Annotated in this window: 53 protein-coding genes and 4 tRNA genes (2 of these 57 cut by a window edge); 37 read left to right on the forward strand and 20 right to left on the reverse strand. The window is 60.3% G+C overall.

Translation table 11 applies throughout. From position 1 onward, the window contains the following. A protein-coding gene (locus ACOYXI_RS01370; RefSeq protein ID WP_027613894.1) for an AI-2E family transporter crosses the window boundary here: on the forward strand, positions 1-26 show its final stretch. Its footprint begins 1,036 nt before the window's first position; the window shows 26 of its 1,062 coding nt (coding positions 1,037-1,062); its start codon lies off the left edge, out of view; the stop codon is at positions 24-26. Here ACOYXI_RS01370 and ACOYXI_RS01375 read toward each other — a convergent pair. The 3 genes from ACOYXI_RS01375 to ACOYXI_RS01385 all read right to left on the reverse strand — a co-directional run bounded on the left by ACOYXI_RS01375 (position 23) and on the right by ACOYXI_RS01385 (position 1,082). Then, positions 23-205 (reverse strand): hypothetical protein, encoded by a 183-nt coding sequence (locus tag ACOYXI_RS01375; RefSeq protein WP_135295393.1) that lies wholly within the window; start codon positions 203-205, stop codon positions 23-25. The two genes, ACOYXI_RS01370 and ACOYXI_RS01375, sit on opposite strands and share 4 nt — an antisense overlap. A gap of 102 nt (positions 206-307) precedes the next feature. Then, entirely contained in the window at positions 308-502 is a 195-nt protein-coding gene (locus ACOYXI_RS01380) for a hypothetical protein (RefSeq protein ID WP_025108897.1), read from the reverse strand. A gap of 229 nt (positions 503-731) precedes the next feature. Then, positions 732-1,082, reverse strand: a complete 351-nt coding sequence (locus ACOYXI_RS01385) for a hypothetical protein (protein WP_007965394.1) — start codon at positions 1,080-1,082, stop codon at positions 732-734. Positions 1,083-1,339: 257 nt separating this feature from the next. Between ACOYXI_RS01385 and ACOYXI_RS01390 the strand changes: the two genes are divergently transcribed. Beyond that, positions 1,340-2,158: a shikimate 5-dehydrogenase gene (locus tag ACOYXI_RS01390; protein ID WP_461674180.1), complete on the forward strand. Its 819-nt coding sequence runs from the start codon at positions 1,340-1,342 to the stop codon at positions 2,156-2,158. A gap of 212 nt (positions 2,159-2,370) precedes the next feature. After that, positions 2,371-2,889 carry a cupin domain-containing protein gene (locus tag ACOYXI_RS01395; protein ID WP_210557593.1) on the forward strand — a complete coding sequence of 173 codons (519 nt, stop codon included), beginning with the start codon at positions 2,371-2,373 and terminating at the stop codon, positions 2,887-2,889. 132 nt (positions 2,890-3,021) lie between these two features. Here ACOYXI_RS01395 and ACOYXI_RS01400 read toward each other — a convergent pair whose 3' ends face one another. After that, positions 3,022-3,666 carry a YceH family protein gene (locus ACOYXI_RS01400; protein WP_210557595.1) on the reverse strand — a complete coding sequence of 215 codons (645 nt, stop codon included), beginning with the start codon at positions 3,664-3,666 and terminating at the stop codon, positions 3,022-3,024. A gap of 125 nt (positions 3,667-3,791) precedes the next feature. Between ACOYXI_RS01400 and ACOYXI_RS01405 the strand changes: the two genes are divergently transcribed. Next, entirely contained in the window at positions 3,792-4,301 is a 510-nt protein-coding gene (locus tag ACOYXI_RS01405; RefSeq protein WP_134785954.1) for a DUF1993 domain-containing protein, read from the forward strand. Between the two features lie 240 nt (positions 4,302-4,541). Here ACOYXI_RS01405 and sstT read toward each other — a convergent pair whose 3' ends face one another. Then, a complete protein-coding gene (sstT, locus tag ACOYXI_RS01410; RefSeq protein ID WP_098968087.1) occupies positions 4,542-5,774 on the reverse strand; it encodes a serine/threonine transporter SstT in 1,233 nt (410 codons plus the stop codon). Positions 5,775-6,111: 337 nt separating this feature from the next. On the opposite strand from sstT, the gene ACOYXI_RS01415 reads away from it, so the two are divergent. Continuing rightward, entirely contained in the window at positions 6,112-7,275 is a 1,164-nt protein-coding gene (locus tag ACOYXI_RS01415) for an MFS transporter (protein ID WP_461674181.1), read from the forward strand. Here the strand turns inward: ACOYXI_RS01415 and nhaR are convergent. Next, entirely contained in the window at positions 7,270-8,169 is a 900-nt protein-coding gene (gene nhaR / locus ACOYXI_RS01420; protein ID WP_461674182.1) for a transcriptional activator NhaR, read from the reverse strand. The two genes, ACOYXI_RS01415 and nhaR, sit on opposite strands and share 6 nt — an antisense overlap. Before the next feature lie 231 nt (positions 8,170-8,400). On the opposite strand from nhaR, the gene ACOYXI_RS01425 reads away from it, so the two are divergent. Continuing rightward, a complete protein-coding gene (locus tag ACOYXI_RS01425) occupies positions 8,401-8,643 on the forward strand; it encodes a hypothetical protein (RefSeq protein WP_007965379.1) in 243 nt (80 codons plus the stop codon). A 29-nt stretch (positions 8,644-8,672) separates the two neighbouring features. Continuing rightward, a complete protein-coding gene (locus tag ACOYXI_RS01430; RefSeq protein WP_461674183.1) occupies positions 8,673-9,422 on the forward strand; it encodes a TerC family protein in 750 nt (249 codons plus the stop codon). Between the two features lie 88 nt (positions 9,423-9,510). On the opposite strand, the gene ACOYXI_RS01435 is transcribed toward ACOYXI_RS01430, so the two are convergent. Beyond that, a complete protein-coding gene (locus ACOYXI_RS01435; RefSeq protein ID WP_179353273.1) occupies positions 9,511-9,666 on the reverse strand; it encodes a hypothetical protein in 156 nt (51 codons plus the stop codon). Between the two features lie 244 nt (positions 9,667-9,910). Between ACOYXI_RS01435 and ACOYXI_RS01440 the strand changes: the two genes are divergently transcribed. The 3 genes from ACOYXI_RS01440 (at position 9,911) to ACOYXI_RS01450 (ending at position 11,085) form a co-directional block, all read left to right on the forward strand. After that, entirely contained in the window at positions 9,911-10,582 is a 672-nt protein-coding gene (locus ACOYXI_RS01440; RefSeq protein WP_135295398.1) for a peptidase C39 family protein, read from the forward strand. A gap of 89 nt (positions 10,583-10,671) precedes the next feature. Then, positions 10,672-10,878: a DUF6021 family protein gene (locus ACOYXI_RS01445; protein ID WP_007965370.1), complete on the forward strand. Its 207-nt coding sequence runs from the start codon at positions 10,672-10,674 to the stop codon at positions 10,876-10,878. A 12-nt stretch (positions 10,879-10,890) separates the two neighbouring features. After that, complete coding sequence (locus ACOYXI_RS01450) at positions 10,891-11,085, forward strand: hypothetical protein (protein WP_047291581.1); 195 nt, start codon at positions 10,891-10,893, stop codon at positions 11,083-11,085. A gap of 150 nt (positions 11,086-11,235) precedes the next feature. Here ACOYXI_RS01450 and pbpG read toward each other — a convergent pair whose 3' ends face one another. Both pbpG and folD read right to left on the reverse strand, forming a co-directional pair. Continuing rightward, a complete protein-coding gene (gene pbpG, locus ACOYXI_RS01455) occupies positions 11,236-12,174 on the reverse strand; it encodes a D-alanyl-D-alanine endopeptidase (protein ID WP_047597458.1) in 939 nt (312 codons plus the stop codon). 229 nt (positions 12,175-12,403) lie between these two features. After that, a complete protein-coding gene (gene folD / locus ACOYXI_RS01460; protein WP_003223627.1) occupies positions 12,404-13,258 on the reverse strand; it encodes a bifunctional methylenetetrahydrofolate dehydrogenase/methenyltetrahydrofolate cyclohydrolase FolD in 855 nt (284 codons plus the stop codon). A gap of 275 nt (positions 13,259-13,533) precedes the next feature. Between folD and ACOYXI_RS01465 the strand changes: the two genes are divergently transcribed. The 11 genes from ACOYXI_RS01465 to ACOYXI_RS01515 all read left to right on the forward strand — a co-directional run bounded on the left by ACOYXI_RS01465 (position 13,534) and on the right by ACOYXI_RS01515 (position 24,788). Next, positions 13,534-13,610, forward strand: a tRNA-Arg gene (locus ACOYXI_RS01465). Positions 13,611-13,642: 32 nt separating this feature from the next. Then, positions 13,643-13,718, forward strand: a tRNA-His gene (locus ACOYXI_RS01470). Positions 13,719-13,776: 58 nt separating this feature from the next. Further along, positions 13,777-13,861, forward strand: a tRNA-Leu gene (locus ACOYXI_RS01475). A 76-nt stretch (positions 13,862-13,937) separates the two neighbouring features. Continuing rightward, positions 13,938-14,013 (forward strand) — tRNA-His (locus tag ACOYXI_RS01480). Between the two features lie 398 nt (positions 14,014-14,411). Further along, entirely contained in the window at positions 14,412-15,722 is a 1,311-nt protein-coding gene (tig, locus tag ACOYXI_RS01485) for a trigger factor (RefSeq protein ID WP_027614582.1), read from the forward strand. A gap of 92 nt (positions 15,723-15,814) precedes the next feature. Further along, on the forward strand, positions 15,815-16,450 hold the full coding sequence (gene clpP / locus ACOYXI_RS01490; RefSeq protein ID WP_007951559.1) for an ATP-dependent Clp endopeptidase proteolytic subunit ClpP: 636 nt from the start codon (positions 15,815-15,817) through the stop codon (positions 16,448-16,450). Between the two features lie 112 nt (positions 16,451-16,562). Further along, the gene (gene clpX / locus ACOYXI_RS01495; protein WP_003223632.1) at positions 16,563-17,846 is read left to right on the forward strand and encodes an ATP-dependent Clp protease ATP-binding subunit ClpX; all 1,284 of its coding nucleotides are present in this window, start codon (positions 16,563-16,565) and stop codon (positions 17,844-17,846) included. Positions 17,847-18,009: 163 nt separating this feature from the next. After that, the gene (gene lon / locus ACOYXI_RS01500) at positions 18,010-20,406 is read left to right on the forward strand and encodes an endopeptidase La (protein WP_003223634.1); all 2,397 of its coding nucleotides are present in this window, start codon (positions 18,010-18,012) and stop codon (positions 20,404-20,406) included. A gap of 148 nt (positions 20,407-20,554) precedes the next feature. Continuing rightward, a complete protein-coding gene (locus ACOYXI_RS01505) occupies positions 20,555-20,827 on the forward strand; it encodes an HU family DNA-binding protein (protein WP_008077714.1) in 273 nt (90 codons plus the stop codon). 236 nt (positions 20,828-21,063) lie between these two features. After that, a complete protein-coding gene (locus ACOYXI_RS01510; RefSeq protein ID WP_098968094.1) occupies positions 21,064-22,935 on the forward strand; it encodes a SurA N-terminal domain-containing protein in 1,872 nt (623 codons plus the stop codon). Between the two features lie 593 nt (positions 22,936-23,528). After that, positions 23,529-24,788 (forward strand): IS256 family transposase, encoded by a 1,260-nt coding sequence (locus ACOYXI_RS01515; protein ID WP_134785609.1) that lies wholly within the window; start codon positions 23,529-23,531, stop codon positions 24,786-24,788. 86 nt (positions 24,789-24,874) lie between these two features. Here ACOYXI_RS01515 and ACOYXI_RS01520 read toward each other — a convergent pair whose 3' ends face one another. After that, complete coding sequence (locus ACOYXI_RS01520) at positions 24,875-26,068, reverse strand: MFS transporter (RefSeq protein ID WP_210557599.1); 1,194 nt, start codon at positions 26,066-26,068, stop codon at positions 24,875-24,877. Positions 26,069-26,188: 120 nt separating this feature from the next. On the opposite strand from ACOYXI_RS01520, the gene ACOYXI_RS01525 reads away from it, so the two are divergent. The 3 genes from ACOYXI_RS01525 to ACOYXI_RS01535 all read left to right on the forward strand — a co-directional run bounded on the left by ACOYXI_RS01525 (position 26,189) and on the right by ACOYXI_RS01535 (position 28,447). Further along, positions 26,189-27,088 carry a LysR family transcriptional regulator gene (locus ACOYXI_RS01525; protein WP_461674184.1) on the forward strand — a complete coding sequence of 300 codons (900 nt, stop codon included), beginning with the start codon at positions 26,189-26,191 and terminating at the stop codon, positions 27,086-27,088. A 91-nt stretch (positions 27,089-27,179) separates the two neighbouring features. Beyond that, complete coding sequence (locus ACOYXI_RS01530; protein WP_461674185.1) at positions 27,180-28,067, forward strand: DUF2242 domain-containing protein; 888 nt, start codon at positions 27,180-27,182, stop codon at positions 28,065-28,067. 251 nt (positions 28,068-28,318) lie between these two features. Continuing rightward, positions 28,319-28,447: a hypothetical protein gene (locus ACOYXI_RS01535; RefSeq protein ID WP_256662080.1), complete on the forward strand. Its 129-nt coding sequence runs from the start codon at positions 28,319-28,321 to the stop codon at positions 28,445-28,447. Between the two features lie 4 nt (positions 28,448-28,451). Here ACOYXI_RS01535 and ACOYXI_RS01540 read toward each other — a convergent pair whose 3' ends face one another. Next, positions 28,452-29,492, reverse strand: coding sequence for an AraC family transcriptional regulator (locus tag ACOYXI_RS01540; protein WP_134785962.1), 1,041 nt, complete (start codon positions 29,490-29,492; stop codon positions 28,452-28,454). A 3-nt stretch (positions 29,493-29,495) separates the two neighbouring features. Beyond that, positions 29,496-30,626 carry a carbon-nitrogen hydrolase family protein gene (locus tag ACOYXI_RS01545; RefSeq protein WP_103369259.1) on the reverse strand — a complete coding sequence of 377 codons (1,131 nt, stop codon included), beginning with the start codon at positions 30,624-30,626 and terminating at the stop codon, positions 29,496-29,498. A 206-nt stretch (positions 30,627-30,832) separates the two neighbouring features. Here ACOYXI_RS01545 and ACOYXI_RS01550 point away from each other — a divergent pair, with 206 nt between their 5' ends. Beyond that, the gene (locus ACOYXI_RS01550) at positions 30,833-32,872 is read left to right on the forward strand and encodes an oxidoreductase (RefSeq protein ID WP_098968100.1); all 2,040 of its coding nucleotides are present in this window, start codon (positions 30,833-30,835) and stop codon (positions 32,870-32,872) included. Between the two features lie 227 nt (positions 32,873-33,099). Then, positions 33,100-34,023: a 1-aminocyclopropane-1-carboxylate deaminase/D-cysteine desulfhydrase gene (locus tag ACOYXI_RS01555; protein ID WP_461674186.1), complete on the forward strand. Its 924-nt coding sequence runs from the start codon at positions 33,100-33,102 to the stop codon at positions 34,021-34,023. Positions 34,024-34,149: 126 nt separating this feature from the next. On the opposite strand, the gene ACOYXI_RS01560 is transcribed toward ACOYXI_RS01555, so the two are convergent. From ACOYXI_RS01560 to ACOYXI_RS01570, 3 genes are all read right to left on the reverse strand, one after another. Further along, positions 34,150-34,704 (reverse strand): cytochrome b, encoded by a 555-nt coding sequence (locus ACOYXI_RS01560; RefSeq protein ID WP_134785965.1) that lies wholly within the window; start codon positions 34,702-34,704, stop codon positions 34,150-34,152. 192 nt (positions 34,705-34,896) lie between these two features. Then, positions 34,897-35,724, reverse strand: a complete 828-nt coding sequence (gene phnX / locus ACOYXI_RS01565; protein ID WP_007961173.1) for a phosphonoacetaldehyde hydrolase — start codon at positions 35,722-35,724, stop codon at positions 34,897-34,899. 143 nt (positions 35,725-35,867) lie between these two features. After that, entirely contained in the window at positions 35,868-36,977 is a 1,110-nt protein-coding gene (locus tag ACOYXI_RS01570; protein WP_135295401.1) for a 2-aminoethylphosphonate--pyruvate transaminase, read from the reverse strand. A 113-nt stretch (positions 36,978-37,090) separates the two neighbouring features. Here ACOYXI_RS01570 and ACOYXI_RS01575 point away from each other — a divergent pair, with 113 nt between their 5' ends. Continuing rightward, on the forward strand, positions 37,091-37,951 hold the full coding sequence (locus ACOYXI_RS01575; protein ID WP_134785967.1) for a LysR substrate-binding domain-containing protein: 861 nt from the start codon (positions 37,091-37,093) through the stop codon (positions 37,949-37,951). Between the two features lie 121 nt (positions 37,952-38,072). On the opposite strand, the gene ACOYXI_RS01580 is transcribed toward ACOYXI_RS01575, so the two are convergent. Then, entirely contained in the window at positions 38,073-38,945 is an 873-nt protein-coding gene (locus ACOYXI_RS01580) for a LysR family transcriptional regulator (RefSeq protein ID WP_096795687.1), read from the reverse strand. Between the two features lie 270 nt (positions 38,946-39,215). On the opposite strand from ACOYXI_RS01580, the gene ACOYXI_RS01585 reads away from it, so the two are divergent. After that, positions 39,216-40,541 (forward strand): MFS transporter, encoded by a 1,326-nt coding sequence (locus ACOYXI_RS01585; RefSeq protein WP_027614598.1) that lies wholly within the window; start codon positions 39,216-39,218, stop codon positions 40,539-40,541. Positions 40,542-40,612: 71 nt separating this feature from the next. Beyond that, a complete protein-coding gene (locus ACOYXI_RS01590; RefSeq protein ID WP_461674187.1) occupies positions 40,613-42,004 on the forward strand; it encodes an FAD-dependent oxidoreductase in 1,392 nt (463 codons plus the stop codon). 971 nt (positions 42,005-42,975) lie between these two features. Here ACOYXI_RS01590 and ACOYXI_RS01595 read toward each other — a convergent pair. Then, a complete protein-coding gene (locus ACOYXI_RS01595) occupies positions 42,976-44,361 on the reverse strand; it encodes a type VI secretion system Vgr family protein (protein ID WP_225138423.1) in 1,386 nt (461 codons plus the stop codon). Between the two features lie 219 nt (positions 44,362-44,580). Here ACOYXI_RS01595 and ACOYXI_RS01600 point away from each other — a divergent pair, with 219 nt between their 5' ends. Beyond that, on the forward strand, positions 44,581-45,285 hold the full coding sequence (locus ACOYXI_RS01600; RefSeq protein ID WP_027614601.1) for a YebC/PmpR family DNA-binding transcriptional regulator: 705 nt from the start codon (positions 44,581-44,583) through the stop codon (positions 45,283-45,285). 124 nt (positions 45,286-45,409) lie between these two features. On the opposite strand, the gene ACOYXI_RS01605 is transcribed toward ACOYXI_RS01600, so the two are convergent. Further along, positions 45,410-46,723 carry a leucine-rich repeat-containing protein kinase family protein gene (locus ACOYXI_RS01605; protein ID WP_461674188.1) on the reverse strand — a complete coding sequence of 438 codons (1,314 nt, stop codon included), beginning with the start codon at positions 46,721-46,723 and terminating at the stop codon, positions 45,410-45,412. Positions 46,724-46,937: 214 nt separating this feature from the next. Next, positions 46,938-48,059, reverse strand: a complete 1,122-nt coding sequence (zapE, locus tag ACOYXI_RS01610; protein ID WP_461674189.1) for a cell division protein ZapE — start codon at positions 48,057-48,059, stop codon at positions 46,938-46,940. Positions 48,060-48,346: 287 nt separating this feature from the next. Here zapE and ACOYXI_RS01615 point away from each other — a divergent pair, with 287 nt between their 5' ends. The 7 genes from ACOYXI_RS01615 to ACOYXI_RS01645 all read left to right on the forward strand — a co-directional run bounded on the left by ACOYXI_RS01615 (position 48,347) and on the right by ACOYXI_RS01645 (position 54,961). Continuing rightward, positions 48,347-48,868 carry a Csu type fimbrial protein gene (locus tag ACOYXI_RS01615; protein WP_097088184.1) on the forward strand — a complete coding sequence of 174 codons (522 nt, stop codon included), beginning with the start codon at positions 48,347-48,349 and terminating at the stop codon, positions 48,866-48,868. Positions 48,869-48,972: 104 nt separating this feature from the next. Then, positions 48,973-49,506, forward strand: coding sequence for a Csu type fimbrial protein (locus tag ACOYXI_RS01620; protein ID WP_096795681.1), 534 nt, complete (start codon positions 48,973-48,975; stop codon positions 49,504-49,506). A 20-nt stretch (positions 49,507-49,526) separates the two neighbouring features. After that, positions 49,527-50,063, forward strand: coding sequence for a Csu type fimbrial protein (locus ACOYXI_RS01625; RefSeq protein ID WP_027614606.1), 537 nt, complete (start codon positions 49,527-49,529; stop codon positions 50,061-50,063). A gap of 4 nt (positions 50,064-50,067) precedes the next feature. Continuing rightward, positions 50,068-50,568: a Csu type fimbrial protein gene (locus ACOYXI_RS01630; protein ID WP_461674190.1), complete on the forward strand. Its 501-nt coding sequence runs from the start codon at positions 50,068-50,070 to the stop codon at positions 50,566-50,568. Positions 50,569-50,602: 34 nt separating this feature from the next. After that, a complete protein-coding gene (locus tag ACOYXI_RS01635; RefSeq protein ID WP_027614608.1) occupies positions 50,603-51,391 on the forward strand; it encodes a fimbrial biogenesis chaperone in 789 nt (262 codons plus the stop codon). 244 nt (positions 51,392-51,635) lie between these two features. Beyond that, the gene (locus ACOYXI_RS01640; RefSeq protein WP_461674191.1) at positions 51,636-53,993 is read left to right on the forward strand and encodes a fimbria/pilus outer membrane usher protein; all 2,358 of its coding nucleotides are present in this window, start codon (positions 51,636-51,638) and stop codon (positions 53,991-53,993) included. Continuing rightward, complete coding sequence (locus tag ACOYXI_RS01645; protein ID WP_461674192.1) at positions 53,990-54,961, forward strand: Csu type fimbrial protein; 972 nt, start codon at positions 53,990-53,992, stop codon at positions 54,959-54,961. The genes ACOYXI_RS01640 and ACOYXI_RS01645 overlap by 4 nt, the downstream gene beginning before the upstream one ends. A gap of 124 nt (positions 54,962-55,085) precedes the next feature. On the opposite strand, the gene ACOYXI_RS01650 is transcribed toward ACOYXI_RS01645, so the two are convergent. After that, positions 55,086-55,575: the 3' portion of an anti-sigma factor family protein gene (locus ACOYXI_RS01650; RefSeq protein WP_461674193.1), read on the reverse strand. The gene runs 266 nt beyond the window's last position; the window shows 490 of its 756 coding nt (coding positions 267-756); its start codon lies beyond the right edge, outside the window — the gene reads right to left on this strand; its stop codon occupies positions 55,086-55,088.

Raw genomic sequence — 55,575 nt, forward strand, 5'->3', positions numbered from 1 at the left:
CCAAACCGAAAGTCCAGTTGCCTTAAGCGTGGAATGGGCCGCTGACGATTTTCTGTGACAGGGCCTGTGCGGCGGGCAGCGAAGTGAGCGGGCCGCTGATCGGCTCGCCATCGCGCACCAGATACCAGCAGGCGAGCAATCCCGACGCTCTGAGCGATGCGGGAACAGCGCTGCCGATTACCGACATGATTTGAACCTGAGCCATGACAAGTACCTCCATCAATCTGTGGAGCTACCTTAGGGATTCGCTGCGCTCAGGGACAATCAACGCTTTCGATAGTGGTCATTGATCACAGTGAGGACTGCATCAGTCGACAACCTGGTCGAGCATGTGCACCACTTCGCGCTCATTGAGCAGGCCCTTGTGCACGAGGTTCTCCGCCAGCAGCGAAAGAAACTTGGCGCAGCGGTGGCCTTCCAGGTGTTTGAGTTCAGTCAACGCGCTGTACACCTTGCTTGAAGTGCACAGGCCGACGATGCGGTGCGGATTTTGTGTAGGCATGGGTCGTCCTTGTTTTTATCAACCTGTTGTTTACGGACGGATTCAGATTGCGGTTCCGTCATGACAAATAGATGACCGTTCTGTGTTTTGCCCCCAACGGTCAAGTCCATCATGCCGACTTTAGCTGCCGGGACTGTCCTCACAGCGACCTTGGCGAGATTTTTTCAGACTCTGCCCGACCGACGGTCATAAAAAAGCCCCGCTATAAAGCGGGGCTTGTTGGTTGCGATTACCAGCGCGGGCCACCGTAGTAGCCGTGTGGCCGGCCGTAGTAGCCGCGTGGTGGGCCGTAGTAGACCGGGCCAGGCACGTAGACCGGTTGTTGCACATAGACCGGCGCCGGCTGGTAGTAGACCGGTGGCGGCGGTTGTTGCACGTAAACCGGTGCCGGTTGAGCGTAAACAGGCTGTTGCACGTAGACCGGCCGGTCCTGGTTGATCAAGGCGGAGCCGATGATGGCCGAGCCGACGATCGCACCAAACACTGCCGGACCCTGCCAGCCACCGCCGTGGGCTTCTGCCTGACCTGTGATAGCGAATGCACCAATCAACAAGGCCACGATGGGGAGTTTACGAATCATGATAATTCCTCGGTTCTTCGACCCGGCGTCCGGGCCTGCACCAGGCCCAAAGTTGTCGCGGGGATACTTCTATGACAGCGAAATTCTGAAAATCAGCACAGCCGCTGGGTAAATTTTGTGTAAGGTCTGTACCGGCTTCTTTACCGGTCGGTCAAAGGGGCTCGCAGCCCGTTGCAGACAGGCGCCTATGATCGTCCAGAACCCGATGGAATGGCTAACTCCGTCCATCCGAAAGTCCGTTTTCAAGGAGAAGTTTCATGCAGATGAATCCCAACAAAGACACCCAGCTGTGCATGTCCCTGTCAGGGCGCCCCGGGAACTTCGGTCTGCGGTTTCATAACCATTTGTATGAGCAGTTGGGCCTGAACTTCTATTACAAGGCGTTCAGCAGTCAGGATCTGCCGGGGGCCGTTGGCGGCATTCGTGCGCTGGGGATTCGTGGTTGCGGGGTGTCGATGCCGTTCAAGGAAGCCTGCATCGCGCTGGTCGATGAGCTGGATGCGTCGGCAGCGGCGATCCAGTCGATCAACACCATCGTCAACACCCACGGCCATCTCAAGGCTTACAACACCGATTACATCGCCATCGCGCAATTGCTGGAAACCCACGCGGTACCGCAAGACACGACGTTCGCCCTGCGCGGCAGCGGCGGCATGGCCAAAGCGGTGGCCAGTGCCTTGCGCGATGGTGGCTACAAGAATGGCTTGATCGTTGCGCGTAACGAGCGCGCCGGACGGGCACTGGCGGACTCGCTGGGCTATCGCTGGCAGGCGGATTTGGGCGAAGAGCGGCCGCAGATGCTGATCAACGTCACCCCGGTGGGCATGGACGGCGGGCCGGAGGCCGGGCAACTGGCGTTCGAGCCTGAAGTGATTCAGGCGGCCGGGATCGTGTTCGATGTGGTGGCGATTCCGTCGGAAACTCCGCTGATCGTGCGGGGGCGGGCCGAGGGCAAGAAGGTGATTACCGGGCTGGAGGTGATTGCGATCCAGGCGCTGGAGCAGTTTGTGCTGTACACCGGGGTGCGGCCAAATGAAGAGCAGTTTGCGGCGGCGGTGGCATTTGCTCGCAGCTGATCATTGAGTTTTGCGCTGATCCATCGGGCCTCTTCGCGAGCAAGCCCGCTCCCACAGGTATCAGGTTGCAACACAACCAGGTGAGCAACCACAAATCCTGTGGGAGCGGGCTTGCTCGCGAAGGCCGCGACTCGGTTGTTAGTCGGTTGCCTATACTGCGGCCTCAGCAAGCCCAGACTTGCCCCTCATAAAAAACCTGATCGAGGCTCCCCATGCATCCGCCCATCCTCAACCTGCACCAGGTCGAACTCGAATCCCTGCCCGAAGCCCTTGCCCCGGAAGGCGAAACCGCTGGTCGCTATCAACAACGCATGGCGCGCATCGGCCAGCAGCTTGGTGCGCAGAAACTCGGCTATCGGTTGTACGCCTTGCCGCCAGGCATGCGCGGCAGTCCGTTTCACAGCCATCGGGTCAATGAAGAGATGTTCTATGTGGTGGCCGGGGAGGGCGAAGTGCGGCTGGGGGCCGAACGCTTTCCGATCCGCGCGGGCGACGTGATCGCCTGCCCGCCGGGCGGCCCGGAAACGGCGCATCAGATCATCAACACCAGCGACGCGGAACTGCGTTACCTGGCGGTCAGCACCCAGCAGCAACCGGATATCTGTGAATACCCGGACTCCAACAAATACGCGGTGATGGACAACTTCAAAGTCGATGACCAAGGCAATGCGTCAGGCTTCGTTGCCGTGGCGCGGCAGGCGGATGGTGTGGATTACTGGGATGGTGAATAAATAGAGATCTTCGGCTTGGTGCAGACCCTGTGGGAGCGGGCTTGCTCGCGAATGCGGTGTGTCATTCACAGTGATTCGACTGACACAGCCCCTTCGCGAGCAAGCCCGCTCCCACCATAGGATTGGGGGTGATTATTCGAGGCGCGCCAGGCGTTCTTCCAGTGCGGCAATCCGTGCTTCCAGTTCTTCGATGCGTTCAACTGACACACCGCTGGTCGCGCGTTCCCCAGGATTCTGCCGCGCCGCCAGGATCGCCTCGATATCTGCCGGATCGCCCAGCGCATGGGTGTAGCGGTCTTCACGCTGACCGGCCTGACGCGGAATCAACACCGCCAGTCCGCGCGCGATCAGGCGCTCAAGCTGATGCACCACTTGCTCGGCATCTTCGAAGTCATGCATGCGGCCGCTGCGGGTCAGCAGCTCATTCACTGTCTGCGGGCCACGCAGGAACATCAAGCCAGTGAGAATCACCTGGGCCGGTACCAGTTCCAGCGCCTTGTCGAGCTTGTGCTCCCAGCGATCGGCGCGACTGCCCATGACCAGTTTGGCGTAACCGTGGCTTTCCAGCGCCCGCAGGCTCTGGCCAACCTGGCCTTGAGTCAGGTTCATCACCGGTTCACGGCTGGTTTTCTGATTGCAGGCCAGCACCAGTGCATTGAGGGTCAGCGGGTAGGTTTCCGGGCTGGTGGCCTGTTTTTCGATCAACGAACCCAGAATGCGGATTTCCGTGGCGTTGAGCCGTGGTTCGTCGGTGGTGGTTGCAAGTTCGGTGGTCATCGCGCGTTCCCTCTGCAGTCGAAGGCGCCTAGCCTAATCCTTGGCTAACAAAAGGCAAGCCGTGTGGTCATCAAGCATGGCTATAATCGCCTCCACGTTCCACCCAGCCACTACACGAGACTGCCATGACCATTTCCCTGTACGCCGCATCCGTCCCGGTTTTTCAACAAATGCTCAACGCCCTGAGCGATGTCCTGAAAAAGGCTGAAGCCCACGCCACCGAGAAAAACATCGACCCGAACGCCTTCCTGCAAGCGCGCCTGTACCCGGACATGTTCCCGTTGGTACGTCAGGTGCAGATCGCCGTCGACTTCGCCAAGGGCGTTACTTCGCGTCTGGCTGAAGTCGAAATCCCGAAATATGACGACACCGAAACCACCTTCGCCGAGCTGCAGGCGCTGATCGCCAAGGTCCTGGCCTACATCGGCGAGATCAAGCCGGAGCAGATCAACGGCAAGGAAGGCATCGAGATCGTGACCCGTCCGGGCACGCCGAAGGAGAAGCGCTTCAGCGGCCAGGCTTACCTGCTGAGCTACGGTCTGCCGCAGTTCTTCTTCCACGTCACCACCACCTACGCGCTGCTGCGTCACAACGGTGTTGAAGTGGGTAAACGCGATTACATGGGCGCGTACTAAATCGTTAGAAGCCCTCACCCTAGCCCTCTCCCAGGGGGAGAGGGGACTGATCGCGTTGTTTGTTCGAGATACGCCGACTTGATCTATCGAGTCGAACTCAAGACTTGAATGCGACAAAGATCGGCTCCCTTTCCCCCTCGCCCCTTGGGGGGAGAGGGTTGGGGTGAGGGGGGAAAGATCTCGGCCACAAAAAAGCCCGCCAGGGTTCACACCTTGGCGGGCTTTTCATTGCAGCAATTGTTACGCAGTGCGCTGGGCTTTCGCCTCTTCACCCAGGCACGCCGCGGCGGTAAACAGCACATCGGTGGACGAATTCAACGCCGTCTCCGCCGAGTCCTGCAACACCCCAATGATGAAACCGACCGCCACCACCTGCATGGCAATCTCGCTCGGGATACCGAACAGGCTGCACGCCAGCGGAATCAGCAGCAGCGAGCCGCCGGCCACGCCCGAGGCGCCACAGGCGCAGATCGCCGCGACGACGCTGAGCAGAATCGCGGTTGGAATGTCCACGGCAATCCCCAGCGTGTGCACCGCGGCCAGGGTCAATACGGTGATGGTGATCGCCGCGCCGGCCATGTTGATGGTTGCCCCCAGCGGGATCGATACCGAGTAGGTGTCTTCGTGCAGGCCCAGGCGCTTGCTCAGTTCCAGGTTGACCGGAATGTTCGCCGCCGAGCTGCGGGTGAAGAACGCGGTGATGCCGCTTTCGCGCAGGCACTTGAGGGTCAGCGGGTACGGGTTGCGACGGAGTTTCCAGAACACGATCAGCGGGTTCATCACCAGCGCGACGAACAGCATGCAGCCCAGCAGCACGCCCAGTAGATGCGCGTAACCGATCAGTGCGCCGAAGCCCGAGGTCGCGAGCGTCGAGGCCACCAGACCGAAAATGCCCAGGGGGGCGAAACGAATCACCACGCGCACGATCAGCGTCACGCCGTTGGACAGATCGCCGAGCACTTCGCGGGTGGTGTCACCGGCGTGGCGAATGGCAACGCCCATGCCGATCGCCCAGGCGAGAATGCCGATGAAGTTGGCGTTCATCAGGGCGCTGACCGGATTATCGACCACGCTCAACAGCAGACTTTGCAGCACCTCGGCGATGCCGCCTGGCGCGGTGACTGACACGTTGTCGGTGGATAACACCAGATGCGAGGGAAACGCCATGCTGGCGACAACCGCCACCACCGCCGCAGCGAATGTGCCGAGCAGATAAAGAAACAGGATCGGCCGGATGTGGGTTTCCTGGCCGTGCTTGTGGTTGGCAATCGACGCCATCACCAGCACGAACACCAGAATCGGGGCCACGGCTTTCAGTGCCGAGACGAACACTTTGCCGATGAACGCCGAGCCTTTCGCCGCTTCCGGGGCGAACAGCGCCAGAGCGATACCGGCAATCAGGCCGATCAGGATCTGCGTGACCAGGCTGAGGTTTTTCAGGCGTTGCAATAGAGAAGGGGATGAAGCGGTCATAACGGCATCTCTGATTTTTTATAGGGTGCAAGGTTGCGTGAAACCGGTGATACATCGGGGGGCAGGTCACCGGCACGAACCGAAAGGGCTGACGCGCGATCAACGCTGTTAAACGGGGCGCTGAACAGGGTGTACGTTTTTCAGGGCGCGGACTTTATCACAGCGTAGGCGTTATCCTTCAGGCCTGTGACGATCTGCCACCGGATTGATCGGCAAGTCAGCAGGTTTGTGCAAGTCAGCCCGGAAACACTCTGTTAAGATTCGCCATCCTCATTTTCATAGTCTGCCAGCGGGCCTCTTGGTCATCGCTGGTGTCGTCGTTTTGCTGGAGTTGCTCATGCTGTTGCCCATTCTTCTGTTGTCCGCCGCCGGATTCACGGTGCTGACCACGGAATTCGTCATCGTCGGCCTGTTGCCGGCCATTGCCCGCGACCTGGCGGTAACCATTCCGCAGGCCGGTTTGCTGGTGACTCTATTCGCTTTCACGGTGGCGATGTTCGGTCCATTTTTGACCGCGTATTTCGCCCGGTTCGAGCGGCGCAAGTTGTTCATCACGATTTTGATCATGTTCGGCCTGGCCAACACCGTTGCGGCGCTGGCGCCGAACATCTGGGTCATGGCCATCGCCCGGTTGATCCCGGCGCTCGGCCTGCCGGTGTTCTGGGCCTTGGCCAGTGAGACGGCGGTGGACATCGTCGGCCCGGATCATGCCGGCCGCGCGATTGCCAAGATCGGCTTCGGCATTGTTTGCGCGACGGTGTTCGGCATTCCGGTGGGCACGTTGATTTCCGATGCGTTCGGCTGGCGCAGTGCGTTTGCGATTCTGGCGGTGATCGCTTTCGCCAAGGCCTTGCTGCTGTTTGTTTACCTGCCGAAAACCAGTCTGCACCAGCATCAGGTCAGTTTCGCTTCGCAGTTCAAGATCCTGCGCAACCCGCTGATGATCGGCCATGTGCTGTTGTCGATTCTGGTATTCAGCGGCATGTTCACCGCTTATACCTATCTGGCCGACATTCTTGAGCGTCTGGCCGGGTTCAACGGTACGGTGGTTGGCTGGTGCCTGATGGGCTTCGGTGCGGTCGGGCTGATCGGCAACTCACTGGGCGGTCGCGCGGTGGATCGTCATCCACTGGGCGCCTCGGTGTTGTTCTGCGCGTTCATGATTGCCGGCATGGTCTCGCTGGTGCCGAACATTCACTCGACGGTGGGGCTGGCGGTGGCCATGGGCATCTGGGGTATCACCCAGGCTGCGTTGTTCCTGGTCAGCCATGTACGCTTGATGAAGGCCGCACCGGAAGCGCCAGCCTTTGCCGCCTCGCTGAATATCGCCGGGGCCAACCTCGGGATCGGCCTCGGAGCGATGATCGGCGGTCGAGTGATCGACAGTGCCGGCCTCGGCTTTCTGGGATTTGCCGCTGCCGGGTTCATCCTGCTGTCGGTGTTCCTCGCCATGGTGCTGATGACGCTCAAGCCGCGCGAAGCGTGCGCCCAGCCGTCATAACGCGGTAAACAGCTCGCGTCGGGCACCTTCGGTAATCGCAACGATGCCGGGGTGCTTGACCTTGCGCTCCACCGAAATGGCATAGAACGACTCGGTCACCGCGTCGGTCTGGCCAATCTCCTCGACGCCGTACTGGCGTTTGACTTCATCGGCAATCACGCTCGGACCGATGAAGATCCCGCTGCCCGATTGGCCGAAGGCTTGCATCAGGGCGCTGTCATCGAACTCCCCGACGATTCGCGGCTGGATCTGCTGCTCGGCAAACCAGCGCTGCAAACGGCTGCGCACCACGGTTTCCGCCCCGGGAATCAACAGCGGTGCGCCGTTGAGGTTGCGCGGAAAATCCTGCCCGTATTGCGCCGCCAACTTCGTGGTGGCGAAGAAACTGATCCCACATTCGCCGAGCTTCTGGCTGTAGCCCTTGATGTCGAGATGCGATGGCATCGGACTGTCGGAAATCACCAGATCCAGGCGCTGGATCGCCAGATCCGCCAGCAGGCGTTCGAGTTTGTCTTCGCGGCAGGTGATGCGCAGTGGCTCGTGCAGCTCCATGGTCGGCGCGATCAGGCGGTAGACGATGGATTTGGGCACCACATCCGCCACGCCGACGCGAAACAGGATCTGCTGTTCGTTGGGCTGGGCACGTAGCATCAACTCCAATTCGCCGCCTAACTGGAACATCTGCTCGGCATAGGGCAGGGCCTGACGCCCGGCTTCGGTCAGCTCCAGCTGACGGCCGACCCGTTGAAACAGTTCGATGCCGTAGGTTTGTTCGAGCAGCGAAATCTGCCCGCTGATGGTTTGTGGCGTGAGGTTAAGTTGCTCGCAGGCACGCACGATGCTGCCGGTCTTGGCGACCACCCAGAAGTAATGCAGTTGTCGGTAATTCAGCACGCTACGGTCCCCCCCCCCTGTAGGAGCTGCCGCAGGCTGCGATCTTTTGATTTTTTTGAGCAAGATCAAAAGATCGCAGCCTTCGGCAGCTCATACATTGATTGTCATAGTTCGTTAAAACCGAAGTATAGCCGCTAAAAATACGAATTTTACTGAAGTGTTTGTCTCCCTAGAATGCCCAGCCATCGACGGGCGGTCTGTGACCCTGTCTGTTCATTCGAAGGAAGTCCCATGAAATACACAATTCCAGCGTTGATGTTTACGTCTTTACTGCTTATGGCCGGTTGCGATCAGGCCGAGAAAAGCGCCCAGCAGTTGATGGGCAAGGCCGCCGAAAGCGCCAAACAGGCGATCGACGACACGCACAAGGCTGCTGAACAAGCACTCAGCGACGCCACCGGCGGCCTGATCGAGAAAAAAGAAACACCGGAAAAAGACGCGGAAAAATCCGAATCTTCCTCCAAGACCATCTAAACCGTCTTACACAGAGTCAGGACTGACCCATGGAATATCTGTTAGAACTCGCCGCCAGCCCCGCCGCCTGGGTTGCTTTGGCCACACTGGTGGTGATGGAGATCGTACTCGGCATCGATAACCTGATCTTTATTTCGATCCTGACCAACAAACTGCCCGTGCAGCATCGGCAGAAGGCGCGTCGAATCGGTATCGGCATGGCGCTGATCCTGCGTCTGGCTCTGTTGAGCACCATCGCCTTCATTGTGCAGTTGACTGCCCCTGTGATCGAAATCATGGGCCAGGCGTTCTCCTGGAAGGACATGATCCTGATTGCCGGTGGTCTGTTCCTGGTGTGGAAAGCCACAACCGAGATCCATCACAGCATGGACCCGGCGCCGGAAGACCCGAAAAGCGCGACATCGACCGTGACCCTGGGCTTCGCTGCCGCGATCGGTCAGATCCTGATGCTGGACATGGTGTTCTCCATCGACAGCATCATTACTGCGGTGGGCATGACTGAGCACTTGCCGATCATGGTGATCGCAGTGGTGGTCTCGGTAATGGTGATGCTGTTTGCGGCTGAACCGCTGGCCAAGTTCATCAACGACAACCCGACGGTGGTGATGCTCGCGCTGGGCTTCCTGATCATGATCGGCATGACGCTGATCGCCGAAGGCTTCGGCGCCCACGTACCGAAAGGTTATGTGTACGCGGCGATGGCGTTCTCGGCAGCGATTGAAGTGCTGAACATGATGTCGCGCCGGGCGAAGCAGAGGAAACTGGCGCAGCAGGCGTAAGCGCTGACCAGCCAAAAGCCCCCTGAGCGCCAAGCGTTCAGGGGGCTTTTTTATGGGCGGAACGTTTGCAGTATCAACGTTTGCGGTATCAATGTGCGGTCGCGTGCCGTGCGTTGTGCTTTTGCGGTTTTTCGACCGCCACAGGTGGCTGCGGGTGATGGTGGCGCCGCGAAATCCGCAGCACGCCCCACAACATGGCAGTGGCCACGGCCAGCCAGCCGGCGATCAGCATTACGATAGTCATGGTCAGGCTCATCAGTGCCTCCTCTTTGCCCTGCGTCGGGCACTCACTTTTTCAATTCGCTCTGTTTCAGTGACAGTCTAGACAATGGGGTGTTTCAGACTATTGACCAAAGGTCGGTAATGACCAATCAGTTCGCTCTATGCAAACGATCAGTCTGCGGTTTAAGGCTATACCGCAGGCGTGCGTCGCCCTATGATCGCAGGCGTTGCCGGAACACGATGACCGGCGTCTGACGAGAGTGATGATGGTGCAGGTATTTTCTCGATTGCGAGGGGCGTTGCTGGTGGCCGGTTGCGCGGCGGCGTTGGCAGGGTGTGCGGGCAGTGTCGCGCCGCAGGTCAAGCGTCTGCCGGAACGGGTCGAACTCAGCGGCACGTTCTATCGCGGCGAAGCCAATCAAAGTGGTCCGCAAGTGCTGGCCAGCCTGTTGTCGCAGCAAGGCATCATGATCACCCCGGGCCTGCTGGAAAAACCGTTGCATCTGCCGGGGGCACAGGATCAGTTGCAGCAGAATCTGCAGAACCTGGCCCGTGATTACGGCATGGTGGTCTACCCGCTGGACAAGAACCTGCCTGCCTTGTTGACTCAGGTGGCGGCCGGTTATCCGGTGATGGTGCGCTTCAGTGAAGGCTCGGCGTTCTGGGCTGAACCGCGTTACGCGATCCTTTCCGGTTATGACCGGCTGAAACAGAAGGTGCTGTTGCGCGCCGGGATGAATCGCCGCGAACTGATGAGTTTCAGTTCCTTTGAATCCGCCTTCGAAAAATCCGGCGGCTGGGCAGTACTGATCCAGAAACCGTCGCAGATTCCTGCCGAAGTCGACCGCCAGCGCTGGCTCAAGGCTGCGGACGAGCTGGCGCAGGCCGGGCAGGAACGTGAAGCGGCGCAAGCCAGAAAGGCCTTGGCCGCACATTAAGGCTCCGTTCGTCATCTGCCGGGCACCCTCACGCCCGGCAGGCCTCTCACTGATAGAGCCCGAATGTGCGGGTGAATCAGGAGGCGAGCATGGCAGATTCCCCATCCCCGAAAGGCCCACACTCAAGCGAGCATTCGTCCGGTCATGATCTGGGTTTCGATCCGGATTCACCGGATCTCGACGATCCGCAGGTCGATCCGGTCGGCCCCGCCAAGGCGCCGAAAGATGTGGAACCTGGCGAAGACAGCAAGCGTCCGGCCAAGCCCTACGATCCGTTGGCTGACCTGAAACCCTGAAGTGAGGTGCGTATGAGTACCGATTCCAGCTTCGACGATAAAAAACCGGATAGCGTGCCGACCACGCCTGAGGACGACGTGGACCCTGTGCTGGATCCGGACAGCCCGCTGCGCGATCCGCTGGCGCGACCTAATGTGCTGACGCCAGATCCGAGCGCTGGTGACGGCATTCCGGACGACGACAAAATGCCGTTACCCAATGATTGAATAACGGGTATTTAACCGCTGGCTGAATACCTCTGTGGCGAGGGAGCTTGCTCCCGCTGGACTGCGCAGCAGGCCTTTTCTGTTAAAAAAGAAGGTCCTCTACGTGCCCCAGCGGGAGCAAGCTCCCTCGCCACAGTTGGATATTTCTAATTACTTGGAGGCTTCGACCACGCCGCTCTGGCGCGACTTGAGGTTTTTCTCGGCCTTGTATTGCTGCGCAACTGCCGGGACGCTGGCGCTACGACCGGTTTCCATCCAGCTGCGGATACGGCTGGCATCGGCAAAATGCGTGTACTTGCCGAACGCATCGAGAATCACCAGGGCAACCGGGCGGTTGCTCATTCGCGTCACCAGCACCAGGCAATGACCCGCCGGGTTGGTGAAGCCGGTTTTGGTGATCTTGATGTCCCAGTCAGCCTTGTTCACCAGGTGATCGGTGTTGCGGAAACCCAGGGTGTAATTGGGCTTGCGGAACGCTACGGTTTTTTCCTTGGTGGTGGTCAGCTCGCTGAGGATCGGATGCTTGCTAGCGGCCACCAGCAGTTTGCTCAAGTCGCGGGCGGTGGACACGTTGCGTTCCGACAACCCGGTCGGCTCGACATAGTGCGTATTGGTCATGCCCAGCGCTTTGGCCTTGGCGTTCATTGCGGCGATGAACGCGGCGTAACCGCCTGGATAGTGATGCGCGAGGCTGGCGGCAGCACGGTTCTCCGAGGACATCAGGGCAATCAGCAGCATCTCGCGACGCGGCAGTTCGCTCTTCAGTTTGACTCGGGAGAACACGCCTTTCATTTCCGGCGTATGGCTGATGTCGACGTCGATCCATTCGTCCATGTTCTGGTGCGCTTCAACCACCACCAGTCCGGTCATCAGTTTGCTCACAGAAGCGATCGGTACGATCACATCCGGATTGCTCGAATAGATGACTTTATTGGTCTGCAAATCCATAAGCAGGGCGCTGCCGGAGGCGATCTTCAGTTGTGAAGCGTCGCGTGGCGCGGCGGTAGTTTCTGCGGCGTTGACCGTTGGCGTGACGAATGTGCCTGAAAAAGCAAAAACCAGGCTCAGGATCGAAAGACGAATTTTCACGCGGGCGAACTCATAAAGGTTGGATATTCCGTTAGTTTGTAACGGGTTATTTCTTCAAAGCGTCGCATTCTAGGAGTATGGCTGAAGATCTGTCGATGGTTGTTTGAATGACCTGAAAATCTCGTGAAAAGGCCTGTAAAAAGAGGGGTTTCCGGCGAACGGTTAGTGTTTTTTCTCAGATACGAAAAACCCCGCACAAGGCGGGGTTCTTTTATTGCGGAAAAACGTCTCAGGCGTGCAGGGTTTCTGCCGCGTAGAGGGTGTTTTCCAGCAGGCAGGCACGGGTCATCGGGCCAACGCCGCCGGGAACCGGAGTGATCCAGCCGGCGCGGGGCAGGGCGGTTTCATACACCACGTCACCGACCAGCTTGCCGTCGTCCTGACGGTTGATGCCGACGTCGATCACGATCGCGCCTTCCTTGATCCACTCACCCTTGACCAGTCCCGGCTTGCCGGCGGCGACCACCACCAGGTCAGCGCGACCGACGTGGCCGGCCAGGTCCTTGGTGAAGCGGTGGGTGACGGTCACGGTGCAACCGGCCAGCAGCAGTTCCATCGCCATCGGACGACCGACGATGTTCGACGCACCCACCACCACCGCATCCAGACCATAAAGGTCCACGCCGGTGCTTTCCAGCAAGGTCATGATGCCTTTTGGGGTGCACGGACGCAGCAACGGAATGCGCTGGGCCAGGCGACCGACGTTATAAGGATGGAAGCCATCGACGTCTTTGTCCGGGCGAATGCGCTCCAGCAGTTTGGAGGCGTCCAGGTGCTCGGGCAGCGGCAGTTGCAGCAGCACGCCGTCGATGGCCGGGTCGTCGTTGAGGCGATCGATCAGATCGGTCAGCGCTTCTTGAGTGGTTTCGGAAGGCAGGTCGTAGGCTTGAGAGAGGAAGCCGACCTCTTCACAGTCTTTACGCTTGTGCGAGACATAAACCTGAGAGGCAGGATCGCTGCCGACCAGGATCACCGCGAGGCCGGGAGTGCGCAGGCCTTGCTGGCGACGCTCGGCAACTCGTTGGGCGATCTGCTGGCGCAGGCTGGCGGCGATCGATTTGCCGTCGATTAGTTGTGCAGTCATTGCGCGTGATTAACCATCGAGAGGGGAAAAAAAGAGAACGCATTCTCGCATGTCAGGCGGTGAGGGCAAAGGCGCTTGGTCAGCAAATTCCCCTAACTCCTTTAATTAAATGAATTTTTTTCAAAAAGGATTTGACGACCTTGGGAGCGCTCTATACTATTCGTCGCACTTGTCGGGCACAGCCTAGCACTGGTTAAGAAGGTTGAGCGGAATTAGCGTTCTGCGAAGCTGGAAAGCATTTAGTTTGTAGTCCTCCAAGAGTACAGATTAATAAGGCGCCCGTAGCTCAGCTGGATAGAGCATCCGCCTTCTAAGCGGATGGTCGCAGGTTCGAGTCCTGCCGGGTGCGCCATTAGGCAGCTTTGGCACAAGTAGCGCGATATGGTGGGCGTAGCTCAGTTGGTAGAGCACGGGATTGTGACTCCCGTTGTCGTGGGTTCGATCCCCATCGTCCACCCCATATTTCGAAAGGCGTCAGATGTAACAGTCTGGCGCCTTTGCTTTAAAAAGCTTCATCTGCGGATGTGGTGGAATTGGTAGACACACTGGATTTAGGTTCCAGCGCCGCGAGGCGTAAGAGTTCGAGTCTCTTCATCCGCACCAATTAAAGCTTCATTCATGCCGCAGGTCTGATGAAGTTCAGCAAAGAAGTTGAATGGCTTTTTTGTGACGCAATATGGTGGGCGTAGCTCAGTTGGTAGAGCACGGGATTGTGACTCCCGTTGTCGTGGGTTCGATCCCCATCGTCCACCCCATATTTCGAAAGGCGCCAGATTTAACAGTCTGGCGCCTTTTTTGTTTTACGGCTGGTGGTTTGTCGCGCAGCGTTTCGGGTCGAAGGGCAGGGCGTTTCGTCGTGTTCAGGGGCTTGCTGTCAGTGTGCCGACCGCCGGCCATGTTCGCGGGATCAGCCGTCAGGGAGATGGCTCGCAGTCTCTTCTATATATAGAAGCGGTTGAAGCAGAGCCTTGGCGTGATGGTCTTTATTCGTCTTCGAGGTGGAGTGCATTGCTGCATTCACACCTATAAATGGCCTGCTGTTTTTTTACCCGTTTTCAGTAGGGTGACTTCTTGAGTTTGACCCACTAGAATGCATGCCCTTGATTCTGGGGTCGGAAACGGCCGGCTAACGTCTGTGCAACGAGGAATATCCATGCAAGTTTCTGTTGAAAATACTACTGCTCTTGAGCGCCGCATGAGCGTCACCGTGCCGGCTGAGCGCATTGAGAGCCAGGTCAACAAGCGTCTGCAGCAGACTGCCCAAAAGGCCAAGATTGCTGGCTTCCGTCCAGGCAAAGTGCCAATGAGCGAAATCAAGCGCCGTTTCGGTGCTGACGCTCGTCAGGAAGCTGTTGGTGATGTCATCCAGTCCTCCTTCTACGAAGCCGTGGTTGAGCAGAAGCTGAACCCTGCCGGTTCGCCTTCGATCGAGCCGAAGTCGCTGGAAGCTGGCAAAGACCTGGAATACGTTGCCGTATTCGAAGTGTTCCCTGAGTTCACCGTTGCCGGTTTCGACGGCATCACTGTCGAGCGCCTGAGCGCTGAAGTGGCTGACGCCGATCTGGACAAGATGCTGGACATCCTGCGCAAGCAGAACACCCGTTTTGAAGTGGCCGATCGTGCCGCTCAGAACGAAGACCAGCTGAACATCGATTTCGTTGGCAAGGTTGACGGCGAAGCCTTCGCTGGCGGCTCGGCCAAAGGCACTCAGCTGGTGCTGGGTTCCGGTCGCATGATCCCGGGCTTCGAAGAAGGCCTGGTGGGTGCTAAAGCGGGCGAAGAGCGCGTTCTGAACCTGACCTTCCCTGAGGACTATCAGAACCTGGACCTGGCCGGCAAAACCGCCGAGTTCACCGTGACTGTAAACACCGTGTCCGAGCCGAAGCTGCCAGAGCTGAACGAAGAGTTCTTCGCTCAATTCGGCATCAAGGAAAGCGGCATCGACGGTTTCCGCACCGAAGTTCGCAAGAACATGGAGCGTGAGCTGCGTCAGGCCATCAAGTCCAAGGTAAAAAATCAGGTAATGGACGGTCTGCTGGCCACCAACCCGATCGAAGTGCCGAAGGCTCTGCTGTCCAACGAAGTTGACCGTCTGCGTGTGCAGGCTGTTCAGCAGTTCGGTGGCAACATCAAGCCTGACCAACTGCCGGCCGAGCTGTTCGAAGAGCAAGCCAAGCGCCGTGTAGTGCTGGGTCTGATCGTGGCCGAAGTGGTCAAGCAATTCGACCTGAAGCCTGACGAAGCCCGCGTTCGCGAAATGATTCAGGAAATGGCTTCGGCTTACCAGGAACCTGAGCAGGTCGTGTCCTGGTACTACAAGAACGAGCAGCAACTGAACGAAGTTCGTTCGGTTGTGCTGGAAGAACAAGTTGTGGATACTGTTCTGCAGAAAGCTAGCGTGACCGACAAATCGGTCTCTTACGAAGAAGCGGTCAAGCCGGTAGAAGCTCCAAAAGCCGACTGATTGTTTTTGCGTTAAGAAGTACACACATAAGCCAGCCTTCGAGCTGGCTTATGCGTATTCAAGACATAACTATTTGGGAGTGACTGCAGAGCATGTTCCGTAATTCGTATATTCAGCAGAACTCTGATATCCAGGCCGCTGGCGGCCTGGTCCCGATGGTTGTCGAGCAATCTGCTCGTGGCGAGCGCGCCTATGACATCTACTCGCGCCTTCTGAAGGAGCGCGTCATTTTTCTGGTGGGTCCTGTAGAGGACTACATGGCCAACCTGATCTGTGCGCAATTGCTGTTCCTTGAAGCGGAAAACCCGGACAAGGACATCCATCTCTATATCAACTCCCCGGGCGGTTCGGTGACAGCGGGCATGTCGATCTACGACACCATGCAGTTCATCAAGCCAAACGTCTCGACGACGTGCATTGGTCAGGCGTGCAGCATGGGTGCATTCCTGCTGACGGCCGGTGCTCCAGGCAAGCGTTTCTGCCTGCCGAACTCGCGTGTGATGATTCACCAGCCACTGGGCGGTTTCCAAGGCCAGGCCTCGGATATCGAAATCCATGCCAAGGAAATCCTCTTCATCCGCGAGCGTCTGAACACGCTGATGGCCAAGCACAGCGGTCGTACGCTTGAAGAAATCGAGCGCGACACCAACCGCGACAACTTCATGAGTGCAGAAGCTGCGAAGGAATACGGCCTGATCGACGAAGTCATCAACCAGCGTCCTGCGTAAAATAAGCAGCTCAAAATAAGGTGGGTCGGCAGGTCCGACCACCAGCGGGCTTGAAAAAGCCCGCAATAGCCTTCATCTTGTGTTGCAAGCCTATCGGATTTGGATCGAACGAATGACTGACACCCGCAACGGCGAGGACAACGGCAAGCTGCTCTATTGCTCCTTCTGTGGCAAAAGCCAGCATGAAGTGCGCAAATTGATTGCCGGCCCCTCGGTCTTTATCTGCGACGAGTGCGTCGACCTGTGCAATGACATCATCCGCGAGGAGGTGCAGGAAGCACAGGCCGAAAGCAGCGCGCATAAATTGCCTTCGCCTAAAGAAATCAGCGGCATCCTTGACCAGTATGTAATCGGTCAGGAGCGTGCGAAAAAGGTTCTGGCCGTAGCGGTGTACAACCACTACAAGCGCCTGAATCAGCGTGACAAGAAGGCTGACGACGTCGAACTCGGCAAGAGCAACATCCTGCTGATCGGCCCGACAGGCTCCGGTAAAACCCTGCTGGCCGAAACACTGGCCCGCCTGCTGAACGTTCCGTTCACCATCGCTGACGCAACCACCCTCACCGAGGCCGGTTACGTAGGTGAAGATGTCGAGAACATCATTCAGAAATTGCTGCAAAAGTGCGATTACGACGTGGAAAAGGCCCAGATGGGCATTGTCTATATCGACGAAATCGACAAGATTTCCCGCAAGTCCGACAACCCGTCGATCACCCGCGATGTTTCCGGTGAAGGCGTGCAGCAGGCCTTGCTCAAGTTGATCGAAGGCACGGTCGCTTCCGTTCCACCGCAAGGTGGTCGCAAGCATCCGCAGCAGGAATTCCTGCAGGTCGACACCCGTAACATCCTGTTCATCTGCGGTGGTGCGTTCTCTGGTCTGGAAAAGGTTATTCAAAACCGTTCCACCAAGGGCGGCATCGGTTTCAACGCAGAAGTGCGCAGCAAGGAAGAAGGCAAGAAAGTTGGTGAATCCCTGCGTGAAGTCGAGCCTGACGATCTGGTCAAGTTCGGTCTGATCCCGGAATTCGTCGGTCGTCTGCCGGTTCTCGCGACGCTGGACGAGCTCGACGAGGCTGCGTTGATGCAGATCCTCACCGAGCCGAAAAATGCTCTGACCAAACAGTATGCCAAGCTGTTCGAGATGGAAGGCGTGGATCTGGAGTTCCGGACCGATGCACTGAAATCGGTCGCCAAGCGTGCCCTGGAACGTAAAACCGGTGCCCGTGGCCTGCGTTCGATTCTCGAAGGTGTGCTGCTCGACACGATGTACGAAATCCCTTCGCAGTCTGAAGTGAGCAAAGTCGTCATCGATGAAAGCGTGATTGAAGGCAAGTCCAAGCCACTGTATATCTACGAAAACAGTGAGCCGACGGCCAAGGCAGCGCCGGACGCGTAAGCGTCCACACTGCCGGAACAAAGAAGGGGCCTTCGGGCCTCTTTTTTTTTATGTCGTTTTTTACATCCGCTTTGCGCTTGTTTTTTTTCAAGGCAGCCCCCATCTTGGTTTCAAGTTTAATTCCATCTGATTACGGCCATATGGCCGCCGTAGAGGCGAAATCATGAAGACAACCATCGAATTGCCTCTCCTGCCATTGCGTGATGTCGTGGTTTATCCGCACATGGTTATCCCGCTGTTCGTGGGGCGCGAGAAATCCATCGAAGCCCTCGAGGCCGCGATGACGGGCGACAAGCAGATCCTGCTGCTGGCCCAGAGAAACCCGGCTGACGATGATCCCGGTGAAGACGCTCTCTATCGCGTAGGTACTATCGCCACTGTGTTGCAGCTGCTGAAGCTGCCGGACGGCACCGTCAAGGTTCTGGTCGAAGGTGAGCAGCGCGGTGCTGTAGAGCGCTTCAGCGAAGTCGACGGGCATTGCCGCGCCGAAGTCTCGCTGATCGACGAAGTCGACGCCGCCGAGCGCGAATCCGAAGTGTTCGTGCGCAGCCTGCTGTCGCAGTTCGAACAATACGTGCAGTTGGGCAAGAAGGTCCCGGCTGAGGTCCTGTCGTCGCTTAACAGCATCGATGAGCCTGGTCGCCTGGTTGACACCATGGCCGCGCACATGGCGCTGAAGATCGAGCAGAAACAGGAAATCCTCGAAATCATCGATCTGTCGGCCCGGGTCGAGCACGTGCTCGCCTTGCTGGATGCCGAAATCGATCTGCTGCAAGTTGAAAAACGCATTCGCGGCCGCGTCAAAAAGCAAATGGAGCGCAGCCAGCGCGAGTACTACCTGAATGAGCAGATGAAGGCCATTCAGAAAGAGCTGGGCGACGGTGACGAAGGTCACAATGAAATCGAAGAGCTGAAAAAGCGCATCGATGCTGCCGGCCTGCCGAAAGATGCCTTGGCCAAAGCCACCGCCGAGCTGAACAAGCTCAAGCAAATGTCGCCGATGTCCGCTGAAGCCACCGTGGTGCGCTCCTACATCGACTGGCTGGTGCAGGTGCCGTGGAAGGCGCAAAGCAAGGTACGCCTCGACCTGGCGCGTGCTGAAGACATTCTCGACGCCGATCACTACGGTCTCGAAGAGGTCAAGGAGCGCATCCTTGAATACCTCGCCGTGCAGAAGCGCGTGAAGAAGATCCGTGGCCCGGTGCTGTGCCTGGTGGGTCCTCCTGGCGTGGGTAAGACCTCGCTGGCAGAGTCGATTGCCCACGCCACTAACCGTAAATTTGTGCGTATGGCCCTCGGTGGCGTGCGTGATGAAGCGGAAATTCGTGGTCATCGTCGGACTTACATTGGTTCGATGCCAGGAAGATTGATTCAAAAGATGACAAAAGTGGGTGTGCGCAACCCGCTGTTCCTGCTCGATGAAATCGACAAAATGGGCAGCGACATGCGTGGCGACCCGGCGTCGGCGTTGCTGGAAGTGCTCGATCCGGAGCAGAACCACAACTTCAACGATCACTATCTGGAAGTCGATTACGACCTGTCCGATGTGATGTTCCTGTGCACCTCGAACTCGATGAACATCCCGCCGGCATTGCTGGACCGGATGGAAGTCATTCGTCTGCCGGGCTACACCGAAGACGAAAAGATCAACATCGCCGTAAAGTACCTGTCGCCCAAGCAGATTGCCGCTAATGGTCTGAAGAAGGGTGAGCTGGAATTCGACGAGGAAGCGATCCGCGACATCATCCGTTACTACACCCGTGAAGCCGGTGTGCGTGGCCTCGAACGTCAGATAGCCAAAGTCTGCCGCAAGGCCGTGAAAGAACATGCGCTGGAAAAACGCTTCTCGGTAAAAGTGACAGCTGACCTGCTGGAGCATTTCCTCGGTGTGCGTAAATTCCGCTACGGTCTGGCAGAGCAACAGGATCAGATCGGTCAGGTGACTGGCCTGGCGTGGACGCAGGTGGGCGGTGAATTGCTGACCATCGAAGCGGCTGTGGTGCCGGGTAAAGGTCAGCTGATCAAGACCGGTTCGCTGGGCGATGTAATGGTCGAATCGATCACTGCGGCGCTGACCGTTGTGCGCAGCCGTGCCAAAAGCCTGGGCATTCCGCTGGACTTCCATGAGAAGCGCGACACGCACATTCACATGCCGGAAGGGGCGACCCCGAAGGACGGTCCTAGCGCGGGTGTGGGCATGTGCACGGCGCTGGTGTCAGCCTTGACCGGGATTCCGGTGCGCGCCGATGTCGCCATGACCGGCGAAATTACCCTGCGTGGCCAAGTGTTGGCGATTGGTGGTCTGAAGGAAAAACTGCTCGCGGCTCACCGTGGCGGAATCAAGATTGTGATTATTCCGGAAGAGAACGTGCGCGATCTGAAGGAGATTCCTGACAATATCAAGCAGGATCTGCAGATTAAACCGGTTAAATGGATTGACGAGGTCCTGCAAATTGCGCTGCAATACGCGCCGGAGCCCTTGCCGGATGTGGCTCCGGAGATAGTTTCCAAGGACGAAAAACGTGAGTCTGATTCAAAGGAAAGAATTAGCACGCATTAATACGTTTTTGCCTGGGGGGCTTCCTTGACAGCTTTTTAGAGCCCTTGTTATAAAGCGGCTCTTAAGTGTCTGTAGGCCATTCAGCACTCGTTTTTGCTTTCACCAAAAAACTTAGAATCATCTCAAAATAGATATAAGGGGACTTAGAGTGAACAAGTCGGAACTGATTGATGCTATCGCTGCATCCGCTGATATCCCGAAAGCTGCTGCTGGCCGTGCGCTGGACGCTGTAATCGAATCCGTCACTGGCGCTCTCAAGGCTGGCGACTCCGTTGTTCTGGTTGGTTTCGGCACTTTCTCCGTGACTGATCGTCCAGCTCGCGTTGGTCGTAACCCACAGACCGGCAAGACGCTGCAAATCGCTGCTGCTAAAAAGCCAGGTTTCAAAGCCGGTAAAGCACTGAAAGAAGCTGTTAACTAAGTTAGTTTGTTTCAGGTTTTTACCCATCCGGGTCGGGGTCATGCCTGACTTGGCAGCGGAGCGGTAGAGCAGGTCGCTGGAACAGCCGCCTGTAACGCCGGGATCGAGGGTTCGAGCCCTGTCCGCTCCGCCAGTTACGAGAAGGCGCATCCTCGGATGCGCCTTTCTTCTATCCGGATTCTACCCACGCTCCACGGTTGCCTAATTTTTGAAGTTCAACCGTTTCTGGGGGACGCATGCTGCAGAATATCAGGGACAATTCACAAGGCTGGATTGCCAAGACCATTATCGGGGTCATCGTTGCACTGATGGCTCTGACCGGTTTCGATGCCATTTTCAAGGCCACGACGCACACCAACGATGCGGCCAAGGTCAATGGTGAAGAAATCAGCCAGAACGAGCTGAGCCAGGCCGTTGACATGCAACGCCGTCAGCTGATGCAACAACTGGGCAAGGACTTCGATGCTTCCTTGCTTGACGAAAAAATGCTCCGCGAATCGGCCCTCAAGGGCCTGATCGATCGCAAGCTGCTGCTGCAAGGCGCAGAACAATCGAAATTCGCTTTCTCCGAAGGTGCACTGGATCAGGTGATCCTGCAGACCCCTGAATTCCAGGTGGACGGCAAGTTCAGCTCCGAGCGCTTCGACCAGGTGATTCGTCAACTGGGCTACACCCGCATGCAATTCCGCCAGATGCTGGCTCAGGAAATGCTGATCGGTCAGTTGCGCGCCGGTGTTGCCGGTAGCGGCTTCGTCACCGACGCCGAAGTGCTGGCATTTGCCCGTCTGGAAAAACAGACCCGCGATTTTGCTTCGCTGAACGTCAAGGCCGACCCGGCCGCGGTCAAGCTGACCGACGATGAGGTCAAGGCTTACTACGACGAGCACGCCAAGGAGTTCATGACCCCTGAGCAAGTGGTCGTCGATTATGTCGAGCTGAAGAAGTCTTCGTTCTTCGACCAGGTTGCGGTCAAGGATGAAGACCTGCAGGCGGCGTATCAGAAAGAGATCGCCAACCTGTCGGAACAGCGTCGTGCGGCGCACATCCTGATCGAAGTCAACGACAAGACCACCGACGCTCAGGCCAAGGCGAAGATCGAAGAGGTCCAGGCGCGTCTGGCCAAGGGCGAGAAATTCGAAGCGCTGGCCAAGGAGTTCTCGCAGGATCCGGGCTCGGCCAACAATGGCGGTGACCTCGGTTTTGCCGGTCCTGGCGTCTATGATCCAGCTTTCGAAAAAGCCCTGTACTCGCTGAACAAGGACCAGGTGTCCGAGCCGGTGCGTACCGACTTCGGTTACCACCTGATCAAGCTGCTGGGTGTTGAAGCGCCGGAAGTTCCGACCCTGGCCAGCCTGAAAGACAAGTTGACCCGCGAGCTGAAGACTCAACAGGTCGAGCAGCGTTTTGTCGAGGCGACCAAGCAACTGGAAGACTCGGCGTTCGAAGCGTCTGACCTGGCCCAGCCTGCGGCAGATCTGAAACTGACTGTGCACACCTCCAAGCCGTTCGGCCGTGAAGGTGGCGAAGGCATCGCCGCCAACCGCGCGGTGGTGACGGCTGCGTTCAGTCAGGAAGTGCTGGAAGAAAACGCCAACAGCACCGGTATCGAGCTGGACCCGGAAACCGTGGTCGTGCTGCGCGCCAAGGAACATCTGAAGCCTGAGCAGTTGCCACTCGAAGCGGTGAACACGGCGATCCGTGCCCAACTGACCAAAGAGCACGCCAGCGCTGCGGCCAAGACCAAGGCTGACCAGTTGATTGCTGGTCTGCGCGATGGCAAGACTGCACTGGACAAGGCGGTTGACGGCCAGAACTGGAAGGTTGTGACGGCGGCGACCCGTGCTCAGGAAGGGGTTGACCCGACTGTGCTGCAGGCGTTGTTCCGCATGCCGAAACCGGCAGCCAAGGGCAAGCCGACGTTCAGCAGCGTGACCTTGCAGGACGGTAGTCTGATGATTGTGCGTCTGGACGGTGTGAATGAAGCAGTAGCGCCGACTGATGAAGAGAAGGCGCAGTACCGTCGTTTCCTGGCTTCGCGTGAAGGTCAGCAGGATTTTGCGGCGTTCCGTAAGCAGTTGGAGAGTCAGGCGGACATCAAGCGGTATTGATGGTTGACTGAGTGGTAACAGGAAAGCCCCGATCTTATGGTCGGGGCTTTTTTATGGTTGAGATTTGGGTGTATATCCGTTGCTTCGGGTGCTGCCGCTGGCGGTTTCGCTCTTACAGCGAGTCACCTTTTCCAGACGCCGAAAAGGTAACCCAAAAGGCTTGGCCCCGGCGTTCGGCCCTCGCCGTGGCTCGGGTTCCTTCGTTACGGGATTCATCCGGGGGCATCGCCTCCGGTTTGCTTCGCTGCACCTCCTCTCGATGTGTTTGGCTTCGCCAAACGTCGCTGCGCTCCTTCCCCCGGATAAACCCCTTCACTCAGCCTGCCGATGGGGCCGGCACGGCAAGATCAAGAGCTTTCGGCGAGCTGACACTCCGCCATTTGAGTGGTGAAGAGCATGCGTTCGGCTTTTGCGCTACTGTGGGAGCTGGCCTGCCGGCGATGGCGGCCTACGAGCCGGCCTGTCTCTAACTGACTATCCGCAGATCAATTGTGGGAGCTGGCTTGCCAGCGAAGACGGCCGACTAGCCGCCCGGCCCCTCGGGAGTGTCATAAATTTTGTGTTCGGGCATAACATGTCGCAGAGGTGCATGTATGCCGACCAAAAAGAGACCGGCCCGAGAGGCCCAGCGTGACCTTCCTTCCATTCCCCAAGAGCTGATCGACCAGTTCGTCAGCGGCCCGATGAGTGCCGACGCTATTCAGGATGCCGCGATGGCGTTTAAGAAAGCGCTGATCGAGCGAGCCCTTGGCGCCGAGATGGGGCACCACCTTGGTTATCCTCAGGGCGCGGAGCGCCCTGAGGATTCGAGTAATCAGCGTAATGGCAGAAGCAGCAAGACCGTGCTGACCGAAGACGGCCCGTTGCGTCTGGATATTCCCAGAGACCGCGACGGCAGTTTCGCCCCGATCCTGATCCCCAAGCACGAGCGCCGTTTCACGGGTTTCGACGACAAAATCATCGCCATGTATGCCCGTGGCATGAGCGTTCGCGAGATTCGTGCTTTCCTCTCGGAACAGTACGGCACAGATGTCTCTCATGACTTCATCAGCTCCGTCACCGATGCGGTTCTGGAGGAAGTCAGTACCTGGCAGCAACGCCCGCTTGAGCCCATGTATCCGGTCATTTTCTTCGATGCTCTGCGGGTCAAGATCCGTGACGAAGGCGTGGTTCGCAATAAGGCCATCTACTTGGCTCTGGGCGTGCTGCCGGATGGGACCCGAGATATTTTGGGGATCTGGATCGAGAACACTGAAGGTGCCAAGTTCTGGATGAAGGTCTTCAATGACCTCAAAACCCGGGGCGTCGAAGACGTGCTGATCGCGGTAACTGACGGGCTCAAAGGTATGCCGGAGGCTTTGAGTGCGGTGTTTCCAGAGACAACGCTGCAGACATGCATCGTCCATTTGATCCGCAACAGCCTTGATTACGCGGCGTGGGACAAGCGCCGTGAACTGGCCAAGGCCCTTAAGCCGATTTATCAAGCTCTCAATGCCGATGTCGCCGAACAGGCTCTGGACGCCTTCGAAGCGGGGCCGTGGGGCAAGCAGTATCCGACGATAGCGGCGGCTTGGAGACGCGCCTGGGAGCGGGTTATCCCATTTTTCGTGTTCCCACCCGCGATACGCAAAGTGATCTACACCACCAACGCGATCGAAAGCATCAATTCGCAGTTACGCAAGATCATCAAGACAAGAGGCCACTTTCCAACCGATGAGGCGGCGACAAAACTGATCTGGCTGGCGCTGAAAAACATCACCGCCAACTGGGGCAGCGCCGCCCATGACTGGAAAAGCGCCATGAATCAGTTTGCGGTTTTATATGGAGACCGATTCATCAGGCCGAACTGGTGAAATGAAGGCCTGCCTGACGGCAGGCCATTACCGGCCCGCACACAAAAAATCTGACACTCTCGGCCCCTCACAGACAAACATCCCAATCACACAAACCCATAGCCCCTCGCCCTCAGCACCGCACTCAAGGTCAAAACCAGCAACCCCACAACAATCCACGGAAACCCCCCAACCCCCAGACTCCCCAGCAGCAAACCACCCGCCAACCCCCCCCCGGCAATTCCGACATTCCACAGGGTCACCAGCATCGACTGCGCCGTATCGGCAGCCTCTCCAGCGGTTTTCGCCGAGGCAGTCTGCAACAGCGAAGGCATCGCACCAAACGCCAGGCCCCACACGGCGACGGCGAGGTAGACCACGGTCGCCGATTCTCGCCACAGGCCCAAGGCGATGGCGGAGAGCATGAACAGCAGCGTGCTGATCAGCACCAGTTCGCGCAGCCAGTGATCGATCAGGCTGCCGACGATCCACAGGCTCAGCACTGAGGCCAGGCCGAACACCAGCAGCACCCGGTCGATATCGCTGGCCAGTCCTGACGGTTGCAGGAACGGTGCGATGTAGGTGTACAGCAGGTTGTGGGCGATCACGTAGGTCAAGGTCACGAACAACACCGAGCGTACGCCGGGCAGGGTGAAGACCTGACGTAGGGGCAGGCGTTTTCCTGTGTGTTCTCCGGCAAAGTCCGGCACTTGCCAGCGCACCCAGATCACCAGCAACAGCGTCAGCGCAGTCATGATGGCGAAGCTCAGGCGCCAGCCGACCAGCGTGCCGAGTAGTGTGCCGGCCGGGATGCCCAGCGAGAGTGCCAGTGGCGCGCCAAGCATGGCGACGGTGATTGCCCGGCCTTGCAGGTGTGGGGCAACCATGCGGCTGGCGTAGCCTGCCAGCAACGCCCACAGCAGCCCGGCAAATATCCCGGCGAGCAAGCGTGCGGTCAAAGTCAGCCAGTACCATTCCGACACGGCGGTGATGCTGTTGGCGATGGCGAAGCCGCCGATGGCTGACAGCAGCAATGGCCGACGACGCCAGCTGCGGGTGACGATGGTCAGCGGGATGGCGGCGAGCATCGAGCCAATCGCGTACAGGGTGACCAGTTGCCCGATCAGTGCCTGGGAGACATTCAGCCCCGCGCTCATTTGTGGCAGCAGGCCGGCGGGCATGGCTTCGGTCAGCACCGTGATGAAACCGGCGGTGGCCAGGGCCAGCAGGGCGCCGAGGGGCAATCGTTCGCGGGTGTCGACTGGCTGGGTGAGGGCCGAGGTCAGTTGTGCGTCGTTCATGAGTCAGCGTCCATGTGCCGAAGTGGGTGAAGGCCATAGGCTAGGGCGCTGCGCATTGGAGAAAAATGGGTTACGGTTCCGAACATATCGGACATGGATGTCGTGAATCGGAGGGGCGGAATGGACAGTCTGGGCAGTATTTCGGTGTTTGTTCAGGTCGCCGAGACCCGCAGTTTTACCGAGGCTGGGCGGCTGCAGGGCGTGTCGTCTTCAGCGGTGGGCAAAAGTATCGCCCGGCTGGAGGCGCGATTGGGCGTGCGGCTGTTTCATCGCACCACCCGCAGCATCACCCTGACCAGCGAGGGCACGCTATTTCTCGCACGCTGTCGCAAAATTCTCGCCGAGGTGGAAGCCGCCGAGTTCGAACTTTGCGATTCCGCCTCGCAGCCCCATGGCAAACTGCGCATCAGCCTGCCGCAGGTGCACGGCTTGGTAATGCCGGTGATGAATGAGTTCATGGCGCTGTACCCGCAGATCGAGCTGGATCTGGACCTGACTGATCGCATGGTCGACGTGGTCGAGGAGGGCTTTGATGCGGTGATTCGTACCGGTCAACCACGTGATTCACGCCTGATGGCGCGGCCCTTGGGCGAGTTTCACATGGTGCTGGTGGCGAGCCCGCTGTATCTGCAACAGCACGGCGTGCCGCAAATTCCCGCCGATCTGGCGGAGCACGCCTGCTTGCGGCACACCTTTCATGCCACTGGCAAGCTGGAGCCATGGCCATTGATTGGCGAGGAGGGCGCGCCGGAGCCGAGCTTGCCGGCGCGCCTGGTCACCACCTCCATCGAAGCCGTCCATCATGCGGCGCTGGCAGGGATGGGTATCGCCTGCCTGCCGGATTTCATGACCCATGAGGATGTGGCGCAGGGGCGCTTGCAGCGAGTGCTGGATGCGCATATGAAACACACCGGTCAGTTCTGGGTGTTGTGGCCCTCCAGTCGCCATGCCACCGCCAAATTGCGCGTCTTCATCGATCACTTGTCGCTGCGACTTTTTCCGGCAAACAAGGGTCAATAGGGTTGTAACGGCTTTAAGACACAATCCATGCGCCGCAGGGCCAAGTTCTGTTGCACAATACGCCCCGGACTGTTTTCCCTCAGGATGTTCAATGTTGATTTCAACTCCCATGCGTGTCGTTGGGTTGGCGCTGTTGTTGACCGCTGTTGCTGGCTGTTCGAAGGACAAGCCGATCTATGAGCATGAGAACTTCGATGATTCCGGCACGTTCTCGCGCAATTATCCGGTGGCCGACACCGCGAGTTGCGAGGCGGCCCGTCGTGCGTTGCTCAGCCAGGGCTACATCATCACCAGCAGTGACCCGAAACTGATCAGTGGCCACAAAAGCTTCCAGCAAACCGGTGAAACCCACATGGAGATCAGCTTCAATGTGGTGTGTACCGAAGATGGCAGCTCCAAGCACCATGCCACGGTGTTCGCCAATGCCCTGCAGGATCGCTATGCGCTGAAGAAGACCAACAACTCCGCCAGTCTCGGGGTTGGCGTATTGGGTTCGGTGTCGATGCCGATCGGCTCATCCGACGATTCGATGGTCAAGGTGGCCAGTGAGACCGTGACCTCGCAGAAGTTCTACGAGCGGCTCTTCACGCTGGTTGAGTTGTTCCTGCCAGCCGATGCGAAGAAAGCCGCGCACATCGAAGAAAAACCCAAGACCGATCTCGGTGTGCCTGAGCCCAAGCCTGCCGCTGTAGCGCCGGTTACACCTGCACCGGCGGTAGAGGCAACGCCTGCACCGCCGCCAGCCGGGATTGTCGAGCCTGCCCAAAACATGACGCCGGTAGCCCCGGCAGCGACCCCGGCCCCCGCTCCGGTTGCGCCGACGCCAACGGGTTCTGAGCCAGTGGTGCCGCCGGCCGAGTCAGCGCCGATCACCCCGGCACCGAGTGCAGAGCCTGCACCGGCTACCGAAACGATCACGCCGCCGGCCAACCCGACCAATATCCCGCCGCCATCGGAGCCGATTCCGGCGATGCAGTAACACACACACATCCCATGTGGGAGCGGGCTTGCTCGCGAAAGCGGAGTATCAGTCAATGTATATGTTGATTGACACTGCGCTTTCGCGAGCAAGCCCGCTCCCACATTTGTTTTGTGGTGTACTCAAATCTCGTTACATTCCCCCGACAAAAATCCTGCGATAAATTCCTGACCACCTGCTACGTTTTATTCATGAAGGCGGGATGTCACTTTTCCTTCATACGGGCACGATAGGCTCGAGGCACTGGTCAGTTGATCGGGCTATTTTCAAACGGGCAGCAGGGGGATCACACGATGGACGACTATCAAGAAGAACTGCTCGAATACCAGGCGTATGAACTGGATCAGCCAGAGCCGGCCGAAGACGCCACCGAGTTGTAAGGTGTCAGGCGGTTTTGCGGTGACTGCGGCGAAACTCGCCGGGGGTCTGGCCGCTCCAGCGCTTGAAGGCGCGTTGAAACGCCTCGGCTGAAGCAAAGCCCAGCAGGTAGGCGATCTCGCCGAACGCCAGTTCGGTGTCGCGGATGTAGGTCATCGCCAGATCACGGCGGGTGTCATTGAGGATCGCGCGAAACTGCGTGCCTTCCTCGGCCAGTTTGCGCCGCAAGGTCCAGGTCGGCAGCTTCAGGCGCGCCGCCACTTCTTCCAGGTCGGGTTCCCGGCCACCATTGAGCAACGGCCCCAGCAGTTGAGTGATGCGTTCACGCAGGCTGCGGGTGCGGGTCAATTGCTCCAGTTCCCGTTCACACAATTGCAGCAGATGCCGCCAGGTACTCGGACAGTGCTCGGGATTACGCTGTGCGAGGCTGTTCAGGTTCAGGCGCAATTGATTGCGCTCAGCGCCGAACTGGATCGGGCAGTCGCCCAGCGCGTTGTAGGCGTCGCGGTAGTCCGGCGCGTCAAATTCGATCTCGATGCGCTCGGCGCGCAGTGGCTCGCGACCGACGCTGGACAGTTGATGCAACCAGCCGGCGATAATCGAATCCACTACAAAACGGTTATAGGCGTTGTACGGGCTGATCGAATAGAAGCGCAGCCACGCGCCATGAGCGTCTTCGTGAAAACTCGACTGCCCGCGATAGTTGGAGCCGTACAGCGGCTCGAAGCGGATCAGACAACGGGCGGCCTCGCGCACGGTCGGCGCCTGCGCGGCAGTGACCCCGGCGAGTCCGGCCTGACTCAAGCGGCTGAGCTGACCCATGCGCAAGCCCAGTGCCGGATCGCCGGTCAACTGAATCGCGCTGTGCCCCAGACGCATGTAGCGCGGAATCGACAACCGCGCGCCGGCCTCGGCCAGTCGCGCAGCATCCAGCCCATATTGTTCGAGCAGCGGTTGCGGATCGGCACCTTGGCTGCGCACGGCATCAGCGAGGCTGTGCACGAAACCTACCGACAGATCCCCCAGACGCATCGGCAGCGGCTTCATGGCTTACAACCAGATGTTCAGCAGACGCGCGCCACGGGCTTCGCCATCGGCGAATTGCTGGCCGTTGCTGCTGAGGAAGCTTTGCCCCGAACCGGGCTTGTCCCAGAACTGGCCGCGCAGGAACACGCTCATGCCGGCGATCGCACGGCTGCTCGGTGGCTGTGCGGTCAGTGTCAGGCGATGCCAGGCCTGACCTTCACTGATTTCTCCGGGCTTGAGGCTGACCGACCCCGGTGTACTCGAACCCTTATAGCCGGCCCACGGCTGATTCCAGGCGTCGTGGCCGACGACGAAGGCCGGCACCGCCACCAGTTGCGCGCCTTGCTCGTCGAGTCGGCGATAGTTGTCGGGGTACCAGCTGTCGCTGCCGATCAGCACACCCAGACGCCCGGCCGGGGTCTCGATCACGTTGATTGCATGCTCGTCTTCGCTATTGATCACGTCGCGCTGTTCGAAGATCGGGTGCATCTGCCGCTGGGGCTGGCCCAACGGCACACCATCACGGCCGAACACCACGCTGCTGTTGAACAGCGCGCCGCTGCCGGGCTTGAGTTGGCCATCACGAATGCTCGGTTCGGGCAGGACGATGGAGCCGGCCACCAGTGTGACGTGGAATTCCTTGGCCAGACCACCGAATAACGTCTGGTAATCCTTGGCCATGGCTTTGGACTTCATCCGCAGATGGGCGTCGTCGAGGCGATTTTCGCCCTTGGCAGTGAGCCAGGCTCGGGCGAACAGCAACGGATTGCTCGCCGCCAGCCAGTTCATCGCTTCGACGAGGGTCGGCGCCTGGTAGAGCTCGTCTTTCTCGCCGCTGATCATCAGCCAGGTGCCGACATGCTCGGGCAGTACCACCACGGTTTTTTCGTTGAGCAGCCCCTGATCCTGTGCCTGCTGCAGATAGGCCGCGAGTTTGCGGTGCAGGCGCTCGGGGCTTTGGTAGTCGGTGGGAAACAGTTCCGGCTGGATGCCCAGCAGATTGCCACGGTCGGCGGGCGTGCCCTGATCGACCGCCAGTTTGATGCGCAGGTCCGACAGGTAATGCCCCGCCGGCCGGTCCGCCGCCCACATGGCGTAGGTGGTCAGGGCGGCAACGATGGCCATGGAGAAAAACAGATACAGAAGTTTGCGCATGAAAACCAACAACAGCCGGGTACAGGGTGTGGCGACTAGGGTAGGGCGCATGCCTGCGCTTGCCAAGGGGCGCTGCGCATTTGGATCAATAAGTTGTCAGTTTCGGTCATTGAGTGACAGCGGTGCGACTCTTAGTCTGTCGAACATGACTGACGGGGGACGCAGAGCTCCCGCAATTTCCGTGATCGCACGTTGTGGAGTTACCGATGACCGCCGCTCATTACCCGCACCTGTTGGCCCCGCTGGACCTGGGATTCACCACGCTGCGCAACCGCACCCTGATGGGCTCGATGCACACCGGCCTTGAAGAGAAACCGGGTGGCTTCGAACGCATGGCCGCGTACTTCGCCGAGCGTGCCCGTGGCGGTGTCGGCCTGATGGTCACTGGCGGTATCGGCCCGAACGACGAGGGCGGCGTGTACTCCGGCGCAGCCAAACTGACCACCGAGGAAGAAGCGCTCAAGCACCGCATCGTCACTCGCGCAGTGCACGAGGCGGGCGGCAAGATCTGCATGCAGATCCTCCACGCCGGGCGTTATGCCTACAGCCCGAAACAGGTCGCGCCGAGTGCGATTCAGGCGCCGATCAACCCGTTCAAGCCCAAGGAGCTGGACGAGGAGGGCATCGAGAAACAGATCAGCGATTTCGTCACCTGCTCGGTACTGGCGCAGAGCGCCGAGTATGACGGTGTGGAAATCATGGGCTCTGAAGGTTATTTCATTAACCAGTTCCTCGCTGCGCACACCAACCACCGCACCGACCGCTGGGGCGGCAGCTATGAAAACCGTATGCGCCTGCCGGTGGAAATCGTCCGCCGCGTGCGCGAAGCAGTCGGCCCGAACTTCATCATCATTTTCCGTTTGTCGATGCTTGATCTGGTCGAGGGCGGCAGCAGCTGGGAAGAGATCGTGACCCTGGCCAAAGCCATCGAGCAGGCCGGCGCGACCATCATCAACACTGGCATCGGCTGGCACGAAGCGCGGATCCCGACCATCGCCACCAAGGTGCCGCGCGCGGCGTTCAGCAAGGTCACCGCCAAATTGCGTGGTTCGGTGAACATTCCGCTGATCACCACCAACCGCATCAACACCCCGGAAATCGCCGAGCAGATTCTCGCTGAAGGCGATGCCGACATGGTCTCGATGGCACGGCCGTTCCTCGCCGATCCGGACTTCGTCAACAAAGCTGCAGAAGGCCGCGCTGACGAAATCAACACCTGCATCGGTTGCAACCAGGCGTGCCTCGATCACACCTTCGGCGGCAAGCTCACCAGTTGCCTGGTCAACCCGCGTGCCTGCCATGAAACCGAGCTCAACTATCTGCCGGTGCAACAGATCAAGAAGATCGCCGTGGTCGGTGCCGGCCCTGCCGGTCTGTCCGCTGCGACCGTGGCCGCCGAGCGCGGGCATCAGGTGACCTTGTTCGATTCCGCCAGCGAAATTGGCGGCCAGTTCAACATCGCCAAGCGTGTGCCGGGCAAGGAAGAATTCTTCGAAACCCTGCGCTACTTCAAGCGCAAGCTGCAGACCACGAATGTCGAGGTGTGCCTGAACACCCGTGTCGACGTGGCGAAGCTGGTCGAGGGCGGTTACGACGAAATCATCCTCGCCACCGGCATCGCGCCGCGTGTGCCGGCGATTCCGGGCGTCGAGAATGCCAAGGTGCTGAGCTACCTGGACGTGATCCTCGAGCGCAAACCGGTGGGCAAGCGCGTCGCGGTGATTGGCGCGGGCGGCATCGGTTTCGATGTCTCGGAATTCCTTGTGCACGAAGGCGTGGCCACCAGTCTGGATCGCACCGCGTTCTGGAAAGAGTGGGGCATCGACACCCATCTGGAAGCCCGTGGTGGCGTGGCCGGGATCAAAGCAGCGCCGCACGCGCCGGCTCGCGAAGTGTTCCTGTTGCAGCGCAAGAAAACCAAGGTCGGTGATGGTCTGGGCAAGACCACTGGCTGGATTCACCGCACCGGTCTGAAGAACAAGCAGGTACAGATGCTCAACAGCGTCGAATACCTGAAAATCGACGACGAAGGCCTGCACATCCGCATCGGCGAAACCGGCGAGCCGCAAGTGCTGGCGGTGGACAACATCGTGATCTGCGCCGGCCAGGATCCACTGCGCGATCTGCAGGAAGGTCTGGTCGCGGCGGGGCAGAATGTGCACTTGATCGGCGGCGCCGATGTGGCGGCGGAGCTGGATGCCAAGCGCGCGATCAACCAGGGTTCGCGTCTGGCTGCTGAACTCTAAGCCCCACAAATCTCCAATGTGGGAGCGGGCTTGCTCGCGAAGGCGTCGTGTCAGTTGACCTATGCAATGACTGACAGACCGCATTCGCGAGCAAGCCCGCTCCCACAGTAGATTTGTGGTGTTCGCAGAATTTATGCATGCCGCGGATCCTGTAGGAGTGAGCCTGCTCGCGATGGCGTCCTGTGAGCGACTAGAATGCCGGCTCTGCCTCGAATGATCAGTCGCCCATGCTTCTTCCTCCCGCCAACTGGCTACCCCAAGCCCCCCTCGAATTGCTTCAACTCGACTGGCTCACCAACGCCGGAATCGAGGTCGCGATCCAGCGTCTGGACCAGATCGACCCGCTGATCAGCGGCAACAAATGGTTCAAACTCACCGAACACCTCAAGGCTGCCAACCGCGCCGGCGCGCACGGCATCATTAGCCTGGGTGGCGCGCATTCCAATCATCTGCATGCGCTGGCGGCGGCGGGCAAGCGTCTGGGTTTCGAAACCGTTGGGCTGTTGCGTGGCCGTCCACAGCAGACGCCCACGGTTGAGGACCTGCAGGCGTTCGGCATGCAACTGCACTGGCTCGGTTACGGCGGCTATCGGGCGCGGCATGAGCCCGGATTCTGGGAGCCTTGGCAGGCGCAGTTCCCGAATCTGCACGCAGTGCCAGAGGGTGGTGGCGGATTGGCCGGTGCCTTGGGCTGCAAAGCGCTCAAGGAGCAGGTGATCACGCAACTGAACAATCTGGGCTGGAGCGATTTCCACGGCTGGTGGCTGGCCTGCGGCACCGGGACGACCCTGGCAGGGCTGGTGCTCGCCGAGGCGGGTGCACATCCGGTGTACGGTGCGCTGGCGGTGCCGGAGGATCATGGCGTGGCACCGCAGGTTGAGGCGATTGTTCGGGAGTCGGGGCTTGCTGTGGCGGACTACGCGTTGTTCGACGCGAGCCGCGGTGGGTTCGCCAAGGTCGATCCGGTGTTGCTTGAGTTCATCGAGAGCACTGAGCGCAGTAGCGGCGTTCCGCTGGAGCCGCTGTACACCGGCAAGGCGTTATTGGCGCTGAAGCAGCAGGTTGAAGCGGGCAGGTTCGAGCACGGCACGCGGCTGATCTTCTTGCATACCGGAGGCTTGCAGGGGCGCCGCGGATTCACCAGGATTTAGCGTGAATGGTTTTGTAGCGAGGGGATTCATCCCCGATGGGCGGCGCAGCAGCCCTTTCTTTCAGGGCCGCTACGCGCCCCATCGGGGATGAATCCCCTCACCACAAGGCATGGACAAAACTGGGCCTCAGCGTTCCGCGCGCTTGGGCATCATCCGCAGCAAGGTGTTATCGCCCACCACATAATGGTGATAAAGCCCCGCCAGCGCATGCAGGCCGATCAGCCAGTAGCCGATATTGCCGATCAACACGTGCCAGTGCTCAACCTGCTTGGCGAAGGCCTTGTCTTCATGAACCAGCAATGGCAGATCGAAACCGTAGAACATCACCTGATGCCCCTCGGCGCTGGTAATCAGCCAGCCAAGAATCGGCATGCTGATCATGAACAGGTACAACAACCAGTGCATCACCCGCGCCAGCAGAGTCTGCCATTGTGGCGAGGCCGGGAAGATTTTCGGTGCCGGGCCGATGCTGCGCGCTACGAGGCGAAACCACACCAGCACGAACACGGTCAGGCCGAGCATGTAGTGCACTTCGCGGATCAGCGAGCGGCCGCCACTGCCTTTGGGAAAAATCCCGCGCAACTCCATGCTGGCATACACCAGGATCAACAGGACCAGCATCAGCCAGTGCAGCAGCACGGACACGGTGCTGTAGCGGGATTCGGAACTTGTCCACGGCATACGGTGTTTCCTCACAGATCAGGGTCGCCACGTGCCGTTCTTGCGCGACGGCATGCTTTAACTGTAATCCGCTTTGGCGGATTTGCCTGAGGCTGATCGGAGTTTCACTGCGCTGAGTCAGGGCTTTAGCCAAAAAAAACGCCAGTGTCGCGAAGACCCTGGCGTTTTTTGTTGTTTTGAGAAAAGGCGTGATCAGCTCGATTGTGGCATTTCACCGTTGGCCAGACGCTTGTTGATGTCGGCAATCACTTCCGGCAGGTCGCTGATGGTGTCGATCATGTAATGCGGGCGCGAATCGGCGAACAGCGCGTGGATGCGTTTGCGTTCGCTGGCCAGTTCGTCGCTGCCCAGTGCTCGGTAGCCGGCGTAATCCAGGCCCAGCGCGTTGCCCGAGCAGATCAGCGCCACGGTCCACATCCCGGCGCGACGGCCTTCGAGGATGCCCGGCACGGTGTCGTCGATCTTCACGCAGGCCGCGACATCATCGATGCCCAACGCAATCACGTTGGCCAGAGCCTGGGCCGGCCATGGGCGACCGTTCGGCACTTCGTCGGTGGCGACCACGTGGTCGGCAACGTAGCCGTTAGTGGCAGCGAGGGCCACAACCTTGTCCATCACTTGTTTCGGGTAGCCGGAGCAGGAACCGATCTTGATCCCTTGCTGACGCAGGTTGGCAATGGTTTCCAGCGCGCCGGGAATCAGCGCCGAGTGCTCGGCGATCTTCTCGATCTGCAGCGGCATGAAGCGGTTGTAGATCGCGGTCACGTCGTCGTCGGTCGGGGTGCGGCCGAACGCTTTGCGATAACGCTCGGCGACCTGCGGCTGATCGCACAGGGTACGAATGTGATCCCACTTGCCCATGCCCATCGGGCCACGGGCTTCTTCGATGGACACCTGAACGTCGAACTCGGCGAAGGCTTCGACGAAGATCTGCGTCGGTGCGAACGAGCCGAAATCGACCACGGTGCCGGCCCAGTCGAGGATCGCGGCTTGCAGCTTGCTTGGGTTGGTGTAGTTCATGGCAATCAATTCCTGAGTTGGCAATACGGTTCAAAACTGTGGGAGCGGGCTTGCTCGCGAATGCGGCGGCACATTCAACATTGATGGCGGCTGACACTCCGCCTTCGCGAGCAAGCCCGCTCCCACAGGGGATTAGTGGTGTTTCAGATATCGAGGACTTCCATCTCGCGCAGCACTTCACCCACTGCTGCCACGGCCTGGCGCATTTCGTCCGGGTTGACGTGGCCGATGCAGCCGACGCGGAAGGTTTCGACCTGGGTCAGTTTGCCGGGGTAGAGGATGTAACCCTTGGCCTTGACCCGTTCGTAGAAGTCCTTGAACTGGTAGCGCGGATCTTGCGGGGCATGGAAGGTGGCGATGATCGGGGCCTGGATCGCTGCCGGCAGGAAGCTGCGCAGCCCGAGCTTGCCCATCTCTTCCATCAGCGCCTGACAGTTGGCGGCGTAGCGCGCATGGCGAGCGGGCAGGCCACCTTCTTCGTTGTATTGCAACAACGCTTCGTGCAGCGCCGCGACCACGTGGGTCGGCGGGGTGAAGCGCCACTGGCCGGTCTTCTGCATATACGTGTGCTGGTCATACAGGTCCATCGCCAGCGAGTGCGAATTGCCGGCCGCTGCTGCCAGCGATTCCTTGCGGGCGAAAACGAAACCCATCCCCGGCACGCCTTCCAGGCACTTGCCGGAAGCGGCGATCAGCGCATCGAACGGCACTTTTTGCGCGTCCACCGGCAGTGCGCCGAACGAGCTCATGGCATCGATGATCAGGCGCTTGCCGTGTTGCGCGACGACCTCGGCGATTTCCGGCAACGGGTTGAGGATGCCGGTGCTGGTTTCGCAGTGGATCAGCGCGACATGGGTGATGTCGCCATCGGCGCGCAGCAGGCGGTCGACGTCGGCAGCGGTGGTCGGTTCGTCTTCGGCGGTTTCGAAGGTGCTGAACGAGCGGCCGAGCACTTCGCAGATCTTCGCCAGACGCTTGCCGTAGGCACCGTTGATCAGCACCAGCACCTTGCCGTCACGCGGCACCAGCGTGCCGATGGCCGCTTCGACAGCGAAGGTGCCGCTGCCCTGCAATGGCACGCAGTGGTGAGTGGCGGCGCCATTGAGGATCGCCAGCAATTGCTCGCAGAGGCTGGCGGTCAGTTGGTTGAAGCGGTCATCCCATGACCCCCAGTCGATCATCATTGCCTGGCGGGTGCGGGCCGACGTGGTCAACGGGCCGGGAGTGAGCAGGATGGGTGCGGCAGTACTCATTCGTGTGTCCTCGCGATAGCGCTGTGGGATGAAGCTACGGGGCATACGTTGCAATTCGGCGGTCTATCAATCAAATTGTTTGTTGTTATTCCAGCCATCAGTGAGGGTTATCCATGAATCTGTTCCAGCTGCGCGCCTTCGACGCCGTGGCCCGGGAAGGCAGCTTTACCCGCGCGGCGGCGCGCCTGTTCATCAGTCAGCCGGCGGTCACCGGACACATCAAGGCGCTGGAGGAGCACTACCAGATCACCTTGTTGCGTCGCACCGCACGCCGGGTGGAACTGACCGAGGAGGGCACCAAACTGGCGGCGATTACCCGCGCGATGTTCGGTTTGGCCGAAGAAGCGCAAACCCTGCTCGAAGCCAATCGTCAGTTGCTCACCGGGCGCCTCGAAGTGGCGGCGGACGGTCCGCACATGGTCATGCCGATGCTCGCCAGCCTGCGTGCGCGCTATCCTGGAATCACGGTGAACCTGCGTCTGGGCAATGCGCAGGAAACCCTCGCCGCGCTGTTGTCCGAGCATGCCGACGTGGCGGTGCTGACCGAGGTCGAACCGCGCAAGGGCCTGCATCTGCAAGCGTTGAGCGAATCGCGGATCTGCGCCCTGGTGCCGGCGGCGCATGCGTGGGCGCAGCGTGCCGGCGAAGTGAAGCTCAAGGAGCTGGATCAGGTGATCATGGTGCTGCGCGAGCCGAGTTCGATCACCCGGCGCACCTTTGATCAGGCGTGTGCGCAGGCGGCGGTCAATCCACGGGTTCTGCTGGAACTGGACAGCCGTGAGGCGGTGACCGAAGCGGTGGCGGCGGAGCTGGGGGTGGGCGTGGTGTCGTCGGTGGAGGTCAGCCATGACCCGCGGGTGGTGGCAATTCCGATTGTCGGCGACGGGCTGGTCAATCGGCACATGATTGGCTGCATGGAGCGGCGGCGGGAGTTGCGCCTGATTCAGGCGTTCTTCGATCTGGCGACAGTCTGACAATTCGCGTCGCCTCATTCGCGAGCAAGCTCGCTCCCACAGGTATTGTGGCGTGTACATAATGTGTGAACGACCGAGAACCCTGTGGGAGCGAGCTTGCTCGCGAAGGGGCCAGACCGGTTTACCCAAGGCTCTCGCGCACCATATCGAGAAATGTCGCCACCACCCGCCGCGAACTCTGCTCGCGCAAGCACACCAGCGTCTCGGTCAATCGTCGGGTGCAATCGGTAATCGGCAACGCGCAGACTCGCGAATCCGCGCCAAACTCCGCCGCCGACACCACCCCCACACCGATCCCCACCACCACCGCCTCGCGCGCGGCTTCCCGGCCCTCGACCTGGATTGCCGGACGAATGCGAAAACCGGCGCGGGCCATTTCTTCTTCCAGAGTCTGGCGGGTTACCGAGCCGTGCTCGCGCAGCACCAGCGGCGTGTCATCGAGATCGGCCAGACAGATCGACTCGCGCTCGGCCCACGGGTGATGGCGCGAGACGAACGCCACCATCGGGTCGTTACGCAGCGGCACGCACAGCAGACGTTCATCAGTGACATCGCGCCCGAGCAGCGCCAGATCGGCCTGATAGTTGAACAGGCGAAACAGCGATTCATCGGTGTTACCGGTCTCGATCTTCACGCTGATCCCCGGATACCGCTCGCAGAACCGCGCGATTTGCGGCAGCACGTGTATCGGTGCGTCCACTGCGAGAATCAGGCTGCCAGTCTGCAACGCCTGGGATTCCTGCAGCAGTTCCTGGGCTTCAGCCTCGATCACAAACAGCCGCTGAGTGATCGCCAGCAGCCGCTCACCGAGATCGGTCAGGCGCACCGAACGCTTGTTGCGATGGAACAGCAACACACCAAAGCGCTCTTCGAGTTTGCGCACCTGGTCGGAAATTGCCGGTTGCGTGAGAAAAAGCCGTTCGGCGGCTTTGGTGAAGCTTCCATGGACGGCCACGGCGTGGAAGGCTTTGAGCTGGGCGTGGGACACCGACATGCAGCCTCCAGTAACAAGCTGAGCTTATGTGTGAAATACGATAAATCGATTTTATTTATTAAACAGTAATTGCTTTGATCCGCTCACGCCAGCGCTGACTGTCCGCTCGGACAGCAGCGTTGGCGATGAGCCTGTGCGTGCAACAACAGGACTCATCTGACCGCTATCGCCATCAGGGATGGGGCGCTGGCGCAGTGCTCAACAATAAAAAACACAGGCGTTTACTTAACGATTCTGCCGGCACACTCACACCCTGAGGTCAGAACCACAATGAACAAGCACATCGGCACCATTGCGCGTTGGCGCATGCAGATTTTCGCTGTCACCTGGCTCGCGTACGCCGCTTTCTATTTCACCCGCAAAGCGTTTTCGGTGGCCAAACTGGGCATCGCCGAAGACCCGACCTTCATGCTCGACAAGATGGCCATGGCCAACCTCGATGCGATCTATCTGGCGGCCTACGCCATCGGCCAATTCACCTGGGGCATGCTTGCCGACCGTTTCGGCCCGAGGGTCGTGGTGCTTGGCGGGCTGCTGATTTCCGCTGGTGCGGCATTGGTGATGGGCAGTTTCGCGACCTTGCCGATCTTCGCCACTTGCATGCTGATCCAGGGGCTGGCGCAGTCCACCGGCTGGTCGGGATTGTGTAAAAACCTTGGGAGTTTCTTTCCGGCGCAGCAGCGTGGGCGGGTGCTCGGATTGTGGAGCTCCTGCTATGCGTTTGGCGGTCTGGTGGCCTCGCCGTTCGCCGGCTGGTGGGCGTATACGCTGATGGGCACCTGGCACGCGGCGTTCATTTCCAGCGCGGCCGTGGTCGCGGTGGTGGCGCTGTTGTTCTTCATTTTTCAGCGCAACAAACCGGAAGACGTCGGCCTGCCGGCGGTGGAGCCGGAGCCGGAACTCAGTGCCGCGGAAACCGAAGCCAACAGCAAGCTCAGCGTCTGGGAGCCGTTGAAGGAAATCCTGCGCAACCGCACGGTGCTGGTGCTGGGCCTGGCGTATTTCATGTTGAAACCGGCGCGTTACGCGATTCTGTTGTGGGGCCCGGTGATCGTCTTTGAGCAGATGCCGAGTGTCGGCAAGGTCGGCGCGGCGATCATTCCCACCTCGTTCGAACTGGCCGGGTTGCTCGGGCCGATCATGATCGGTCTGGCCTCGGACAAACTGTTCGGCGCCCGGCGCATGCCGGCCTGCGTCCTCAGTCTGCTGGCACTGACCGTAACGTTGGCGCTGTTCATGGGCGCGTTGCACACCGGCAGCGTGATGCTGGTGGTGGCGTTGCTGTTTGTCATGGGCCTGACCCTGTACGGGCCGGATTCGATGATCAGCGGCGCGGCCGCCATTGACTTCGGCAAGGCCAAGGCCGGTGCCACGGCAGCCGGTTTCGTCAACGGTTGCGGCTCGGTCGGCGCGGTGCTCGGCGGATTACTGCCGGGTTACTTCGATTCGGTGACGGTGTTCATCGTCTTCGCCGGCTGCGCATTGTTCTCGGCGCTGGTGCTGATTCCGCACTGGAACAGCCGCCCGGTCGGGGTGATGGAACCGCGCGCGGCCATTCCCAATTGCCCACTGACCATCAAACCCCTGCGTAACTGAAAACCCTTGCCCTGCGGCCTGCTGCGGCGCTCGCGGCAGGCTGTGTCGTGGCCATCTGACTGGAGAATCCCATGCGACCGTTTTGGCTAGAGCAAGCCTTGCAGGCCGACCCATCCGCGACGTGTCCGTCACTGCAAGGCGAAGTGCGCAGCGACGTGTGCATCGTCGGCGGCGGCTACACCGGGTTGTGGACGGCGATCATGCTCAAGCAGCAGAACCCGGAACTCGATGTGCTGCTGATCGAAGCCGATATCTGCGGCGCCGGTGCCAGTGGGCGCAACGGTGGTTGCGCGTTGTCGTGGTCGGCCAAGTATTTCACCCTCGAGCGGCTGTTCGGCGTCGAGGAGGCGGTGCGCCTGGTCAAGGAATCCGAGCGCAGCATCCACGCCATTGGCGCGTTCTGCGAACAGTTCGGCGTCGATGCCGATTACCGCCTGGACGGCACGCTGTACACCGCCACCAACAAGGCGCAGGTCGGTTCGACCGACGCGGTGATCGCGGCGCTTGAGCGCAACAGCATCAACTCCTTTACCCAACGCCCGGTGGCCGATGTGCAGCGCATGGCCGGTTCCAGCAAGCATCTGGAGGGCTGGTTCTCGCCAGCGGCGGCCAGTGTGCAGCCGGGCAAACTGGTGCGCGGGCTGCGTCGGGTGGCGTTGCAACTCGGCGTGAAGATCCACGAGAACACGGCGATGACCGGCCTGGAGGAGGGCCGTCCGGCGCGTATTCACACCGCTGGCGGTAGCGTGATTGCAGACCGCGTGGTGCTGGCGATGAATGCGTGGATGGCCCGGGCGTTTCCACAGTTCGAACGTAGCGTGGCGATTGTCTCCAGTGACATGCTGATCACCGAGCCGCGCCCGGATCTGCTGCAGGACATCGGTTTGACCAGCGGCGTTACCGTGCTCGATTCGCGGATTTTCGTGCACTACTACCACAACACGCCGGACGGCCGGATCATGCTTGGCAAGGGTGGTAACACGTTTGCGTATGGTGGGCGAATGTTGCCGGTGTTCGATCAGCCATCGCCCTATGCGGATTTGCTCAAGCGCAGTCTCGGCGACTTCTTCCCGGCGTTTGCCGATGTAAAGATCGACGCAACGTGGAACGGGCCGTCGGATCGATCGGTCACCGGGTTGCCGTTTTTCGGGCAGATGAGTGCCAGTGGCAATGTGTTTTATGGCTTTGGTTATTCCGGCAGTGGCGTCGGGCCGTGTCACATGGGCGGGCAGATTCTTGCCTCGTTGGTGCAGGGGCTCGATAACCCCTGGACTCGTTCGCCGTTGGTGAACGGGCCGCTGGGGTATTTTCCGCCGGAGCCGATTCGGTATCTGGGGTCGTTGATGGTGCGTAATGCGATTCGGCGCAAGGAGCGGGCTGAGGATCATGGGCGGCGGCCGCGGCATCTGGATGTGCGGTTGGCGAAGTTTGCGGCGGCGGCGGGGAAGGCTGACAAGGGGTGATTGGGGGCTGGCGAGCGCTGCGTTCTTTTGGGTTACCGAGTACATATCCGTTTCTGCGGTAACGGCTTCTTATGGTTTCGCTCTTACAGCGACTCACTTTTCCAGACGCCGAAAAGTAAGCAAAAGGCTTGGCCCCGGCGTACGGCCCTCGCCTAGGCTCGGGTTCCTTCGTTACGGGATTCATCCGGGGGGCATCGCCTCCGGTTTGCTTCGCTGCACCTCCTCTCGATGTGTTCGACTTCGTCGAACGGTCGCTGCGCTCCCACCCCCGGATAAACCCCTCCACTCAGCCTGCCGATGGGGCCGGCACGGCAAGATCAAGAGCTTTCGGCGAGCTCACACTCGGCCATTTGAGTGGTGAAAAGCATGCGCTTGGCTTTAGCTCCCTGTGGGAGCTGGCCTGCCAGCGAAGGCGGCCTACGAGCCGACCAGCCTCCAACTGCCCGCACCCAATCCAACTGTGAGAGCTGGCTTGCCAGCGATAGCGACCTCCCAACCGACCAATCTCCAACATCCCACACCCAATCCACTGTGGGAGCGGGCTTGCTCGCGAAGGCGGCCTGCGAGCCGACCCACCTCCAACAGCCCACACCCAATCCAACTGTGAGAGCTGGCTTGCCAGCGATAGCAATCTCCCAGCCGACCAATTTCCAACAACCCACACCCAATCCACTGTGGGAGCGAGCTTGCTCGCGAAGGCGGCCTCCCAGCCGACCCAGCTCCAACAGCCCGCACCCAATCCAACTGTGAGAGCTGGCTTGCCAGCGATAGCAATCTCCCAGCCGACCAATCTCCAACAGCTCACACCCAATCCACTGTGGGAGCGGGCTTGCTCGCGAAGGCGGCCTGCGAGCCGACCCACCTCCAACAGCCCACACCCAATCCAACTGTGGGAGCTGGCTTGCCAGCGATAGCGACCTCACAACCACCCAGTTTCTTCCAGGTGTACTCAATGCCAATGTCTGCGGCGCTTAGGGATCGGCACCGTGCAGCAGCCAATCGAGCAACAGGCTGCTGTCGCGCGGTGGTGGTGTTTCACTCGGTGGCGCAGGGCGTGGGTTGGCGAGGCACAGAATCGGTCGATCCGGGTCGCTGTCGAGGAAGCTGACCCACACCTCACTGCCGGCGCGGGGCAACTGGTGGGTGGCGAGCCGGCCGGCGCCGGTCAGTGCGATTGGCAGCCACAGGCATGCAGACTCAGTTGTCTGCGCCGGCCAGAGGTTGACGCCGATGCGCCCGCGATCATCCAGTTGCGCGGGCTGGCCGGGCGATCCCAGCACTTGTGCCAGATGGTAGCCGCCGATGTTCGGGCGCGGCTGTGCCAATGGCGGGCGAAAATCGCTTGACCAGGGCAGGGCAGTGAAGTCGTTTCGATAGCGATGCACATCAGTGGTCGGGTCGAGGATCGAGGGGTGCTGGCCCTGGTGGTGCAGTTCGGTGATCAGCCATTGTTCATTGAAGGTATTGATCGGATGCTCGCTGATCTGTAACAGATGCCCGCTGCGCAACGCGCTGCAATCGCAGGTGCCCCGGATCGAGCGCGACTGACAGCGCTGGCGCTGCAGATGGCGACGGCTGCGTTGTTCGGCGTGACGCTGTTCGCCGGACAGGTTCTGCGGTGCGAGTGCGGGCACGGGATGGTTGGCCGCGTCGGTAGTGATGGCCTCCTGACCGCGGTTGCGAATGCCGTGCGCAGCCATCATCGGTGGCGCGTCATGGCGCTGAAACAGCGTGCTGACGCGCGGTGATGGTGTGTCGTCGGTGATGCCAAACGGCACCGACAACGGTTCCTGCGGCAGGCTGAGGTTGTCATCGGCAAACACCAGCACATGCCCGTTCGGGTGATGTTCGAAGTGATAGTGGATGCCTTCCTCCTCACACAGCCGTTGCACGAAGGCCAGGTCACTTTCTTCGTACTGGATGCAAAAGGGCCGCGGCGGGTATTGGCCGACGCTCATTTCGATCCGGTAACTGTCCGCCGGCAACTCATGCTCGCCGAGCAATTGCGCGAGGATCGTCGGCACGCTCGTTTGCACGAAGACCCGGCGCCGGGGCGGCTGGTCCAGACTCAGCAGCAGCGGGACGAGGATCAGCCGGTAGCCGATGCGGTGGCTGGCGCGATGCTCGCAACTGACGCTGTGGATCAGACCGTGGATCCCGTGATCGGCGCCCAGGCGCAGGAACGCCGGTTGGCGCAGCAGACTGCCTGGGGGCAACGCCGGTGCCAGACCGATCATTTCAATTTCGAAGCGAAACGGCTGATTGAGTGCTTCCTTGCCACTGAAACGCAAGACCGGCAGGCACAGCGGGCCGTCGGTCAGGGTCAGGGTGAACGGGCTTTCCTTATCATTGAGCATTCGTACGGGCTCTGTGGGCAATACGGACGGCAGAGGGTACGAAAACGCGAGCACGAATGGTCATGGCTGGTGGGCTTTTCAGAATCGCCCTACAAGTCGTGGTGACGATGTCGATTCAACAATGATTTTTTTGGTCGATTGCCGACTTTAGGCCGTATAAACTTGGCGCCACGCGTCGGCCAATAGATGTCTCGGCGCCACAGATCAAGAGAGTGAGTAATGGGCGCACAGTGGAAGGTTAAACACAAAGAAGCGGCAGCCAACGCCAAGGGCAAGATCTTCGGCAAACTGGTGAAAGAAATCACCATCGCTGCCCGCAACGGTGCCGATACCGCCACCAACGCACACCTGCGTCTGGTGGTCGAGCAGGCCAAGAAAGCCTCGATGCCCAAGGAAACCCTGGACCGCGCCATCAAGAAAGGCGCCGGCCTGCTGGGCGAAACCGTGCAGTACCACCGCGTGACGTACGAAGGTTTCGCACCGCATCAGGTTCCGTTGATCGTCGAGTGCGTCACTGACAACATCAACCGCACCGTCGCGGAAATCCGCGTGGCGTTCCGCAAGGGTCAACTGGGCGCTTCCGGTTCGGTGGCCTGGGACTTCAACCACGTCGGCATGATCGAAGCGTCGCCGGACACCCCGGACGCCGATCCGGAAATGGCCGCGATCGAGGCCGGTGCCCAGGACTTCGAGCCGGGCGAAGAGGGCGCGACCCTGTTCCTGACCGATCCGACCGACCTCGACGCCGTGCAGAAAGCCCTGCCTGAGCAAGGCTTCACGGTGCTGTCGGCCAAACTCGGCTACCAGCCGAAGAACCCGGTCAGCGGCCTGAGCGCCGAGCAGATGGCTGAAGTTGAAGCGTTCCTCGAAGGCCTCGACAACCACGACGACGTGCAGGACATGTTTGTCGGTCTGGCGGGCTGATTTGCTGCAAAGATAAACTGTGGCGAGGGAGCTTGCTCCCGCTCGGCTGCGCGGCAGTCGTTGTTTTTGGGACGGCTTTGCCGTCCAGCGGGAGCAAGCTCCCTCGCCACAGGATTTGCGTCAGTTACAGCGTTTCCAGCATCTCAATCACTTCGCCAAACCCCGGCCGCGCCAGCACGTCCGGCTGACAGCAACGCTGTTCCAGCGCCTCCAGCACCTCGCGCTGTTCATCGCTCAACCCCGAGTCGACGCGCGCCAGCAATTCCCCGAGCAGAACCCCGAACGCCCGCACTTCGATGCGTTGCAGTGCCCGGGTTTCCAGGTTGTCGGTGGTGGCATGGAACGACGCCGCGCCGAAATCCCCGAGCAAGCAATCGCCCTGATCGTTCAGCAGAATGTTGTGGCCGTAGAGGTCGCCGTGGGTGATGCCCTGTTGATGCAAGTGCTCGGCCGCCGAAGCGATGCCCTTGGCAATGTTCAGCCCCACTTCGGCACTGAAGCGGCAGTCCTCGGCATACACATCCCGCGAGCAGCTCGCCAGGCTCGGCAATGCCGCCAGGTTGCGAAAGCTTGGGTCGATCAGTTGCATCACCAGCCCCTGCTGGCCATCGGGATGCCCGTGAATACGGCCTTCCACGCGGATCAGGTTCGGGTGCAGGCCGGCGGTGATGCAGGCGTTCATCTCGTGCAGCGGCGAACCGTCGCTGGTCATTTCACCTTTATAGAGCTTCACCGCGACCGGCACCTGCGAGCCGTCGGCGCGCTGCCACTGCGCCCGGGAAATCACCCCCGAGGCGCCTTCGCCCAGGCGCTGTTCCAGACGCAGCGCCGACCAGTCGATCAGCGGCGTGGCTTCCAGCGCGGCGGCATCGGCTTCGGTTTCCAGCGGATTGCCGGCATACGCCAGCCAGGTCAGGCCCGGCAGGGTCAGCAGCCACTGCGGCAGTTCACGCATCTGGTTGGCGGCGATGCGGATCAGCTCCAGGCGATGGCACTGGCTCATTGAAGCGGGCAGCGCTTGCAGGCGATTGCCCGCCAGCAGCAGTTTTTGCAGGTGGGGGCGCTCACCCAGTTCGACGGGCAAGCTTTCGATGCAGTTGTCGGTCAGGATCAACCAGCGCAGCAGCGGCGGCAGTGCTGCGCCCGGCACGTGGCTGATGCGGTTGGCCTTGAAGCCGATCATCGTCAGCGCCGCGCATTTTCCGACGCACTCCGGCACCTCGGTGAAGCGGTTGTCCGAGCAGAACAGGATGCGCATCCTGGTCAGGCGATGCAGATCATCGGGCAGACTGCTCAAGGCGTTGCCGCTGAGGTTGAGCACCTCCAGCGTATCGGCCAGTTCGAAAATCTCCCGGGGGAACTCGGTCAGGCCGCAAGACAGATCCAGCCGGGTAATGCCCGACAACTCGCCGGCGCGCAATTGAGCAAGGGTGTGCATGGGGATGTTCACTATCAAAGGAAAGAAGCGCCGGGCGCTCGGAATGGGCGACATGATAACGGCAAAGCCGGGATTTGCACTGAAGAACACTCTGATCCACTGTGGGAGCGAGCTTGCTCGCGAAGGCGTTCTGTCAGTCAGTGATTCGTCACTGACACTCCGCTTTCGCGAGCAAGCTCGCTCCCACAGTGGTAATCGGTGGTGATCAATGGGATCAGTGGGTTTCCTGCAACTGCCCCAGGCGACTGCGGGTGCGCGCCAGATCGATGGCATTCCCGCCAAGGGCCTCGCGCAGTGGCAAGCGGCTGAGCAGGGTCAGGTGCTTGTCCTGGTCGTAGAGCACGTCGATCAGGTTGATGAAACGCTGTTGTGCGGCGATCGAGCACTCACCGAGTTCCGGCAGGTCGTCGATGATCCACTGGTCGAAACGCCGACACAGCTCCAGATAATCCATCACCGCTGTCGGTTGCTCGCACACGTCGCTGAAGGTGAAAGCGACCCGGCTGCCATCGCACAGGCGCGCCTGAACGTGTCGGCTGCCCACCGGCAACGCAATGGCCGGGGCACCTTCGGGCGGCAGGTTCAGCGCCTCGCGCTGGGTTGCGGTGGCTGGCCACACATAGTGGCCCTGCGTGAAAACCTGATGCGCATGGTTGCTCGCCTGGCTGCGGTAATCGTGCGGGCCGCCGACCTCCATCACTTGCATTCGGGCGTTGATCAATTCGATCACCGGTTTGAAGCGCGCATGATAGAGCGGGTTGGGCAGCAAGCCTTCCGGCGGATAGTTGGAAGTCACCAGCAGCAGAATCCCGCGCTGGAACAAGGCCTTGAACAGGCGGGTGATGAGCATCGCATCGCCGATGTCATGCACATGAAATTCGTCGAAACACAGTACCTGGCAATCGGCTAACAGCTCGTCGAGGGTGACGCCGAGAGCGTCGTCCTGTTCGCGATGGTTGAACATGCCCTGATGCAACCGGGCAAAGAATTCATGGAAATGCACGCGCTGTTTCTGCGTGGTCGGCAGTGCCTGGAAAAAACCGTCGAGCAGCCAGCTCTTGCCGCGTCCGACCGCGCCATGCAGGTACAGGCTCGGCGGCATTTGCGGCTTGGCGCCGAACAACAGGCTGGCCTGCTGCGCCATGCAATCGATCACCCGCTGTTGGCTGTGGCTGAGGGTGTAACCCTGACTATGGGCCTTGTGCCGGAAATAGTCGCGGATCGACTGGGCATTCGCGTCATGCCCGGCATGCCCGGGCCGGCCCTTGGCGAACCAGCGGCGCAGCGCCGACCAGCGCAGGGTCAGTGGCGATCGTTTGGGCGCTCGAGAGGGCACAGTGCAGTCACTCCGTGTTCATCAGACCGGCGCCCGGGAGCGCGGCGCCGTAGTGTAACCAGAGGCTGCGCCCGGCTTCCATCGCGGTTCGTCGACTGTGGGCGATCACTGAACAGATTTGTGTGGAACGTACAGCTATTTTCAGCGATGTAATTCGCCGTGTTGCCAAACTTTCGAAACATATCCCGGCAGGACCATGGATCCAATCGACTGGCGGATTCGTCGTCCGTTGCTACCCTGAAACACAGTAACGTCATCCAGGATGTTCCCTCACAAGGAATGGGACAGTGATTGTACGTGTGGTGATGGGCCTGCTCGGGGTGCTTGGGGCCTCGGTGCATGCCGCGGATCTTCAGGTCGAAGTCCGCGTTGACGTGCAGCGTGGCTGCCAGTTGATCGGCCAGCAGCGCGAGGCGGGTATCGAACAATTGGGCGTGCTGGATTTCGGCAGTATTGCGCGTCTCGACGACCCGGCCGGGCCACTGGGTGCGGCGCTGACCAACCAACGGTTGCCACGTCTGGAATGCAACCCTGACACGCCGTATCAACTGCGGGTCGACGGTGGCCTGCATGGTGGCGTTGGCGAGGTTCGCTACATGGCGGGGGCGGCGGGGAGCCAGCCGATTCCATATCGGCTGTATCAGGACGCGGCGCGCCGGGTGCCGCTGGTGGTGAACGTGCCAGTCAGCGGCCGGGTGCCGGACACCGGCACGGTGGAGTTGCCGCTTTACGCGCGGATCGAGCGTCTGGCGCAGGTGCCGCAGGTCAGCCGCTATTCGGATCTGGTGAAAGTCACCGTGACCTGGTGAGTGCAGGATTTCAGGCAATCCGCTGGAGGCGGATTGCGCAGGGAAGGGGCGTTCAATGCAGAACGCAAGGTACGCAGGCATCCTGAAGGAGTAGGACGGACGCAATGACAGGCAAGCACTGGATGGTTATCGCCACGGGTACGTTGCTGTTGCTCGCTGACGACGCACAGGCGGCGATCAGTGGGCAGATCAATGCGCGGCTGATCCTGATCGCCGGGTGCGAAGTCACCAACAGCGCCACCCCGGCGATCCCGGTGAGCAATCTGGGCACCCTCGATTTCGGTCAGCAGGGGCCGACCTGGAACGCGCCGATCAAGGCCAGTCTCGACGGCGACAGCAGCGGCAAGCTGAACGTCGCCTGCAATCCCTCGGTCACCGGTTTCACCGTCACCATCGACGGCGGCAGCCACGGTGACGGCACCACCCGCCGCCTGAGCAACGGGCGCCAGACCCTGCCTTATCAACTCTTTCTGGATGCCTCCGGCAGCCAACGCTACAGCATTGGCCAACAACACAATTTCGCTGTCACCAGCGGTGCGCAGATACCGATTCCGGTGTTTGGCACGGTGGTGGCGAATACCCGCGCGGTTCCGGCAGGTGTCTACACCGACACGCTGACGGTGACGCTCGACTGGTAACCCCGTAGAGGACGGACACCATGCGCAAGTTTGCATCAAGGATAGGTTTGTCGTTGCTCGGCCTGACGCTGGTTTCCAGTGCCCACGCCGCCACCACGGTCACCGGCCAGATCACCGCCAGCCTGACCCTGATCAGCAGCTGTCAGGTCAACGGTGCCGGCGGTTCCACCGGGCTGAACTTCGGTGCGCTGAACTTCGGCACCGCCAACAGTCTGTTCACCACCGCGAGCGGGCAGGTACTGGGCGGTGGCGGCGGGGCGCTGTCGATTCTCTGCTCCAGCGGCACGACCCCGGTGGTCAAGGTGCGTGCCGGTGCTCACGATGGGCAGTCGCCGGGCGGCGCTCGCGCGCTGTACGACGGTGTCGCCAACTACGTGCCGTATGACTTCTACACCGATGCCGGGCATTCGCAACTGCTGCCGATCGACGGCACGATCAACCTGGCGACCAGCACTGGCGTGGCGCAGACGGTGAATATCTACGGTCAGGCGGTGGGCAAGGCCGGGCTGCCGGCAGGGACTTACACCGACACCGTCGCTGTTGAACTGACGTTCTGATGCCATGCGCCGCCAGTTCTGCGCTGCGATGCTCCTGCTCTGTGCGAGCAGTGTGCCGCTGCCGCTGGGGGCGGCGACCAGTCAGAGCTTTCAGGTCAGCGCGACCATCACGCCGGGATGCCTGGTGGTGGGCGGGGTGTCGAATTACGGCGGACTGAATTTCGGTTCGAGTTCGGCCCTCGCGACCGGCACGGTGCAAGTGGCATTGACCGGCGGCGTGCAGTTGCAATGCACGCCGGGGGTGGCACTGAACATGACGGTCGATGGCGGCCAGTACAACAGCAGCGGTCGCCACATGCAGATCAACAGCGGCAGTGCGCGGGTGGCGTATGCGCTGTTTCGCGATGCGGCTTACAGCCAGAGCCTGGGCATCGGCCAGAGCGTGGCGGTGGCCTATAGCGATGCGAACAACATCAGCCTGCCGATTTACGGTCAGGTGCAATTGCCGGGCAATCAGCCCGGGGGGACGTACAGCGACGTGTTGCAGGTGCAGCTGTCGTGGTAAAGCGAAATTTGAATGGCCGACAAGGAGCAGGTTCATGGGGGCAGTTACGTCTGGGCATTCGTTGTTGCAGGGCGCGTTGCTGGCGCTGGTCATGCTCGGGGCCGGCCATGCGCAGGCCGCCAGTTCGGTGTTGATCTGGCCGATCGATCCGGTGCTGGAGGCCGATCAACAGGCCAGTGCGCTATGGCTGGAAAACCGTGGCACGGAAACCGCCAACCTGCAGATCCGCGTGTTCGGCTGGAGCCAGAGCGGCTTTGCAGAGCAATACCAGAACCAGCGCGACGTGATCGGCAGCCCGCCAGTGGCGAAGATCGAGCCGGGGCAAAAACAACTGGTGCGCCTGACCCGGACCAAGGATGTGCCGCCGGGGCAGGAACTGGCCTACCGGATCATCATCGACGAAATCCCTTCCGCCCAGCCGCCGGCCGCCGAAGGCGGCAAAACCGCAGCCGCGATCCGCTTTCAGATGCGCTATTCGGTGCCCTTGTTTGCCTACGGCGCGGGGCTGTGGAGCAAGGAAGACAGCACCCGCCCGCGTGACCCCAAAGGTATCGGTGTGCCGCAGCTGAGCTGGCGCACGGTGGCGGTGGACGGTCGACCGTATATCGAAGTGCGCAATCAGGGCGCTGTGCATGCGCGGCTGACCGACGTGGCGATCAAACAGGGTGGACAGAGCAAGCCATTAGCCGAGGGGTTGCTGGGTTATGTGCTGCCGGGCGCGGTGATGCGCTGGCCGGCACCTGGGGCGTTGGCGAGTGAGTCGGCGTTGCAAGTGCGAGTCAATGGCGGGGTCCAGGTGCAGAGCATTGCGCCGGGACGCTGAAAAGGGAGCCATGCCGAGTGGACTTTTGTGGCGAGGGAGCTTGCTCCCGCTGGGTTGCGAAGCAGCCCCAAGCCATGTCAGGCAGTCCGCTTAAACAATTCTGACGACGGCTGCGCCGCCGAGCGGGAGCAAGCTCCCTCGCCACAATGAATGCATCGTGTCGTCAAAATTCCACAGAAAGATAACTGGCTTTGGCAAGAGTGGCATCAGGAGGATCGAGTCCATTGACGGACGTAAAGCGTGTATGAGCCCGGGATGGGCTCGTCGTATTCAGCGTCCGTTGTGGCTCATGACCGGCGCGTGTTGCCTGATGTTCGTGCAACCATCCGAGGCCGGCGAACTGCCGCCACCGCCCAGCGGCATGGAGGCCATGAGTGATGCACAGTTGTTTCTGGAGTTGGTGGTCAATCAGATGAACACCGGGCGGGTGGTGGCGGTGCAGCAACGTGACGGGCATCTGTTTTTGCCGGCCAGCGTATTGGCTGAAACCGGGATGAAATTGCCGGGCAATCCTGGTGCTGAAGTTGCTCTCGACGGCCTGCCTGGACTGCACAGCGAATACGACAGTGTCGGCCAGCGCCTGCTGCTGGTGGTGCCACCGCAGTGGCTGCCGGATCAGTTCATCGGTAATCGCGAGAACTATCCGCGCACCCCGGCGCTGAGCAGTTTCGGCGCGTTGTTCAACTATGACCTGTACCTCAACGACACCGACGATGCCGGCACTTATCTGGCGGCGTGGAACGAGGTGCGGCTGTTCGATAGCTGGGGCATGTTGTCCAACACCGGGCAGTACCGGCGCACCTTGTCCGGCGATTCGGTCAGCACACTGGACAACGGCTACCTGCGCTACGACACCACCTGGCGTTACTCCGACGACGAGCGAATGCTCACCTACGAGGGCGGGGACGTGATCAGTGGCGCCTTGCCGTGGAGCAACTCGGTGCGTCTGGGCGGTGTGCAGTTCTCGCGGGACTTTGCCGTGCGTCCGGATCTGGTCACCTATCCGTTGCCGCAGTTCGCCGGTGAGGCCGCGGTGCCGTCGTCGGTGGATCTGTTCATCAACGGCTACAAGTCGAGCAGCACCGACCTGCAACCGGGTCCATATACCCTGACCAACATTCCCTTCATCAACGGCGCCGGGGAGGCCGTGGTAGTGACCACCGATGCATTAGGGCGGCAGGTGTCGACCACGGTGCCGTTCTACGTCACCAGCAGCCTGCTGCAAAAAGGCCTGAGCGATTTCTCGGTGGCCGCCGGTACCTTGCGCCGCGACTACGGCTTGAAAGATTTCAGCTACGGCACCGGGGTATCTTCCGGCAGCCTGCGTTACGGCGTCAGCGACAGCTTCACCCTGGAAAGCCACGCCGAAGCGGCTGACTCGCTGACCCTCGGCGGGATCGGCGGCAATTTGCGTCTGGGCAATTTCGGTGTACTCAACAGCGCCATCAGTCAGAGCCGATTCGACGGCGACGGCGGCGAGCAGTTGAGTCTCGGTTATCAGTACAGCAGCCAGCGCTACAGTTTTTCCTGGCAGCGCCTGCAACGCCGCGATCAGTACGCCGACCTCAGCGTGATCGACAGCCCTTACATCAGCCTCAGCCGGCGCAGCGAGCAGGCGACCCTGAGCGTCAACCTCGAGCGCTGGGGCAGCCTCGGTGCCGGTTATTTCGATGTGCGCGCGGCGGACGATTCGCGTACGCGTCTGCTCAACCTGAGCTGGAGCAAACCGCTATGGCGCAACAGCAGCTTCTATCTGTCGGCCAACCGCGAGATCGGCGACAGCAACTGGGCAGTGCAGGCGCAACTGGTGATCCCGTTCGATCTGCGCGGCAGCCTGGCGATCAGTAGCGAGCGCAGTAAGACCGGGCAGAGTCAGCAGCGGGTCAATTACAGCCGCTCGGTGCCGACCGAGGGCGGGGTGGGTTTCAATCTGGGTTACGCCAAGGGTGATGGCCCCGATTATCGTCAGGCTGATGTGACCTGGCGTCTGCAATCGGTGCAGTTGCAGGCCGGTGTCTACGGCACGTCCGACGCCGAGACCCGTTGGGCCGATGCCAGTGGCTCGCTGGTGTGGATGGACCGCCAGGTGTTCGCCGCCAATCGCATCGACGACGCGTTTGTGGTGGTCAGCACCGAGGGTTTCGCCGATATTCCGGTGCGCTACGAAAACCAGCAGGTCGGTCAGACCGATAAAAACGGCCACTTGCTGGTGCCGTGGAGCAGCGCGTACTACCGCGGCAAATACGAAATCGATCCGCTGAATCTGCCGGCCAACGTGCGCAGCCCCAACGTCGAACAACGCATCGCCGTGCGCCGTGGCAGCGGCTATTTGCTGGAGTTTCCTCTGACCCGGGTGATCGCTGCGAGTATTGTGCTGGTGGATGCGCAGCAGCGTGAATTGCCATTGGGCGCGGGCGTGCTGCACGAGCAGAGTGGCGCGCGCACGGTGGTCGGTTGGGACGGCTTGGTCTATCTGGAAAACCTCCAGGCGCAGAACTCGTTGCAGGTGACGCTGGCCGACGGCAAGACCTGCAACGCGCAATTCGCCGTGGACATGCAGCAAAGCCAGGTGCCGCTGATCGGCCCGTTGGTGTGCCAATGAACGCGGCGCGGATTTGCCTGTGTCTGGCGTTACTGTTGCCGGGGATGGCGCAGGCCTTGTGTTCGGTGGTCACTACCACGCCGGCGGCGTTCGGTTCGATCAGCTCGATTGCCGTGCGCACCACGACGCAGCCCAGTTCCACACTCAATGCAGGCTTGAGTTGTACTGGTTCGCTGCTGTCATTGCTGACCAGCAACGATCATTTCTACGCCACCATCACCTCGACCCAGAGCGGCTTGCTCGGGCCGACGGGCGACGTCATTGGCTACACGATCTACGCCAACAACAGCACCAGCTACCCGGTCACCCGTGGCACCGCCTTCGACTTCGCCCGCAACGGCATCATCGATGCCTTGGGATTGCTCAACGGCACCACCCCGAAAACCGTGCCGCTGTATCTGGGCACGACCATTGGCAGTAACGTCGCCGCCGGGGTTTATACGGAAACCCTGAGCATTTTCTGGAACTGGAATTACTGCTCCGGGATCGGTATCGGCAGTGTTTGTCTGGGGCGCGACATCAATAGCGGTACCGCGACGTTGACGGTGAACCTGACCGTGTCCAACGACTGCACGATTACTGCGCCGAACATTGCCTTTGGCAGTGCACCGGTGATCAGCGCTTTTACCCCGGTGACGGGGCAGACGATCAACCTGGCCTGTACCAAGGGCAGCGCCTACACCGTCGGTTTGAGCGACGGACAGAACCCGGTCAGTGTCGGCGGTCGGCGGCGGATGATTTCCGGAAGTAATTATCTGGCCTACGATATCTTCAAAAGCGCTGGCACCACCCGGTGGGGCAGTGTCGGCAGCGCACGCCGGTCGAGCACCGATGCCGAGGTGAATCCGGGGAATGGGCTGGGCACCGGAAGTCAGATCTTCAACTACAACGCGAAGATCTACACCGATCAGACCACACCGCCGGCGGGGACTTACCTGGACAATGTGGTGCTCGACGTAGGGTTCTGACTCATACGATGACCCCTGTGGGAGCGGGCTTGCTCGCGAATACGGTGTGTCATTCAACAATGATGGTGGCTGATCTAGCGCTTTCGCGAGCAAGCCCGCTCCCACAGGGGGATTGGCGCAGTTTTCACAATGGCAGTGACTGCCTCAATTGCTGCACCGCCGGCGAATCCGTCGGGCTGACCATCGCATAGTTGTACCCGCCACCGGACCAGTAATCGGCCTGCAGATCGCCGTCGCTGCGACTGCCGCGTGGCAGGAAAGTGTTCTTCGGCCCCGGTGGCCGCACGTAGAAACTGACCTTGTGGCCGCTGCGATCCTCATACACCACCATCGCCGCCGGGCCTTCATCGGTGCTGAGCAGGCGGCCACTGACCGGTTCGAAACCGGCGGATTTCAGATCCGGCAAGCGACTGGCCTGGGTGAAATAACGGTCGAGCCAACGCTGCATATCGCCGTCACTGGCAACCTTGTAGTCCGCTGGCAGAATTCCCTGCTGGGCAATCAATCGATAGGCCTGCAAGGCATCGGTCATCGGTAGTGTGGAAGAGCGCACGAGGGTCATTTCCCGCGCCTGCCAGCCACTTAAACCGCCGATGCCGACCGCGATCAGCAAC

This window comes from Pseudomonas sp. G3-19 (assembly GCF_054855875.1).

What these genes read in the sequence shown, in the direction of transcription:
- ACOYXI_RS01440 (WP_135295398.1), top strand. Translation starts at nt 9,911, where the DNA reads ATGGTGCAGGTATTTTCTCGATTGCGAGGGGCGTTGCTGGTGGCCGGT.
- ACOYXI_RS01540 (WP_134785962.1), bottom strand. Translation starts at nt 29,492, where the DNA reads ATGAAGCCGCTGCCGATGCGTCTGGGGGATCTGTCGGTAGGTTTCGTG.
- phnX (WP_007961173.1), bottom strand. Translation starts at nt 35,724, where the DNA reads ATGAACTACACCAACCCAAGCAAGCTGCAAGCCGCGATCCTCGACTGG.
- ACOYXI_RS01590 (WP_461674187.1), top strand. Translation starts at nt 40,613, where the DNA reads ATGCGACCGTTTTGGCTAGAGCAAGCCTTGCAGGCCGACCCATCCGCG.
- ACOYXI_RS01445 (WP_007965370.1), top strand. Translation starts at nt 10,672, where the DNA reads ATGGCAGATTCCCCATCCCCGAAAGGCCCACACTCAAGCGAGCATTCG.
- ACOYXI_RS01400 (WP_210557595.1), bottom strand. Translation starts at nt 3,666, where the DNA reads ATGACCACCGAACTTGCAACCACCACCGACGAACCACGGCTCAACGCC.
- ACOYXI_RS01435 (WP_179353273.1), bottom strand. Translation starts at nt 9,666, where the DNA reads ATGACTATCGTAATGCTGATCGCCGGCTGGCTGGCCGTGGCCACTGCC.
- ACOYXI_RS01635 (WP_027614608.1), top strand. Translation starts at nt 50,603, where the DNA reads ATGGGGGCAGTTACGTCTGGGCATTCGTTGTTGCAGGGCGCGTTGCTG.
- ACOYXI_RS01580 (WP_096795687.1), bottom strand. Translation starts at nt 38,945, where the DNA reads ATGTCGGTGTCCCACGCCCAGCTCAAAGCCTTCCACGCCGTGGCCGTC.
- ACOYXI_RS01620 (WP_096795681.1), top strand. Translation starts at nt 48,973, where the DNA reads ATGACAGGCAAGCACTGGATGGTTATCGCCACGGGTACGTTGCTGTTG.
- ACOYXI_RS01550 (WP_098968100.1), top strand. Translation starts at nt 30,833, where the DNA reads ATGACCGCCGCTCATTACCCGCACCTGTTGGCCCCGCTGGACCTGGGA.
- ACOYXI_RS01645 (WP_461674192.1), top strand. Translation starts at nt 53,990, where the DNA reads ATGAACGCGGCGCGGATTTGCCTGTGTCTGGCGTTACTGTTGCCGGGG.
- ACOYXI_RS01450 (WP_047291581.1), top strand. Translation starts at nt 10,891, where the DNA reads ATGAGTACCGATTCCAGCTTCGACGATAAAAAACCGGATAGCGTGCCG.
- ACOYXI_RS01545 (WP_103369259.1), bottom strand. Translation starts at nt 30,626, where the DNA reads ATGCGCAAACTTCTGTATCTGTTTTTCTCCATGGCCATCGTTGCCGCC.
- ACOYXI_RS01390 (WP_461674180.1), top strand. Translation starts at nt 1,340, where the DNA reads ATGCAGATGAATCCCAACAAAGACACCCAGCTGTGCATGTCCCTGTCA.
- ACOYXI_RS01575 (WP_134785967.1), top strand. Translation starts at nt 37,091, where the DNA reads ATGAATCTGTTCCAGCTGCGCGCCTTCGACGCCGTGGCCCGGGAAGGC.
- sstT (WP_098968087.1), bottom strand. Translation starts at nt 5,774, where the DNA reads ATGACCGCTTCATCCCCTTCTCTATTGCAACGCCTGAAAAACCTCAGC.
- ACOYXI_RS01640 (WP_461674191.1), top strand. Translation starts at nt 51,636, where the DNA reads ATGAGCCCGGGATGGGCTCGTCGTATTCAGCGTCCGTTGTGGCTCATG.
- ACOYXI_RS01375 (WP_135295393.1), bottom strand. Translation starts at nt 205, where the DNA reads ATGGCTCAGGTTCAAATCATGTCGGTAATCGGCAGCGCTGTTCCCGCA.
- ACOYXI_RS01630 (WP_461674190.1), top strand. Translation starts at nt 50,068, where the DNA reads ATGCGCCGCCAGTTCTGCGCTGCGATGCTCCTGCTCTGTGCGAGCAGT.
- ACOYXI_RS01430 (WP_461674183.1), top strand. Translation starts at nt 8,673, where the DNA reads ATGGAATATCTGTTAGAACTCGCCGCCAGCCCCGCCGCCTGGGTTGCT.
- folD (WP_003223627.1), bottom strand. Translation starts at nt 13,258, where the DNA reads ATGACTGCACAACTAATCGACGGCAAATCGATCGCCGCCAGCCTGCGC.
- clpP (WP_007951559.1), top strand. Translation starts at nt 15,815, where the DNA reads ATGTTCCGTAATTCGTATATTCAGCAGAACTCTGATATCCAGGCCGCT.
- ACOYXI_RS01520 (WP_210557599.1), bottom strand. Translation starts at nt 26,068, where the DNA reads ATGAACGACGCACAACTGACCTCGGCCCTCACCCAGCCAGTCGACACC.
- ACOYXI_RS01555 (WP_461674186.1), top strand. Translation starts at nt 33,100, where the DNA reads ATGCTTCTTCCTCCCGCCAACTGGCTACCCCAAGCCCCCCTCGAATTG.
- ACOYXI_RS01510 (WP_098968094.1), top strand. Translation starts at nt 21,064, where the DNA reads ATGCTGCAGAATATCAGGGACAATTCACAAGGCTGGATTGCCAAGACC.
- ACOYXI_RS01585 (WP_027614598.1), top strand. Translation starts at nt 39,216, where the DNA reads ATGAACAAGCACATCGGCACCATTGCGCGTTGGCGCATGCAGATTTTC.
- lon (WP_003223634.1), top strand. Translation starts at nt 18,010, where the DNA reads ATGAAGACAACCATCGAATTGCCTCTCCTGCCATTGCGTGATGTCGTG.
- ACOYXI_RS01570 (WP_135295401.1), bottom strand. Translation starts at nt 36,977, where the DNA reads ATGAGTACTGCCGCACCCATCCTGCTCACTCCCGGCCCGTTGACCACG.
- ACOYXI_RS01625 (WP_027614606.1), top strand. Translation starts at nt 49,527, where the DNA reads ATGCGCAAGTTTGCATCAAGGATAGGTTTGTCGTTGCTCGGCCTGACG.
- ACOYXI_RS01395 (WP_210557593.1), top strand. Translation starts at nt 2,371, where the DNA reads ATGCATCCGCCCATCCTCAACCTGCACCAGGTCGAACTCGAATCCCTG.
- tig (WP_027614582.1), top strand. Translation starts at nt 14,412, where the DNA reads ATGCAAGTTTCTGTTGAAAATACTACTGCTCTTGAGCGCCGCATGAGC.
- ACOYXI_RS01525 (WP_461674184.1), top strand. Translation starts at nt 26,189, where the DNA reads ATGGACAGTCTGGGCAGTATTTCGGTGTTTGTTCAGGTCGCCGAGACC.
- ACOYXI_RS01405 (WP_134785954.1), top strand. Translation starts at nt 3,792, where the DNA reads ATGACCATTTCCCTGTACGCCGCATCCGTCCCGGTTTTTCAACAAATG.
- clpX (WP_003223632.1), top strand. Translation starts at nt 16,563, where the DNA reads ATGACTGACACCCGCAACGGCGAGGACAACGGCAAGCTGCTCTATTGC.
- ACOYXI_RS01415 (WP_461674181.1), top strand. Translation starts at nt 6,112, where the DNA reads ATGCTGTTGCCCATTCTTCTGTTGTCCGCCGCCGGATTCACGGTGCTG.
- ACOYXI_RS01425 (WP_007965379.1), top strand. Translation starts at nt 8,401, where the DNA reads ATGAAATACACAATTCCAGCGTTGATGTTTACGTCTTTACTGCTTATG.
- ACOYXI_RS01560 (WP_134785965.1), bottom strand. Translation starts at nt 34,704, where the DNA reads ATGCCGTGGACAAGTTCCGAATCCCGCTACAGCACCGTGTCCGTGCTG.
- ACOYXI_RS01595 (WP_225138423.1), bottom strand. Translation starts at nt 44,361, where the DNA reads ATGCTCAATGATAAGGAAAGCCCGTTCACCCTGACCCTGACCGACGGC.
- ACOYXI_RS01385 (WP_007965394.1), bottom strand. Translation starts at nt 1,082, where the DNA reads ATGATTCGTAAACTCCCCATCGTGGCCTTGTTGATTGGTGCATTCGCT.
- ACOYXI_RS01605 (WP_461674188.1), bottom strand. Translation starts at nt 46,723, where the DNA reads ATGCACACCCTTGCTCAATTGCGCGCCGGCGAGTTGTCGGGCATTACC.
- ACOYXI_RS01600 (WP_027614601.1), top strand. Translation starts at nt 44,581, where the DNA reads ATGGGCGCACAGTGGAAGGTTAAACACAAAGAAGCGGCAGCCAACGCC.
- ACOYXI_RS01515 (WP_134785609.1), top strand. Translation starts at nt 23,529, where the DNA reads ATGCCGACCAAAAAGAGACCGGCCCGAGAGGCCCAGCGTGACCTTCCT.
- ACOYXI_RS01530 (WP_461674185.1), top strand. Translation starts at nt 27,180, where the DNA reads ATGTTGATTTCAACTCCCATGCGTGTCGTTGGGTTGGCGCTGTTGTTG.
- ACOYXI_RS01380 (WP_025108897.1), bottom strand. Translation starts at nt 502, where the DNA reads ATGCCTACACAAAATCCGCACCGCATCGTCGGCCTGTGCACTTCAAGC.